The organism is Secundilactobacillus similis DSM 23365 = JCM 2765, from assembly GCF_001311075.1.
Taxonomy (GTDB): Bacteria; Bacillota; Bacilli; order Lactobacillales; family Lactobacillaceae; genus Secundilactobacillus; species Secundilactobacillus similis.
On sequence record NZ_BBAD01000008.1, the window covers coordinates 1 to 57,671 of the forward strand.

Sequence of the window (57,671 nt, forward strand, 5' to 3'; positions counted from 1 at the left end):
GCGACAATAAAAAACAAGTTACCCAGAACGATAACTTGTTTTTCGGTATAGTTTTTATTGTAATGACAGCGTTAATGTACCGGGCGCCTTAGATAAAGCATCGCCGCTAGTCGAGTAACTACCAGAAAATGCAACGTTCAGTCGAGTAACTCGATAATCCGCTGGACCAGCCAATACCATGGCGGTAAAAGTCTTAGTTTGGTGAGCACCAATACTTTGACCCGCACTAGCATCACTTAGGCCACTGGCGCTGGTGACGGTGCCCTTGTTGTTGATGGTGATTTGCTTGATCCCATCGATTTTAACGGTTTGACCACGTGAATTGGTGACGTTAAAGGTCAATTGGACGGTGCGGTAAGGATTCGGAATCTGTTGAATATTAAAGGCCTGAGCAGCCATTGATTTTGCGGCGGCTGTTTTGGCGGTATTTTTAATCGTCTTAATTGTTGTAACCCGGTAGCGGAGGCCGGTGGTTGACGTCTGCTGTTTGTAGGTGTGTTTTTGGACGAGTTGGAGCTTGGTGCCAACGCGGTCGTACGAAAATTCGCCTGGAAGCGATAGAACGCCGGACTTTTGATATTGCTGACTTTGACGATCAGTTTTGGGGACACTGTATGGTTTCATGGTGGCTTGCTGGTTGGCAGCACTTTCCGGCGTTTTACGTGAAGTTGTACTTGAAGAACTAGTTGCCGTTGAATTGGCTGATTTTGAGGACTTAGAGCCGGTTGAAGAACCACAACCGGTCAGGATAACCCCGATAAGCAAAAGACTGACTAGGGCTGTTTTTGGACGTTTCATGGTAGACCTCCTAAAAGATAATGTTACGAATTACTTAAAGAGTAACCAACGCTGGGACTGGCGAAATCCAAATAACCGGTCGTGTTGCGCAGTTTGCACCGTGAGTTGAGCATCAGCTTCAGTAACGAGCGTTCGAAACTGGTTGATTGTTAACGGGGTGCCGTCGATTTCAACAGCTAAAATAAGCCGTGAATCGGTTGGAATAACGGCCGTGATCGGCGTTGGCGGCTTGGCTTCCATGCCAAATTGAAGTTGGGGGTCAAGTGGTGCTAAAAGGGTCAATAATTCACCCAGCTGCATGGTGAAGCCTCCTTTAACTAAAAGCTAGTTAAATTATACCGCAGATTAAGTGAGGCGCCTACCAAATTGAAAAGTGTGAAGGTAACCCCCAGCTTGATTGAAAGCCGTGACAAACAGAAGATAATGAGACAGCAAGGCAATGACTATTGTTCCGGTTCTAAATTACTGGTATGATGGTTTTTGCTTGTTTTTTTGATCAACAGTTAGTTAGATTGCCGAAAGCTCACCATCATGATTCGGTGATATTATGCTACAATATTAAGGTTAGCATTGACGGTTTTTGAAGCATCATCAGCGCAATCAAGGGTCACGAGGGCCCTTGATTTAGAAAAGGACGACGAACATGCAAATTGAATTTTTAGGAACTGGTGCTGGGTCACCAGGAAGTTTAGAAACGTTAGTAGCCTGGCTTTGAAGCTGCTTGAGGAGCGCAATTCAATCTGGCTATTTGATGCCGGTGAAGGCACGCAACACCAAATTTTAAGAACAACGATCAAACCACGTAAAATCGATAAAATTTTCATTACCCACTTACACGGTGACCATATTTTTGGCTTACCAGGCTTGCTGAGTAGCCGTTCAAATCAGGGTGGTAGCGGTAAATTGACCATTTATGGTCCCAAGGGCATTCGTAACTTTGTGTTAACGAGTTTGAAGGTTTCCGAAACCAAGCTATCCTACTTTATTGAATTCGTTGAATTAAGTGATGGCGGTGAAATCTATCACGATGACAAGTTTACGGTCTATGCGGAGCACCTCGATCATAAAATCGAATGTTTTGGCTACCGGGTGGTTGAACATGACCATCAAGGCGAACTGATGGTGGATCAATTACGGGCGGATAATATTCCATCTGGACCACTCTACGGGCAACTTAAGGCCGGCAAGACGGTGACTTTACCAGACGGTCGGACGGTTAACGGCAAAGACTACATTGGTCACGCACAAAAGGGTCGGACCGTCACAATTTTAGGCGATACCCGGAAAACAGCGAACAGCTACAAGTTAGCTAACCATGCCGACGTGTTGGTTCATGAAAGTACTTTTGCACGGGATGAATCAACTTTAGCGCGAAACTACTACCATTCTACTAATTTACAAGCGGCTCACATTGCCAAAGATTCAGGTGTCGGGCGGTTGCTGTTAAACCATATTTCCGCTCGATATAATGGAAAATTGGCGCATGATTTAGAATTACAAGCCCAAACGGTGTTCGAAAACACCAAGGTTGTGAAAGATTTTGATTTGATCGATATTCCGTTTGATAAAGAACGGGAATAATCCTGGAGGAGGGGTTCGATTGAAACGGCAAGGAAGTGTGATCATCGGTATCTTACTGGTGATTTTGATTGCAATTTTTTCAGTGATGAACACAACGGCTGTCCCGATTCACTTTGGGTTTACAGTCGTGACTTGGCCATTGGTGTTGATTCTTTTAGTCGCAGTGTTTCTTGGTGCCCTGTTGATGTTCTTATTTGCAACGTTAACGTCGGTTCAAGCTAAGCGCGATGCGAAGAAGCAGGCCGCTGAATTAGCAAGTCTGCAGGCCGAAAATGCTCGGTTGAAGCAACAACTCACACCAATTGACGCCGAAGTAACACCCGTTGACAGCGATGATAAGGAGGCCCAACCGTGATTAGCGCACATTATGATTGGCAAATCAAACGGGTTGATGAACCCGGTGAAGCAGCGAAAACGTTAGCGTCTGAATTATCGCTTGATCCGATGGTTACCCAAATTCTGGTTAATCGAGGATACGACACGGCGGAAACCATCACGCAGTTTTTAAAACCGGACTTATCACAACTCCATGATCCCTTCAGTATGCATGATATGCAAAAAGGAATCGACCGAATTCAAGAGGCCATCATTGCTGGTGATCAAATTACGATCTATGGTGATTACGATGCCGATGGTGTCACGAGTACGGCGATTTTGTATGATACATTGAACCAAATTGGTGCCGATGTTAACTACTTTATTCCCAACCGGTTTTTGGACGGTTATGGGCCTAACGTAGACGCATTTGAACGGTTGATCAAGGCTGGTACAAAACTGATCGTGACTTGTGATAATGGCGTTTCCGGCCATGATGCCATTCAACGAGCGAATGAGCTTGGTGTGGATGTGGTCGTCACCGATCACCATGAGTTGCCAGAAACGTTGCCTGACGCCTATGCGGTGATCCATCCGCGTCATCCGGAAGGTGATTATGCGTTCGGTGGCCTCTCAGGTGCTGGGGTGGCGTTTAAGGTTGCTGGTGCAATTTTGGAAGAAGTGCCACAAGAATTGTTGGATTTAGCGGCAATTGGAACAGTTGCCGATTTAGTCCCGTTAGTTGACGAAAATCGGGTCTTGGTGACTGCTGGTCTTCAGATGCTGAAACAAACGGACCGTTTCGGCTTGATTTCCCTAATCAAAGGAGCCGGCATCGATCCAGAACAATTGGATGAACAATCGATTGGCTTTGGCATTGCCCCGCGCTTGAACGCGTTAGGCCGCTTAGATGACGCGGCGCCGGCAGTTGAACTTTTGACGACCGGAGATGACCAACGGGCTGAACAATTGGCTGAATTGACCGAAAAGCAAAACAAGTATCGCCAAAAATTAGTTGCCGATATTAGTGATGTTGCGTTAGCACAGGCTCAAGATGAACAGCATCGTGACCACCCTGCGTTGATTATTACCGGAACGGGTTGGCACGAAGGGGTTTTAGGAATCGTTGCCAGCAAGGTGGTTGAAGCTACGGGTAAACCAACTGTTGTACTGGATGTTAAAACTGACCATGGCACAGCGAAGGGGTCTGGTCGAAGCGTTGAGGGCTTTAACTTATTTGAAGCCTTTGATGCACACCGTGACCTGTTGGTGAACTTCGGTGGGCATGCGGCTGCGGTTGGGATGACCGCTAAAGCGGACCAACTGACAGAATTGCAGGCGGCCTTTGATCAAGCAGCCCAAGATCAACACTTAACGGATCAGCCGAAGGTTCAGTTACCGATTGCAACGCAATTAACAGCCGGTCAAGTGACGATGCCGCTTTACGAACAACTGCGCCAATTGGCACCATTTGGGACGGATAATCCGGTACCGTTATTTGCCTTTAAACCTGAACAAGTCCAAAACGTCAAGGCAATCGGGGCGGATGGTAAACACCTGAAGTTTCAATTAGCGGATGCTGGTCAAACGTTAAACGCCATTGATTTTGGACAGGGAGCGCTGGCACCGACACTGCAGAGCGCTGCGGATCAGGTCCAACTGGTTGTCAAATCGACGTTAACGTTTGGCAGGGCCGAACATCGCTTCAATTAATGGTCAAAGATATTGCCATTTCGGGCATCGTAGTTGAAGATCAGCGGACGCAATCCCTCAGACGATCGATGTTTGCTGATTCAGAGGGGACGTATGTTTTCTTCAATGAACGGCTGTATAAGCAACTTCAACCCCAGTTGCCACCAACGGCAACGAGCTGGTTGTTAAGCGATGCGGAGCGGTTAACGAAGCAACATGCCACAACGTTATACTTGGTTGATTGTCCCGCAACGTTAACGGATTTACAGACTGCGCTGACTGCGATTTCGGCAGATCAAATCGTGGTGTACTTCTATCTGAAAGAAAGTCACTACCTGTTAGGGATGCCAGATCGAGCAGAGTATGCTAAACTGTTTAAGTTCGTGCAAACGCACCAAAACGTCGATGTGGCGCATCGATTGGGTGAACTCGCCACGTATTTGCGGCTAAAAACACCACAATTGGTCCTCATGCTGCAGATTTTTACAGAGTTACAGTTTGTGACCATTGAACACGGGGTGATGAATCCCGTTGCGTCACCTGCCATCATGCGATTGAGAGCGCACCAAGTTACGAACAGCGACAAACTCAAATTGAAACTGAGAAACAATTGCTGTATAGTGAAACAGCGGATTTGAAACAGTTGATCTCGAGTTACCTCGAGGATGAATAAAGGAGCTACTAATAATGACACTTGATTTAAGAGACTACATTGCAACCGTGCCGAATTATCCAGAACCCGGCGTGATGTTCCGGGATATTTCCCCATTGATGGCAAATGGTGAGGCCTATCGTTACGCAACAGATTTGCTGGTGGACTATGCCCGTAGCAAGGACGTTGAAATGATCGTTGGACCAGAAGCGCGTGGGTTTATCGTGGGCTGTCCAGTAGCCTATGAATTAGGCGTTGGGTTTGCGCCTGCTCGTAAAGAGGGTAAGTTGCCTCGTGAAACGGTTAAAGCAACTTACGAGCTAGAATATGGTGAATCAGCACTATACCTGCATAAGGATGCGATTAAGCCAGGCCAACGCGTGTTGGTAACGGATGACCTGTTAGCAACCGGTGGGACTATTAGCGCAACCATTAAGTTAGTCGAAGCCCTTGGCGGTGTCGTTGTCGGAACGGCCTTCATGATTGAATTGAAGGACTTGAACGGGCGCGACAAGATTAAAGGGTACGATATTTTTAGTTTGATGGAATATTAAACGACCGAATTTAATTAGAGCCTAAAATATAAAGGAACTACCTCACAGAGTCGAAACCGAATCTAAGAGGTAGTTCCTTTATATTTTGACGCATCGATACATGAGACGGTCGAGCTGAAATTTTGCTTGGAGGTAAGCTAGATAATCGGCCTGAAATAATTAATTGAGCTGGAGTTAAGTACTCAGATTGATAATTGATAATTTGTTTTTTTAACGTTTATATGACCATTACGGTATTGATTTGATGAAGGTTTTCAGTAATACTACTTGTAATTTTGCATAGTTTTGGTATAATTATCTATTGTTATGGAGAGTTGGCAGAGTGGTAATGCACCGGACTCGAAATCCGGCGAACCGGCTAATACCGGCGCGCAGGTTCAAATCCTGTACTCTCCTCTATATTCAATATTAAGAACGCTCTAATCGTTGACCTGAATGGGTTTTGAACGATTAGGCGTTCTTTTTTATTGACTGATCTTGAAATTGCTCTTGATATTATTCACGCATGACCTTTGCAAACACGTTTGGTACTTCCGTTTCCATCTTCTCAGTCACGTGTGAATAAAGGTCTAGTGTAATTTGAATTGAGGCATGACCCAAACGCTCGGAAATAACTTTTGGCGCAACGCCAGCCTCTAGTAGTAATGTTGCATGTGTGTGTCTAAAACCATGAACAGTTATTTCACGTAGATTATTTTTTTTAACATTTTGCAACATCCAAGTTCGCGGCTTTGATAGTTGAATGAAACTATTATTTTGGTTGGCAAAGACAAGTTGATTTTTGTTACTCAATGTATTAAAACCTAATTTCAACATTTCTTGTCGTTGTAATGATCGCCATTGATCCAGATATTTCATTGTTTCTAAATCAAGGCTGATTGTCCGCTTTGAATGTCTTGTCTTCGGATAATCAAGGTAGAGTCGTCTGTCTTTACCACGAGCCAAATTCTGTTTGATATGAATGCATTGATTTTCAAAGTCAACATTGCACCATTCAAGTGCTAAAATTTCACCGCGCGACAACCCGAAGCCGACAAAAGTTGAAAAAACATAAAAATATGAAATGGTTGCTGCTCATAACACAGCTTTAAAAATTCTTTTAATTCATCTCGCGAATAATAGTTTTTGCGTTCAACTTTATCTATTTTTTCGACCTTACGAGGAATACTAATTTTTTCTGCTGGGTTAGAATCAACAATACCTAAAGTAATGGCATATTCAAAAATACGCGCAATATCTATTTTTAAGTCACGAAACTTTACATATGTTTTTGCCTTACGATTAATAAATTTCTGAACATCTGCAACCGTAATACTGCTCATTGATTTATGCCCAAATTCTGGTAATACGTGAACTTTAAACTGTTCGACTGTTTTTACAAAGGTACTTTCTTTAACAGTATATTCGTAATTCTCTTTCCATAAGTCAAAAACTTCTTGAAAGAGATCACCATTACTCTGTTGTTGGCAAGCAAGTTCTCCATTCTGATATTGCACTTTAACACGTTCCATTGCTGCTTTTGCCTCACGCCTAGTGGCAAAGTTACGTCGCATAGCCGTGTCTTGTTTACCAGTAACTGAATTGATGCCTAAATAAGTTTTGAACATCCAACGTTTGGTACCGTCCTTTTTAGAATATTGCTTAATTGTTGCCATTTATCTTTCCTCCTATGTTGTTGGGGTGCATAGGAAAAATTAATACAGCTGTTGAAACTATTTACCATTTTTGTTTATATAATCGATTTTTTCAGCGGCTTCCGTTATTTTATCAAGTGGTAAACGGTCAAATAGTGCTGGTTCCATGACGACCTTGCCACTAGCATCAACGTTAGGAACACCGTCTTCGTCCACACTAGGATGTGGCGTAAAGAAGTTTGCAATATATTGTGCTTCGCTTGCTACCTTACTAATTTCTTCGACTGGGTACGAATCCATAATTTTTGATAGTTCAAACAGTGTTCTAATTCTCTCATCGTATGCATCAATTCGATCCAATATTGCGGGAGTATCTGCTAGTGCTACCTCTTTTGGTGTACCAAATAATTGCATTGGTGTTGCGTGAAAAACATTAGCAAATTTCTCAAGCGTTTCAAATGTTGGATATCGTGTCCCACGCTCAATATTTGAAATGCTCTGTTTTTGTACACCAATTTTTTCGGCCAATTCAGTTTGTGACATATTAAATTCCTTACGCAAACGTGCAATGTTCGATCCAAAGTTTTCAATCATACTATTTCACCTCAACTTAGTATTAGGCATCATCCTATGACATCATCATAATTGATGTATTACTGAAAGTCAACTTTTGTAATACTATAAGCAGTCAAATAATACATAAAGATATTAATTGACAACAATTTTATTGATGATATACTATAGCTGAGATCATTATAGTTTACAAAATGTAACTATTAGTTCTCATAGTAAACTATTTAGGAGGTGATATTGTGGGTATCATGGAGGAAACAATGGCTCGTTGGCAAGCTGAAACCAATGAACGTGTATTTTTGATGATTAAAGAAGCTGTTGACAGCGCAGGAAATAGCAACGATGTTGTGAAACAAAAATATTGTGCAAGTCATTTTGGTATCAGTGTTAACACGCTTAAAGAATGGGTAGCACATGGTTGCCCAGAGATTAGGCTTGAAAGCGGCATGGTCTTTTACAGCAAAAAAGCTGTCCATGATTGGTTATTAACCTATCAAAGCAAAAGTAGCCCTTAGGCGTCACTGCCAGCGGCATAAGTGACGCCTAAAGGGCATAACGGGTGCCTTACTAATAGCACCCTAAAACAATACAAATATTAGTGGCAAAAACATGAAATACCTCTTTCAATGACTGATCTATCAAGCAGTAGGTATTTTGTAAAAATTTGCAATTTTAGGAGGTGATCTATTGATACAACCAAAACCCATCTCAAATAATGTTTTAGGAAAAGTTGATTGGTTTCAAATTGTGATTCAGGGGTTAGCTTGGACAACAGTTTATACTGACCTTCTTCAGATTAGTTTAGACTGTGTGACTGTGGAAGATGCTACTTTAAAGCATGAGGATTATGACGTTATGTATACTTGCGGACCCATTCGCTACTATACTTACGAAAATCAAAGTAAACAGCTTGAACGAGGAACATTAGTGATGAGTGGTCAGGCCTGTACGATGTATGAATGGGCTAATCTTGCCGAGAATTCCCAACGGAATGTTTTCCAAGAATTAGCATTGCGTATCATTGACTTAGCGAGTTCTTCCTCAATAAGCTTTGATGTCAAACGACTTGACCTAGCACTTGATGATTACAATGAAAAAACATTCTTCGATATTGATCTAATCATTGGCAAAGTCAGTCGTAAACAATTCTTATCCAAAGGGCGTACAAATACAGTTTATGATAGTGAGTTTGATAAAAGAACCCGCTCAAAAACACAAGTAATCGGAGCACGTGGTTCTGAATGTATGTTTCGTATTTACGAAAAAGGCAAAGAACTAGCTATGGGTTTAAGCGGTGTTGAGCGTGAAGTGATGTTGAAACAGGCCCCACAAATAAGACTAGAAGCTGAAACACGAAAAGATACTGCGAATGACCTTTTTATAACGATTGCCTATCTTACTAAAAAAGAAACACTAACAAATTTAATTCGAGGCTTTGTTAGTACAGAACTTAATTTTTATAGTGATACCACTTATCGGGTAATTAGTCGCTGGTGGAGCGATTATTTAAAACCAAGCTATATTCCCAATGTTCATCGACGTTATGAAAAATCAATTTTTGAAGATACACTCCATTGGTTTGAGGTTCAAGGACCGTATGCTGTTACTCAAGCTCTTTTTTTCTTATCAAATAATGGAATTGAAATCTTAGCTAACAATGCTATTGAGTTGCCACCGCCGCTATTAGGACAACGCGATGATTATTGTTGGAATCAAGATTTAGCTAATAAATTAATTGATTTTGTGACGAAAGAAAAGCGAATGGACTTAATACCATTGATTCATCAGAGAACAAAAAAGCCGTCCACTCCGTATAAGTGAACGACCTAATCAAAAACTAATTTATAGATATAGTATAACAAATTAGAAAGCAGAGGAAAATAAAATGGCTAAAATGCTTAATTTACGTGATTTTGATTTTTCAAATATTGGCTCAACATTTGAACTCGACGAAGTTACACCAAAATTTGAAACTGAAGAACGCTTGATAGTCAAGGGAAACCCATTCTGGCACAAGACGGTCGTCCTAGAAAATTTAACACTGATCTTATTGTTGGTTATAAGTATTCAGTAACTATTCTTGATGGTCGATTCCGAAAAAAATCAACTCAAATTACTGTTAATGATCTAAATTGTCCAATTACAAACGAAGAAATTATGAAGCAAGATCGAGTCAAATGTAAGTTTACCGATTTACAACCATCAATGGCTGCTAATCCAATGTATTACAAAGCCGATGCGATTGAACTTCTAACGACTACAAAATAGAACATTTCAGATTCAATTTGAAACCAGCAGTACTTAATCATAGAGTTGATCTCCTGCTGGTTTTATTTTTTTAAAAATATGCTTGACGCTTACATAGATGATGGTCTATATTATAAACATAGATGCGCATCTATATTTATAAAGGAGTATACAATGGACTATCAAAATTACGTACAAATACTAAAGGCAATGGCTGATCCTAATCGGTTAAAAATCATAGATTTACTTTCTTGTGGGTCTTTATGTGCATGTGATATTTTAGAGCATTTCAACTTCTCACAACCAACTTTATCTCATCACATGAAAGTATTACAAAATGCTGGTATCGTATCAGCACGCAAGGACGGTAAGTGGCAACATTATACCCTTAACGACGACTTTATAACGTCTTTTAAAAAAGACACCGATCTGCTATTAACTAGTGATGAACACTGTATTTGTCATTCGGATGCTGATTGTCCAAATTGTTCTTCAGGAAAGGTTGCCATTACAAATGAAAAAAATTGAATTATTTGAACCAGCAATGTGTTGTTCAACAGGTGTTTGCGGTCCCAGCGTTAATCAGGACTTATTGACAATCACATCAGCATTCGAAGCAATGCAAGGTGTTACGAACGTTGAAGCAAATCGTTACAATTTGAGTAATAACCCCGATATTTTTAGTGGACGACCTGAAATTTTGTCGGCTATTAAAGATGATGCTGACTCAGTACTACCTATTACAGTCGTTGACGGCGAAATCGTTAAAACTGGCACATATCCAACAATCGATGAACTATCCGAATACACTGGCTTGGTTTTCGTTCCTGCTGAACAAAAGAATAGTTGTTGTGGCGGTAGTGGCTGCTGCTAATTCCTACTTGATGTAAGAGATGGCACAGCCGTTTCTTTTGTACTATATATAGATGACTATCTATCTAAGGAGAAAATAATATGCAAACTTATCAACCTCAATCAACAAAATTAACTCATTATTTATTCTTTACAGGAAAAGGCGGTGTTGGTAAAACAACAACTGCTAGTGCGACAGCAATTAATCTAGCTGATTCTGGTAAACGAGTAATGTTGGCTTCTACCGATCCAGCCAGTAATTTGCAAGATGTATTTGATACAGAGTTAACCAATAAACCTAAAGAGATTGCGAATGTTCCCGGATTGTTTGTTGCGAACTTTGACCCCGTAACTGCTGCCGCCGAATATCGTGAAAGTGTCATTGGACCTTATCGCGGAATCTTACCAGAAACTGCCATCAACAATATGGCCGAACAACTTTCTGGTTCATGTACAGTTGAAATTGCTTCATTTAATGAATTTGCTAATTTTTTAACTGATCCAGAGTTTGATCAAAAATTTGATTATATTATTTTTGATACTGCTCCAACTGGACATGCTTTGAGAATGCTTCAACTGCCATCAGCTTGGAATAATTATTTAGATGAAAATGATCGTGGCGCTTCTTGTCTCGGACAACTTGCCGGAATGGATGACAAAAAGGCAATGTATGAGAAAGCCGTCGTTACCTTAAATGATCCCGAATTGACGACATTAATGTTAGTGACCCGCCCACAGAAAGCATCCTTATTAGAAGCAGATCGCGCTGCACAAGAACTTGCCGCTATTGGCATTAAGAACCAACAACTCATTATTAATGGCACATTAAAAGATCCGACTGATTTACCATCACAGACAATCTTTACACAGCAACAAAATGACCTTGCACAAATGCCGGCTTCATTGAAAGAACTTGCCCAGTTTGAAGTGCCTTTACGCGCTTATAATGTTACTGGTCTGGATAAATTACGTTTAGTCCTACAATCTGAACAACCAAAATTAACTCCTCAGCCAAGTATCAAAAACGACTATCCTAATTTAGATGTCATCGTTAATGATCTAGTAAAATCTAATAAAAAAATCATCTTCACCATGGGCAAAGGTGGCGTTGGTAAAACAACAGTTGCTGTTCAAATCGCCAAAAAATTAGTAGCCCAACATAAGACTGTTCATTTGGCTACTACAGATCCAGCAGATCACTTAAATCTTTTTGAGACTGATGACCCTGATATTACGGTCAGTCATATTGATGAACAACAAGTTTTAAAGGATTATCAGGATGAAGTTTTAGCAAGTGCACAGAAAACCATGAAATCTGATGATGTTGATTATATTGCTGAAGATTTACGTTCACCATGCACTCAAGAAATTGCAGTGTTTCGTGCCTTTGCCAATATTGTTGCTCAAGATGATAGTGATGTGGTCGTAATTGATACCGCTCCAACTGGTCATACACTGTTATTACTTGATTCTACACAAAGCTACGCTCAAGAAGTACAGCGAACTTCTGGTGAAGTTCCACAAGCAATCATTGATTTATTACCTCGGTTACAAGATCCAAGCCAAACCGAAATTGTGATGGTAACCTTGCCAGAAACGACCCCCGTTTATGAATCAATGCGCCTAAATGATGATCTTGATCGGGCACAGATGGCACACACATGGTGGTTGGTTAACCAGAGTATGCTTGCAACCAATACTACCAACCTTGTTTACAAGCCAGAGCACAGAATGAAGTTGAATGGATTGAAAAAGTAAAAAAACTTTCAAATAATCATTTTGCGGTTGAACAATGGCAGCCTGATTTTGAAAAGGTATTACTAACAATTTAATAAGCTAAAAGTATTAAATATCAAAATATATGTGGTTATTCTTTAATCAAGGCAGAAATGCCTTGATTTTTGATAGTTTGGAGGAGCTATGCAAGTCTTTTTTGCAATATTTATTTTTTTATTGACCTTGGTCTTCGTTATTTGGCAACCAAAAGGATTATCAATCGGCTGGACTGCCATTGGCGGTGCGGTCTTAGCATTGGTATTTAGAGTCGTAACATTTAAAGATGTTGGCACAGTAACCGGCATTGTTTGGAATGCAACACTATCATTTGTCGCAATCATCTTAATCTCTTTAATTCTTGATCAAATTGGCTTTTTTGAATGGGCAGCGTTGCATATGGCTCGGCTTGCAAAAGGTAATGGCATTCGGATGTTTGTTCTTATTGCGGTTCTTGGCGCAATTGTGGCAGCTTTATTTGCTAATGATGGTGCCGCGCTCATTTTAACACCGATTGTTCTTGCAATGGTTCGGGCACTACACTTTGATGAGAAACGAGTTTTTCCTTTTATCATTGCTAGTGGTTTTATCGCAGATGCAACCTCATTGCCTTTAGTCGTAAGTAATTTGGTTAATATTGTTTCAGCAGATTTCTTCGGCATTACATTCTCTGAATATGCCTTAAGAATGTGGTTACCTGATTTATTCTCGCTGATCGCAAGTATCGTTATTTTATATCTTTATTTCCGTAAAGCATTGCCCAAGCATTACGATATCTCACAAGTTGCTAAACCAAGCACGGCAATTAAAGATCAACGATTATTTAAATTCTCATGGTTTGTATTGGCAGCACTATTACTCGGTTATTTCAGTAGTGGCTTTTTAAATATCCCTGTATCATTTATCGCACTTTCAATCGCCGTAATATTCCTATTAGTAGCTCGTAAAAGCTCACAAATTGATACTAAAGCGGTTATCAAAGGCGCACCATGGAATATTGTTTTCTTCTCAATTGGTATGTACGTTGTAGTATATGGTCTTCAGAACGTTGGTTTAACCTCATTGCTTGCTGGAATAATTGGCAAGTTGGCAACTGGTAGTCGTTTTGCCGCAACAATGGGAATGGGTTATCTAGCAGCATTTCTTTCCTCTGCAATGAACAATATGCCAACTGTTATGATTAATGCCTTATCAATCAAAGCGGCAGATGTATCAGGATTGATGCACCAAACTTTAGTTTATGCCAATGTAATTGGGTCTGACTTGGGTCCAAAGATTACACCAATTGGTTCTTTAGCAACGCTCGTGTGGTTACACGTCTTGGCACAGAAGAATGTTAAAATTGCCTGGGGAACATACTTTAAAATCGGTATTACAATTACAATTCCTGTCCTCTTTGTAACCTTATGTGGACTTTGGCTATCGCTAGGTTTATTTGGGTAACGAATCGGATAGATAATTACAATTAGTCAGTTAGAACTGGACAGTGTTATTCTGTTCTTACTAATCTAATTTCATTCTTAAGATCTTGAGTAATGGAGGAATTAAATATGCCACAAATATATTTTCTTTGTACTGGGAATTCATGCCGTAGTCAAATGGCAGAAGGATTTGCGAAAAAAATCCTAGGTCCAAATTGGCGTGTTGCTAGTGCTGGAATCGAAACTCATGGACTAAATCCAAATGCAGTTAAAGTGATGGCTGAGAAAAATATCGATATCTCGCACAATCAATCAAAGTTGATTAATTCAAGCTATTTAAATTCCAGTGATTTGGTCATTACACTATGTGGCGATGCACGTGATCGTTGTCCAGTTACTCCGCCAAGTGTAAAAAAAGAGCATTGGCCTTTACAAGATCCTGCCCAAGCTCAAGGATCTGATCAAGAAATTCTTGATGTTTTTCGTCAAGTTAGAGACGAGATTGAACAACGTGTCTTGGATTTAAATCAGAGGATCAACAATAAGTAACTATACTTTGATCTTGTTGGCAGACTATTCATAAAAAACGACTCACCAAATATTTTGGTAAGTCGCTTTATTTTTGAAATGCACCCCAAGCACTCTTGAAATTGATCTTGAAATCAGAAATGTTTTATTAAATCATGACACATAATACAACTATAAAGCACTCGAATGAATACTAATTAAATCATATGACACCTTATAGTAGTAATTGATTTAGCCTGTACTCTCCTTAAAAGTAGATGATGGAAGTCCTTAATGGTTATTTTTAAATAATCACTAAGGACTTTTTGTATGCTGTTGTAAAAACGAAATTATAGAGTCAGCAACATTTTGACACCAAAGTAAATAATGACAACGCCAAGGAAAATGCCTAAGCTGATCCAACTTTCGTAGACTGATTCTTGTGAGAACAAGTGGGGTGATAATGGAGCCGGCAATTGCACCAATCATTAACGTGATGCCAGCCGACCAAGCAATGCTAATGGCTAATAGATGGCTAATAAAACCCACCAAGGCCATCGCACAAAGGACGTAGGTCGTGGTACCAGCAGCTTCAAAAGTCGTCAGCCCCATCATGGAAAGCCCGGCAACGGTTGTTGCCCCGCCACTGAGGCCGCCTAAGCCAACCATCAAACCACTGAGAATTCCTAGTGAATAGGCAAGGCCTGGGCGTTGGTGAACTGGTTTGCTGAGTTGCCGTTTAGGGATCAGGTTTTTTCGTAATACAATGATTCCCATGACGGTTAATAGCACGCCGATAACGATCGTATAGCTTTTTTCTGGAATATACTTCCCTAAAAAAGTGCCAACGATGATGCTTGGAATAGCTGCAATAATCAGCTGATTACCAATTTTAAAGTGCACATTTCGGATGTGAATTTGAGTGAGCGTGCCAAAAAATAGGGCAGGTAAGGCGACGAATAACGAAGTTGAAACTGCAACACCGGTGGGTAATTGTCCGCTTAAAACGCCGAGGTATAACGATGCGCCACCGCCGCCAATCAAACTGACAAAGATACCAATTAATAACCCTAGTAAAATATTAATCAAATGAGCGCCTCCTAAGTGATACTCGTGTATAATAAACGGAGAAGTGTCCGTTTGTCAACTGAGAGGAAAAAATAATGCGAAAAGATGCCCAAGAAAATCAACAAGAAATTATTAACTGCGCGAAGCAATTATTCGCCGAACAGGGGGTTGCTGCGGTTAGCATGAACCAGATTGCTAAAACGTTAGGGATTGGTGCGGGAACCTTATATCGGCACTACGCAAATAAATCAATGCTGTGTATGGCGCTGGTCTATGATGATTTGACGACCTTTGTGGCAGATAGTCGTCAGTACTTAGATAATAATTCATCGGCACCGAAAGTACAGTTTCAGTTTGTTTTAGAAAGTTATCTGCATTTTCGTGAGCATAATCAAGACTTGTTGAAGAATGTGGATGCCGGTAGTGAAACGGCTAGTGAGAGTTACTTTTACTCAAGTGATAGTTATCAGGACGTTGTTGCGGTGTTCGTTCAGGTGTTACACGAGAATTTACCCCAGTTAACGCTGCAGCGTTGCCAATTCCGGCAGATATGCTGATAGCGATGCTGAAAAGTGACGCCTACGCCTATCAACGCCAAGTACGATTAAATGATCAAAAAAAGCTGGTCGAGGAAATAACGGCTTTATTCTTAGGAGAAGCATAGTCTCAGCTCAACGGTTATGATTTTAACTAGAGTTATCCCAATTTGGAAATTGGACCGCTCTAATTATGTCTAATTGAGGGAAAGCACAAAATAGTCGCATAAATGTATAAATTTATCGAACAAATCAAAAAACTTCTCTGAAAGCGCTTTACAAAATTTGTTAGGCGATATAGAATACAGCATACACTTCCTTTCAAAGTGTAACATTTCACAACTACTTAAGGGGATTATCTCAATCGGGGGATAAGCTCTTTTTTATTTGTTTGAAAAATCAACTAAATGCCGTATTACCAGCGTGTTACAAATGCAATCAAATTGTTGCAGAGTTATAGTTCATAAAACTTGAAAGCTCAATTAATCACAATATTGAAAATGTACCAAGCTATATCTAATTATATAAGTTAGTTTATTAACGATAATAAAAATAATTTATAAATTTTAACTTCCAAAAATAAGCAATTGCTGAGAGTGCCGCTGTATATTTAATTGGGGCGACTGCGAGATACAAAACAGGCCACCTCGATTTGAGGTGGCCTGTTGTTGCTATCAATTGGATTAACTTGCTTGTGGATGTGAATGTGTATGTTGACCAGCATGTGGCAACATTTCGTAAACGTAACTCACATCAGCAGGGTGGTAAACACCGTGAATCTCACCAACCTTAGTGAAGCCCATTTTGGCAATCAAGTGCTGCATGGGTTTGTTGTCGGCGTGAGTATCGATGCGGATGCTTTGAATCTCGGGGTGTTCGTCAATAACGTGGTGGATAACGGCTTCAAACAGTTGGGTTGCGTAACCGTTACCGGCGTGGTTAGAGTGGATCGCCACTCGGTGAATGACAATGTAGGCATTCGAATCTAATAACCAAGTACCTGTCATTGTATCGTAGGAAGGATCGGGAGCGTTAACGACGGCGAGGGCGCCAACAGTCTCGGCATCATCAGAGTTTGCGAGGTAGGCGAAGCCATGGTCAATGTCATAGTTGATTTGATCTCGAGATGGATAATCGCCTTGCCATTGATCAACACCGGATTCGGCGAGTTGGTTACTGCCATCGCTTAAAATATCAATAATGGTATCTAAATCAGCGTGGGTTGCTTGTTGTAATTTCAAAAAATTCAACTCCTTTAAAAAATTCACTTCACTAGGTTATCGTACTCACTGCGTAATTACCAGCAGAAAGTGACGAAATCGTGAAAAACAGTAGAAACATTAGAGATCACTGAAATATTTTGTTACTAAATAGTGATGAATTGTGACCTGATTGTTACACGTTGTTAATTCGCGTCCTGTACACTAGGCATAATTTGTAAAAGGGGGATGCGAGCGTGAAATTAATGCGGATGATTCAATTACTGGTAGTCGGATGGGTGTTATTGGGGTCTCTGACAAGTGAACGAGCAGTCTCAAGTCAAGCAGCAACCAGATTAACTTCCAGTTTGCAATCATCTCAGAATGCGACGCAAACGACTCGACGTGTCACGGTTCGCCATCATCGAAAGCTACACGTGGTGTTAACGGCATATCAAGCAGATATGCAGCCGAGTCGGTATCATTTCCATTACGGTATCTATCGGTCAGGGCAACTGGTTAAACGCGGCGTTGTGACGAACGGTCATACGGTGCAGTCATACCAGTTACGACCAGGCAAGTATTCATTACGCGTCTCACATGGTAGCCATCAGGTCACGCTAACCGGTGGCATTTCCTCGTCTAATACGCCACACTTTGTTTAAAGGCATATTGGTTGCTCCCAATTTCAATTTACGGCATACTATAAATTAAGTAGAAGTCGCTAACGAGAGAAAGGAGCACACCGCATGTATCAGCAAATTTTGGTGCCATTAGACGGCAGTGATAACGCGCAATCTGCACTGCAAGAAGCCATTCAAATCAGCCGGTACTTTGGCTCAACGTTGACCTTAATGGCCGTCGTTGACCAAGGACGCGTTATTGTTGCCTCTGGGAGTATCCCGTACGATTTATCGGGCGAATTAACGAAACAAGCGCAACAGGTCTTAGAAGAGAGTAAACGGCAGGTGGAAGCTGCAGGGGTCATCGCAACGACCGTGGTAGAATCGGGTAGCCCTAAACACGAAATCGTTAAGTATGCCAATGAACACGATATTGAGTTGATCGTGATGGGTAAATCGGGGGCGGATGCCATTAACCGGTTATTACTTGGTTCCACAACGGCTTACGTCGTGCGTAATGCTAAAGAACGGGTTCTCGTTGTTGATAGTGAGGATCCCACTGATCAATAATGTAAGTTCATAAATGAAGTAACCGCCACGCTGAGTAGTCAATAGCGTGGCGGTTTTTTCAGGTTATTGATTATTTAACGATGAAGTTTGATTTAAAAAAGTTGCCGCAAGATGGGCAGTGATTCATCCCGTAATAAATGGTCATGGGTCGGTGACACTGAGGACATGATCCTTGGATGCCGCGTTTGATTTTCTTAAACGTTGGTTGATAAGGTTCAGATGATTTTTCGGTCATAGTGAGGACCTCCTTACGGTTAGTATACGCCGAATTGGAGTTGTTGAAGATTATTTGGTAAAAATCGGTTAATTTTGTATAATGCAAAAAGTGATAGGATACGGTTAAAATGATTTAATGATGAACGATGTGCTAAATCGATAATGGTTCGATTTCCCAGCATTGATTGTTGATTAAGGTGTGATTATTTTGAATGCTAATTTGTCAATCAGATGATTTAAAAAACAGCCAACTTTCTTGAAAGTTGGCTGTATTTAAGCTAAATGATTAGTGATGCTAAGCTTAAGCGTTCGGGTTCACGCCTGCGTGTAAGTAGCCGCGCCAGATCCAACCGGCATGTTTGCCATTGCCACTCACAATGTGGTAATAGATGGCAGACGTTCCCTTTTTCTTATTGTAAAGTTTCTCGTGATAGTTGGTGTACCACGTGGTGTTTGGTAAATTGCTCATTGACGCGTAACGCGTACCAAGGTGCTTTGAGTACCGAGCACCCGAAGTGGTGTGGTAGCGTGACGGCCCATTTTAGCACGCCAGATCAGTTTAACTGAATCTGAACGCGCCTTAGAATAAGTGGACGTCGTTGTAGGTACCTTAACGATTGTTGTCGTTGGGGTTTCGGTCGAGCCCGCATCACTGCCACTCGCCTGCGAACTCGTTGATGGGGTTGAGGCATTTGAAGATGGCGTTGATGTTGCTGTGCTAGCACCGTTTAAGTAAAAATCGTTGTTCAGTTGCTCACATCAAGATCCTGTGATTCGCCGGAGAACCGGTAGTCACTGGCCCATTGCCACGCATTGGCACTTGGATAGCATCGCCACTTGGATTAGATGGCCATTGTGCCAGCCATCCTTTATTAGAAGCGTTGGTATCGATGTAACGACCAATCCAACTGGCCATCGTGTAGAGGTCAGTCTTTTGGTAACCAGCCGCAGCTAACGTTTCATCGAAAGCGGCCAAGTTTTGGTTGTTGGTTGCTTTGGATAGATTTTGAAAGTTGCTGGCCTCAAAGTCGACCACCATCACCATGTTTTTGGCATCAGTGACAGATTGAACAGCCTTGATAAAGGTTTGGGCTTCGGCTTGCGCTTCAGCGGTCGTTGTGAACCGTGCGAAATGGTAATAGTTGACGGCGAGACCAGCATTTTGAGCGTACTGAACTTGTTTCGCAAGAATGCCGTTGGTGTACGTTGTACCTTCGGAGGCTTTAATTGCGACGCTTTGACGCCAGCATCCGCCATCGTTTGATAATCGCTACTACTCAGGTTGGCTTGCCAACTAGATAGATCAACCATATCAGTCTTGGTTGACTACTTGAAGGTGTTAACGAAGCTTGTGCGCCATTGCTGGTGCTTAAAAAAACGGCCCCAACGGTAAGGGCGCCTAATAATAAGGGCTTTGAAATTTTCATCATGATCTGCTCCCCAATAATCATAGTTAATGGATAAACGAAATGACCAGTTGAGACTAGGCGGGTCATTTCAACATCAAAATACTGGTGTAAGTGTAACACAGTCGTGGTTACGGCAGTGTAACGATGCGCTGACAAATGTGACGAAAACATCACAATTTGATGACGATGAAAAGCTGATTTATCAAGATTGTGTATATTACAATCTTAAGAAAAGTTTACGATTTGGAATGATGGGTTCGCGTCTTGCAAATCAAAGTCGGGGGGGGAACGGCATCACCGACACAAAAAAGCCAACACTATGACAAGATAGCGTTGGCTTCAATGGTCAAATGAGTTTACAATGTCGTAACAAACTTACCAGCAACGAGGGCATCGACAACCGTTTGCAAGTCGTCTGGTGTGCCGTCAACGCTAATTTGAACAGTCGCATCAGCGGGAACGCCGAGACTCATCACACCCAAACTGCTATTGGCAATGGTCGTCGTGCCCTGATACTTCAACATGATTTTGGTTTTAAACTTCGATAATTCGTTGGTCAATTGGTTAACGGTATCACCCGTAAATCCGTTTGGAGACACTACTTTAACAGTCGTACTTTTCACAATGAACACCTCATCATTCTCATTTTCTCAGCCATTAGGCAGTTTCAATGCATGTGCCAAATGATTAGTAAACCTACGATAATTCTATTATACGCCCATTAGTGAATTAGTGGGGCAATTGTACTGGATTCAATCGCAATTCCAAGCCAGATGCTGCCAATCAAGGTCAGCAAGAGGCCGATTGTAATCATGCTGCGCCGAGCGATAATCCCGTTTTGAGTCTCCGAAACACCGGTCAGGATAAATCCGGCCAAAATGATCAGTGACGCGAGCGGGATACTTAAGCTACTTAAAAAAATGGGTGACACTAGCACCAGCTCCTTAGGTGATGATTACGTTCATCATAGCATTTTTCAAACCAGTTGTGGGGTTCAAACTGACTTCTGGCAGTTATTGCGTTTGCAAAAGGCAACCATCTCGCCAAAGTGAGGTGAAATAGCTTATAATAGACCCATGACTTTATAGCTAAATGAGGGATAACTGATGAAAATTGGTATTGATCGGCTGGCCTTTTCATCGCCAGCAATGTACGTAGATTTAACGGATCTAGCTCACGCCCGTGATGAAGATCCGAATAAGTATCTGATTGGCATCGGGCAAAGCCAACAGGCAGTTGTTCCGATCACTCAGGACGTGGTGACCATGGCAGCGGAGGCTGCTAGCCAAATTATTGATGACAGCAATCGCGACCAAATTGCGATGATCCTGTTTGGGACTGAGTCCGGGATCGACCATTCTAAATCGGCTGCGATTTACCTGAAACGATTGCTGGGGTTACCGGATCAGTTACGCGCAATCGAACTCAAACAAGCCTGCTACGGGGCAACGGCAGGGCTCCAGATGGCTAAAGATTATGTCACGCTCCATCCAGAAAAACAAGTTTTAGTGATTGGTGCCGATATCGCGCGTTACGGCATCAAAACCCCTGGTGAAGTGACTCAGGGTGGTGGTGCGGTTGCTATGTTGGTGAGCGCTGAACCACGCCTATTAGCCTTAGACGATGTCACCAGTTTTCGGTCTGAAGATATCATGGATTTCTGGCGGCCGTTATACCGAACAGAAGCGCTGGTGGATGGTCGCTACTCCGAAAATATCTACATCGACTTCTTCAAAGCCGTGTTCGCAGACTATTGTCAACAGAGTCAACGAACGATTGCGGACTTCAAAGCACTGACCTTTCACTTACCATTTACTAAAATGGGGTTGAAGGCGTTGCGGGCGGTGTTACCGCAAGCCGATGAAGCGCAACAAACTGAGTTATTAACGCAATTCGAAGCGAGTCGGGTGTATAACCGGAAAGTTGGTAATCTGTATACGGGGTCGCTCTATTTAAGTCTGCGGTCACTTTTTGATAATAGCGACTTACAGGCCGGCGACCGAATTGGCTTATTCAGCTATGGTTCCGGTGCCGAGGGTGAATTCTTCAGCGGCACGCTGACACAGGCGTTGCCCGATGTGGCGTCCAAGGCACGAATCGAGACCGCGTTAACGCAACGCCAGCGGTTGAGTGTCGCAGAATATGAACAAATTTTTGCCGAAACATTGCCGGCCCACGATATTTTGTTAGATACAAGTCGTGATACGTCGCGATTTGTACTGACTGGAATTAAGCATGACCAGCGTCAGTATGTGGATCGTGGCTAGTTGCCGTTTTAGCAAATGAATCTGAAAATAAAGTTCGTTATCGCTTAGTTAGGCGATTTCGGACTTTTTTAATTTGTATTAATCGGAGCTGATTTATTGTAAAACAAATAAATAATATCGATATTCAGCAATTGATTATCGAAAAACGATATGATATAGTTAGGCTATTAAAAGAGGAGGCGTAGGGGATTATGCCGAAAATGTTAAAGTTTGGGGTTAATGTGTTATCGTTTTTGATGTATTTGGCGCTTTTTGGCTTAGTTTTGGGTTTGGTGGTGCCAATTGGGTTTTTGATCGATGGCTTTGGCAGTAACGTTGCGAAAAGTATTGTAACAGATAGTGAATATTTAGTGGTTTTGCATCATACACACGTTTCAAGCAGCGCAATCGCTAATTTTCCAAGCGGCGTATATGGCGTGTTAATGGCAGCTGGATCAGTGTTGAGTGTTATTGCTGGATTGATGATGGTTTGGGCAGGTCTTCAGCTATTGGGGAACCTTGTTAAAAAACAGTATTTTGTTAGCGACAATGTGAAACAACTGAAACGAATCGTGATTGCCCAAATCATTGCGGTGTTTAGTGATGGTTTTGTTGCAACAGCTAACCAGTTGATTAAAACGGACCTTTATCGAGTCAATAGTACGTATCCGGTTGATTGGAATGATCCGTTGCAGGATTTGGTCATGCTTGTTATTATCGGCTTAGTTTATTATATTTATCAACGAGCAGTGGCGCTGAAAGAAGAATCAGAATTGACCATCTAGAAGGAAAGTGATCGGGCGATGATACAAGTTGAATTGAATGTAATGATGGCCAAACGGAATATGACGACGGGCCGACTTGCCAAATTAGTCGGGATTACGCCCGCCAATATTTCGATTTTAAAGAATGGCAAAGCAAAAGCCATTCGGTTTAGTACGTTAGCGAAAATTTGTGAAGTCCTTGATTGTCAACCGGGTGACTTGATCCGGTACGTTGCGGATGAGCCAGCTACTACGGATCAGGGTGATTAACCGTTGCTTTGTTTATGTGCCAAAGAGCCCCACAAACGTTGTTGATGACGTTTGTGGGGCTTTTGAAAGCAATAAAAAAGTCGCGAGTCACGACTTTTTAAGCGATATCATCCCGATAAAGACCAATCACCTTACCTAAATGGTAACTTGATTCAAGATAATGGGCGCCATGGTGTCATTTTCCGGTTGTAGCCGGTAGTAATGATCTTCCTTATAGAACCGTTTGCAAGTCGCTTCATTATCTTCGGTCATGGCAATAACGATTTCACCGTTCTCAGCAGTGTGCTGCTTTTTAACGATGACCTTGTCACCAGTCAAAATGCCGGCATTGATCATACTTTCACCACGGATGGTCAGCATGAACAGCTCGTTAGCTTCTTCAACTAAACCATCGGGAACGGGGAAGTAGTCAACGGCTTCTTGAACCGCTAAAATAGGTTCGCCGGCGGTAACCGTCCCTAAAACCGGAATCTTAGTTGGCGTTGTAACGATGCCCAACGTTTCAGTACCAAGTGGTGTGACCTCTAGTGCGCGAGGCTTAGTGGGGTCCTTGATGAGGTACCCTTTTTTTGCCAATCGCGCAATATGGCCGTGAACGGTTGAGGTAGAACTAAGACCAACGCTTCGCCGATTTCCCGAACGGTTGGCGGATAGCCATGAGCCTGAGTCTGGTCATAGATATATTGCAAAATCGCAAGTTGTTTTGAATCTGATGCTTTTGTCATGGATTCACCTCGACGATGGTTGATTTATAGCCCCATCATAGCATAGGTTGCTTAAAATTTCAAACACCTGTTCGGGTTGATTCGTTGTTCTTTTGGGTGTAATCTGCTAGAATGTGATTTGCAAATGAGGAGTGATAAAAATGGCAGATGCTGAAATGCAAAAATTAATTAAACGAATTAACGAACTGGCCCATAAAGCTAAGGCTGAAGGCTTGTCTGAATTAGAAGAGATTGAACGTAAGGATTTACGCCACCGTTATTTGGAGAAATTCCGGGAGAGTTTCCGCAGTCAAATTGAAATGGTTCAGGTGTTCGACAAAGCAGGGAAAGAAATTACCCCTAAAAAGGTTCAAGATGTTCAACGGAAAAAGGGCTTGCGTGATTAGTCTTTTTGAATGATTCCGTCAGATTACCTTTTCATTTACCGTGGAATTGTGTAATATTGTTTAATGGAAGTTAGAAAAAAGGAGGCACATCCGCTTGTCAACACCAATTTGGATCTTAATCGTGATTGTTGCGTTGCTGGCCGGTTTAGCGCTGGGCTTTTTTGGTGCCCGTCGGTACATGGAAAAGTACATTCGTGAAAACCCACCAATTAACGAAGATCAATTACGCCTGATGATGATGCAGATGGGACAACGCCCATCTGAAAAGAAGCTTCATCAGATGATGAACAGTATGCGGCAACAAACACCAGACAAAAAATAGTCGGTGTGCGGTGCGAGAGACGCTCGAGTAATCGGGGGTCTCTTTTTGTGCAGAGAGTGGAAAAGGGCGGTTAGAGAGCAGTGTGTAAGGGGGCTTCAGTAAAAGCGCCTTGGGCCTGGGCGGTTTTACTGAAGCCCCCTTACATGCAGCTCTCTGCCCTTCGGAACTCGTTTAGGCTCGAGGACAGCAACGAGCATGAAATGATGCTGAATGGGAAGTCGTTTATATATTGAACGCTATTTCAGCAGAACTAGATCACTTCAAAGCTACCCAACACCTTTTATTAGACATCTTCACCAATTGTGTTAATATTGTAACGTTTCTGTGTTTTTGAACGGTTAAAAGCCACGATGGCAAGGGAGGGACATCATGAGCATTTTTAAGAAACTTGGCTGGTACTTTCGGGCTGAGTGGCGAACTTATTTATTCGGGCTACTGGGGCTGTTGCTAACAGCCCTGTTTGCCATTATTCCGCCGCGAGTCATTGGGGTCGTTGTGGATTTGATCCACGATCAACGCTTAACGCGTCAGTCATTAATTTGGAATCTGGGTCTACTGTTGATTGCGGGTTTTGGTCAGTACGGCTCGCGATATATGTGGCGAACTGCAATTTGGGGTGCAGCTGCGAAACTAGAACAAACGTTACGACAACGCTTATTTGGCCATTACATGCAATTAGATCAATCCTTTTATCAGCGGTACCGAACTGGGGATTTGATGGCTCGGGCAACTAATGACCTTCAGGCGATTCAACGGGTGGCCGGTGGCGGTATTTTACAATTTGCGGATTCCATTATTACGGGTGGGACGACGCTGATCGCGATGATGACGTTGATCAATTGGCGGTTAACGTTGATTGCTGTCCTGCCGTTTCCGTTGTTAGCGGTCATGGCGTTTTATCTAGGCCAAAAGATCAACGTGGCCTTCCGTGATTCTCAAGCGGCGTTTTCACGACTCAATAATAAAGCCCAAGAGAGTATTAGTGGGGTCAAGGTGATTAAGAGTCTGGGTCAGGAACAAGAAGACATTGACGACTTTGAAGCGCAGGTGGATGAAACGATTAACGTTAATCGCCGGGTCAATCGACTTGATGCGCTGTTTGATCCGATCACCACGTTGATTATTGCGTTGGCCTACATGGCGACGATCGTCTTAGGTGGCTCGTTAGTGATGCAGCACGTGATCACCATTGGCAACTTAGTGTCATTTACGACTTACCTTGCATGATGATTTGGCCGATTTTTGCGGTCGGAATGCTGTTTAACACCATGGAACGTGGCAACGCTAGTTATGACCGGGTGATGCGGTTGATCAATGAAAAGTCACAGGTGATCGATCAACCCGATGGCGTGATGACCCGACCAAGTGGCACATTACGATTCGACATCACCGAGTTCCATTATCCAGATGACACGGCAATCGCGCTACACGACGTTGATTTTTCACTGGCAGCGGGCAAGACGCTTGGCATCGTTGGCCGGGTCGGTGCTGGCAAAACAACGATCATGCGGCTGTTGCTCCGCCAATTTGAACGGTATCAAGGGACGATTCAGTACGGTAAGACCGACATTTTAGATTACCGGTTAGACGCGTATTTGCCGGCAGTGGGTACGTGCCTCAGGATGGCTTTTTATTCTCAGCGTCAGTTCGGGACAATATTACGTTTGCGAAACCTGATGCCACACAAGCTGAGGTTGAACAAGTTGTTGCGATGAGTGGATTAGCGGATCAAATTAGCCACTTTGAGTCAGGTTATGACACACTGGTTGGCGAAGAAGGGGTGTCGCTTTCTGGTGGTCAACGGCAACGGCTTGCGATTGCGCGGGCATTGTTGATCGACCCAGAATTGTTGATTTTAGATGACGCGTTATCTGCGGTCGATGCGGAAACTGAAAGTCGTATTTTGACCAACTTACACGCTGACCGACATCAGAAAACGACGATCATTGCAGCCCACCGGTTAAGTTCGGTGATGCAAGCGGACGAAATTCTTGTGCTGGATGCAGGTGGCATCGCTGAACGGGGGACGCATGATGAGTTAATGGCTCAAGATGGTTGGTACCGACAGATGTTTGATCGACAAGCACTGGAAACGAAGGTTCAACAAGGGAGGCGAGATGACGATGAAAACGACTGAAAAACAATCAGTATGGGCGAAGAGTATGCCGATTAAGCAACAGATGCAGATCATCGGCCAATTGATTCGTTACGCCCGCCCGTATTGGAAATACTTTACGAGCGCAATTATTTTGGCGGCCCTGATTAGCGTCGTCAATATCTTGCTACCAATGATTATTCGAGTTTATATGGATAGTTACTTAAAGGTTGGTCGCGCGGACTTGCAGATCATGTGGTTCTTTGCAGGACTCTACTTGTTTGCGATGGTGATCAAAGCGGTAATGCAGTTTAGTCAGGCCTATCTGTACAGCATGGGCGCCGAGTATATGCTGGAAAGTGTCCGGCGACAACTTTTTCGAAAATTGCACCGCTTAGGCATGCGGTATTTTGACCAAGTGCCTGGTGGTTCGATCCTATCGCGGTTAACGAATGATACGATGTCGTTTACGACGTTTTGGCAGTTATTTAGCAGTTTAGTCGTGGCGTTCTTCTCGGTGGTGTCGTCCGTGGTTGCGATGTTGTTATTGGACGTTAGAATCGCTGGCTGGTTGCTTCTCTTTCTACCCATTTTGGCGGTCGTAGTGTGGTACTACCAGCGTTACAGTTCCAAAATTTACCGGCACATGCGTGAACGTCTAAGTGAGTTAAACGCCCGCTTGGCTGAGGCCATTACCGGAGTTAACGTAATCCAACAGTTTCGACAGGAAAAACGGATGAACGCAGCGTTTGAGGAAACGAACGGCAACTATTTCACTGCTCGGAAGGCCATGATTCGGGTCAACGCCTTACTCTTGAGTCCGCTGATCAACTTACTCTACGCACTTGGCGTAGTTGTTGTGCTTGGTCTACTTGGCATTCGCGGCATGGCAAGTTTTGTGCCGCTGGGATGGTGTATGCGTTTGTCACTTATCTGGACAACTTGTATAACCCAATGACTTCGATGATGGATAACTTGAGTGACTTTCAAGATGGTATCGTGTCAGGATCGCGGGTAATGGCGCTGATGGCGGATGAAACTGCCGCACCACAGCAATCGCCAGTTGCGGGTCGAACGGTGACGGCTGGAAAAATTGAATTTCAACATGTGTCGTTTTCTTATGATGGTGAAACGCCAATCTTAAAAGATGTTTCGTTTGTGGCAAAGCCGGGACAGACTGTAGCGCTAGTTGGTGAAACCGGGAGTGGTAAAACCTCCATCATCAACGTGCTGATGCGGTTTTATGAATTTCAGTCCGGTCGGGTTTTGATCGATGACCAAGATATTCGCACCTATTCAATGGCAGAATTGCGCCGAAAGTTCGGACTGGTATTGCAAGAACCCTTCCTGTTTTACGGCACGGTGGCGTCCAACATTCGGATGTTTGATCAAAAAATCTCTGATCGACAAGTTCGAGCGGCGGCCAAATTCGTCAGTGCGGATAAGATGATCGAAGCACTGCCACGGGGGTACGATTCCCGGGTCGTTGAGCGCGGGAGTGGTTACTCAAGCGGTCAACGCCAACTGATTTCATTTGCACGAACCGTAGTAACGGATCCTAAAGTACTTATTTTGGACGAGGCCACGGCTAATATTGATACGGAAACGGAACAAACGATTCAAACCAGTCTGGCAAAATTGCAGGCGGGCCGAACAACGATTGCGGTCGCGCATCGCTTGTCAACGATTCAAAATGCGGACTTGATTTTGGTGCTATCACGCGGCCAAATTATTGAACGGGGCACTAACGATGAGTTAATGGCGCAACGGGGAACGTATTACGATATGATTCAGTTGCAGAATAGTGCGCATTTGGATTAAGGAGAGAGTGTGTGAAATCAGGCGCTTAGAAGGTGGAGTGTAAGGGACTTCCGGTTAAACGCTCCCGGGTTTTGGGTGCGTTTAACCGGAAGTCCCTTACATGCAACCTTCTGCCTGATTTCGCGCGTTTAGGCTAGATGACAGAAAAAACACATCTGGTTTGATCCTTCAAAATAACACCGCATATTGCATCGCGTACTGTTGTGCAAAGCGTAACCAAAAACAGGGCACCAGCTCATTGCAAACTTGCAATGAGCTGGTGCCCTGTTTAGTTGTATCAATTGATGACTTAATGTTTCGCTTCATCAGGCGTATCCACATAATGGAACTCAGGATCAATCTCTTTGTCCAGTCGATCAAATCCAGCCTGCATCTGTTGTTCAATCTGCTTGAAGCCGGTTTCGTCAAGTTTGAGTTTGGGGTCAACGTAGAAGGGTTCGCCAAATGAAACGGTAACGGGTTTCCGTGTGAAAAGCTGTTTGAACGTCAATGGGCCTTGGTAGACGGTGGGCACAATTGGCACCTTGGATAACTTGGCGATAACCGCAACGCCACCCTTTAAATCTTGCGAGTGACGAGTCCCAGATGGAAACATGATGAGGGACAAGTCGCTCTTTTTAAGCAGACGGACGGGCGTTTTGATTGCGGATGGGCCAGGATTATCCCGGTTAACTGGAAACGCATTTGCGTGTTTGAGAATGTATCTCAAAATGGGATTTTTAAAGAGTTCGATTTTAGCCATAAAACTAAATTTTTTGGGACTGGCCGCCACTGCGTAGTAGATGGGGTCAAACCAGGTTCGGTGGGGGCCCACAAGGATGTAATTGCCTTCAGGTAGCCGGTCGGTATTCTCGTAATGGGCGTTGCCATTGACTAAGAATAAAATGATACGCACGACGACACGAATAAATGAATAAAACATCTGATAACCTCTCTTAACTTAAAGATGTATAATACTAATTGCATTTGAAACGTAGTCTGGTCGTTCGTGATAGCGAACTCTTGCCATTATAATGATAAATGCACTAAACATCAATGAAATGGGTGATAATTTGCCGACTCCCGAATTACAAGCTGGTGAACGGATCGACCAGTTGTACAGTCAAGATATTCAAATTATTCAAAGTAGTCAAGTTTTCTCGTTCTCACTGGACGCAGTATTACTGGCGCATTTTGCGAAGCCGCCAGTTAAGTCGACCGGTCGCATGGTAGATCTCTGTTCTGGTAATGGCGCAGTGGGCCTGTTTATGGCGCACCGAACCCGGGGAAAGATTGCGATGGTCGAATTACAATCACGGTTGGCGGACATGGCGCGGCGCTCAATCGCGTTGAATGGGTTAACCGACCAAATTACGGTCTATCAACAAGATCTTGCCACCATTACGGAACAAATTGACAAGGATAGTGTCGATGTGGTGGTTTGCAACCCACCGTATTTTGCGGATGAACCCGATAGCCGTAAAAATCCCAACCCTTATTTGGCGATTGCCCGACACGAAATCAAGACAACGCTGGAAACGACGATTCAGGTGACGAGTGATTTGTTGAAAATGAACGGTAAAGCTTACTTTGTCCACCGCCCAGACCGCTTCTTAGAATTGGCAACGCTGATGGGCGAACACCGGTTGGCCGTGAAACGAGTCCAATTTGTTTACCCTAAAGCTGGGCGAGATGCTAACATCGTGTTGGTTGAAGCAATTAAAGATGGCAAAGCAACGGGATTGAAAGTGCTACCATCACTGATGACGTACGATGAAAACAGTGAGTATTCTGCGTCAGTAAAGAAGATGCTCTATGGTGAGTGATTCAGAGGAAAAGTTTTACTTTTACGTGTTATTATGTGCGGATAAGACGTTGTATGGTGGGTATTCAACCGATGTTTATCGCCGTTTCAAACAACACGAAGCGGGGCGGGGCGCCAAGTATACGCGGGTCAAGCAGCGTCACCCGTTAAAACTTGTGTATTATGAAACTTTTTCAACTAAGACAGCGGCACTGAAAGCAGAGTACGCGTTTAAACATCAGTCCCGTAAGCGTAAGCTCGCGTATTTGGCCGAACATGGTATCACGTTGGATTTATAGTGCGATTCGGTGAAAGTTGTGTTTTTCTGCACATTTTTTGTAATATTTGCTGGAAACGCTTATCAATGAGGTTAAAACGTGCTAGTATAATAACAGATTCGCGAAATGGAGGAAACAATTGTGAAAATTATTGCATATGGTATTCGTGACGATGAAAAGCCTTACCTAGACCAATGGTCAGAGGAAAAGGGTATCGAAGTTAAGGCAGTTGCCGAATTATTAGACGAAACAACTGTTGATCAAGCTAAGGGGTATGATGGTGCTGTTGTATACCAACAAAAGCCATACACTGCTGAAGTATTGGACAAGTTAGCTAGCTTCGGTATCAAGTCACTATCATTGCGTAACGTTGGTGTTGATAACATTGATGCGGACGCTATCAAGCGTAACGGCATCAAAGTGACTAACGTACCTGCATATTCACCAAACGCTATCGCTGAATTAACGGCCACTCAATTGATGCGTCTTCTTCGTCGGACGAACACGTTCGATCGTAAGATTGCTAACGGTGACTTACGTTGGGCTCCGGATATCGCTGATGAATTAGACCAAATGACTGTTGGTGTGATTGCTACTGGCCGGATCGGCCGTAAAGCCATCAACATCTACAAGGGCTTCGGTGCTAAGATCGTTGCTTACGATATCTTCCACAACCCAGAATTGGAAAAGGAAGGCATCTACGTTGATACCTTGGACGAATTATACGCCCAAGCTGACGTTATCTCATTGCACTCCCCAGCTACGAAGGAAAACGAACACATGCTTGATGACGACGCTTCAGCAAGATGAAGGATGGCGTGTTCATCTTGAACCTGCTCGTGGTGCCTTGATTGACACTGACGCTTTGATCCGTGCTTTGGATTCAGGCAAGGTTGGCGGTGCTGCCCTTGACGTTTACGAAAACGAAGTTGGGATCTTCAACACGGACTTTGGTAGCTTCGATGCTATTCCAGACGAACGTTTGAAGAACTTGATCAAGCGCGAAAACGTCTTGGTAACGCCACACATCGCGTTCTACACTAAGACTGCTGCCAAGAACATGACTCAATTTGCCTTGACCAGCAACGTTAACTTAATTGAAAAGGGTACTGACGAAAGCGAAGTTAAGTTCGATTAATTTCGGTCATTATCTATGAATGAACAAAAGGTCATCAACGCTGTTAAATCAGCGTTGATGACCTTTTGTTGTAGAATATACATCTAAGTTAGAAAGGCCCATCAACTTTCGATAGGGTTTGATGTTTGTTAGTTTGTATTATTCGTATATAAGTGCACCTAAATTATTATAGTTTTCAGGTGAACTGAAGCTTAGCTCAATCGGCGCGGTATCGCTAACTAGTTCCCAGGTGGCGACTGTGGTGACGGTTTCACCTGGATTAACGTATTCGGAATCATCCACGATTTGGGCTGCATCGTAATAGGCTGAATCATCAGCTACCCAACCTTCTGAGAGAGTTTTGGTGACTGAGCCACATTTTGCGTTGCGTCAATACATTCAATCAACAATAGGGATAGATCAACTTTTTCAGAAGTAGTATTGGTATAGCGGATAAAAACCAAAAAGTTATCGTCATTAAAATCGCTTGGTTCTATTGCAGTTTCTCCAAATGTGATTTTTCCTTGCTTAAGTACGAGTGTATCAGTAGAATCTGAAAAATATTCTTTTTTTCGCTTTGGTTGAATAGTTACTGTATCAGTAACGCGTGCAGTTACCGTTTTTGAAGCTTTTGCATAACCTTTTTTAGTTGCAGTTAGTTTAATTTTCCAATTTTTCTTGATGCCTTTTAGTTTAAAAGTAAAGTGACTTGTTTTTATGGAGGAAGATTTTAAAATCTTTTTTCCGTGGTAGATTGTGATTTTTGACCCTGTTTTTGCAATCCCGGATAATTTTCCATCCTTAAGTACAACACTAGAAAGCGTCTGGTGTTTGAGCGAGTGTTTCTTGGCCAATGCTGTATTGTTTGTTACGGTAGTTCCCGCAAGGACACTTAATAAAGTGACGGACGTGAGAGCTATCTTATTCATATAAATAACCACCCTAAAATATCAGCTTTTAATGTCATCAGTATTTGGACAAATAATAAAATTAGTTAACTTTGTTAATTATTATGAGGCCAAAATAAAAGCCACAAATACTGTTAGGGCGGTATTTGTAGCTTAAAGTGTAGAAATTATCTAATAAGTCGTCACCGACATCGCCTGCAACAACTCTGCAAGCTCCTCCGGCGTTTCGACCGTTTGATCCGGAATGTAGTCTTGGTTAGGCAATTCTAACTGGCGGTGGTTAAACCAAAAGGCGTGCCAGCCAGCTTGTTTGGCGCCGACCATGTCAGTCAAAAAGTTGTCGCCAATGTAGACCACTTCGTTAGCCTGCAAGTTCAACATCCGGTTGAAATAGGTAAAAATGCGCGCATCAGGCTTCTTCAAACCGACTTCGTCTGAAATCACCATGTTGGCCCGTTTAAACCAGTGGTGTAAATCAAGTTGTAAGGCCTTTTCAGATTGACGTTCGGCCGGACCATTGGTAATGATACCAAGTTCGTAGTGGTCCTTAAGCAGTGATAAATGGTGCCGAATCTCTGAAAAAAGGTCAATGTGAGTCATTTCTTGTTGATAACGTTCCCAAAATGCCGTCCATACTGAAGGGGTCAAAGCAGGTAAAGCATGCTGTTTAAGCACCTGATTTAAGGCTCAGCGGCGTGGCTGATATTGGAAGTCTCAATATGCGTCACCTGATCCGTTAGCCGCTTGAACGTGTTGAATAAGTCCGCGACAACGTGGCTAGGTACCGTTGGCGCGTTCCATACGGAATCAAGCGCCTGCTGGAACGGTTGCTGTTGATCATATAGAGTATCGTCAAGATCAAAAACGATGGCTTTGATCATAGTTGGTTCCTCCTCGCAGTTCTGCGAAGAGTATTGTAACACAAATGTAACATTAATCACAACTTTTTTTGCAAATGCCCCTTGTTGAGTTGATAACCAGTTTAAAAACAGGTATACTATTTGACGGCATATCGCCACAATTCACACTCTGGGCAATACCAAGAGCAGTGCTCGCAAGAGTTCTCCTGGTAGTCGAACTCAGAGGAGGAAAAAACTTTTATGGAGGCTATTTCATGGCTGTTATTACAATGAAACAATTACTTGAAGCAGGTGTCCACTTCGGTCACCAAACTCGTCGTTGGAACCCAAAGATGAAGGAATACATCTTTACTGAACGTAACGGGATCTACATCATCGACTTACAAAAGACGGTTAAGTTGATTGACAATGCTTACAACTTCGTTAAGGACGAAGCATCTAAGGGTGCCGTTGTTCTCTTCGTTGGGACTAAGAAGCAAGCACAAGATTCAATTGCTGAAGAAGCAACTCGTGCCGGTCAATACTTCGTTAACCACCGTTGGTTAGGTGGGACCTTGACTAACTGGAACACCATCCAAACTCGGATCAAGCGTTTGAAGGATCTGAAGAAGATGGCTGAAGACGGTACTTTTGATCGTTTGCCTAAGAAGGAAGTTTCATTACTTAAGAAGCAAACTGATAAGCTCGAACGTTTCTTAGGCGGTATCGAAGATATGCCTAAGTTGCCTGACGTAATGTTTGTTGTTGACCCTCGCAAGGAACAAATCGCGGTTAAGGAAGCTCAAAAGTTGAACATCCCAATCGTAGCGATGGTTGATACCAACACTGATCCAGATGATATCGATGTTATCATCCCTTCTAACGATGACGCTATCCGTGCCGTTCGCTTGATCACAAGCAAGATGGCTGATGCCGTTATCGAAGGCCGTCAGGGTGAAGACGAAGCCGAACAAGCTGCTGCTGCTGCAAACGCAACTGCTGAAGGCGACGATGCTTCAAACGACAACGCTGCTGAATAGTTAAAACACTTACCATAAGTTAAAGACCATCAGTGCTAGGCTGGCTTGAAAATGTGGACCCGCGAGGCCTGATATTTTTGGGCCAGCCTTTTGCTTTGGTGATTGAAACAGCATAATTTAAGGAGGCCATACAATGGCAAGCATTACTGCAAAATTAGTCAAAGAACTTCGTGATAAGACCAGCGTCGGTATGATGGACGCAAAGAAAGCCCTCGTCGCAACTGACGGTGACATGGAAAAAGCAGTCGACTTTTTACGTGAAAAGGGTATCGCTAAAGCTGAAAAGAAGAGCGGCAACGTCGCAGCTAACGGTTTAGCACAAATCGCCGTTAACGGTAACGTCGCAGCTATTACTGAAGTTAACTCTGAAACCGACTTCGTTGCAACTAACGATCGTTTCAAGACGTTGGTTAACACGATCACTGATTTGATTGCAGCTAACAAGCCAGCTGATGTTGACGCTGCGCTTCAATTGAAGAACGATGCTGGTCAAAGCATCGCTGATTTGATCATCGAACAAACGCAAGTGACTTCAGAACACACGTCACTTCGTCGGTTCGCAGTTGTTGAAAAGGCAGACGGCGATTCATTCGGTGCCTACTTACACAACGGTGGCCAAATTGCTGCCTTGGTTGTCTTAGAAGGTGCTGATGAAGCAACTGCTAAGAACGTTGCAATGCACGTTGCAGCCGTTAACCCAGAATTCGTTTCTCGTGATGATATTCCAGCAGAACGTTTGGATCACGAACGCGAAGTCTTGAAGAAGGAAGCCTTGAACGAAGGCAAGCCTGAAAAGATCGTTGAAAAGATGGTCGAAGGTCGTCTCCGGAAGTCTTGTCAGAAATTAGCTTGGCTGACCAAGAATTCGTTATGGACTCTGACCAAACTGTCAGCCAATACGTTGCTTCAAAGGGTGGCAAGTTGAAGTGCTTTGTTCGCTACGAAGTTGGTGAAGGTATCGAAGTTGAAGTTAAAGACTTCCAAGACGAAGTTAACAGTCAAATCAACGGTTAATCCGTCGCATTTTAAAAGATGTACGTTTTTGAGTACATCTTTTTTATGCAATCATTCCGATTAAGAACCCTGGCCAGTTTTGCACGAAAGATTCGGTTTCGGCCAACAATCCCGGGGTTCTTTTGGTATAATAGTTGTATGCAGTCTAATCACTGTTGTTCCGTGGTGATCAACGATGATCGGCTAATCGATCGGGCCAGAACGGGCCTTAGTTAGATAGCGTGCGTAACTGAAAGCGCGTTGTTCCTAAAAATTTGGTAAAATCAACCAAGTTGTTCAGCCATTTGGACCGATAATCTTCACAGTGATTATCAGTTCGTGATAGAATCAAACCAGGAAACTAATAGGAGGCTCACAATGTCGGACTTAAAATACAAACGCGTCGTTCTTAAGCTAAGTGGCGAAGCATTAGCAGGTGACCAAGGATTTGGGATTCACCCACCAGTTATTAAAACAGTGGCTAAGGAAATTAAAGATGTTTTTGACTTAGGTCTTCAGATTGGGATCGTTGTTGGTGGCGGTAACATGTGGCGTGGCGAATCTGGTGCTCAAATGGGCATGGAACGCGCGCAAGCCGATTACATTGGCATGTTAGGGACCATCATGAACGCCTTGGCCCTCCAAGATAACTTGGAATCATTAGGGTACCAACCCGGGTTCAAACCTCAATTGAGATGCGGGCAATCGCAGAACCATACATCCGTCGTAAGGCAATGCGTCACTTGGAAAAAGAACGCGTCGTCATTTTCGCTGGTGGGACTGGTAGTCCTTACTTCTCAACGGATACGACTGCCGCATTACGGGCTGCTGAAATCAACGCGGATGCCATTTTAATGGCCAAGAATGGGGTTGACGGGGTTTACTCTGCTGATCCTAACGTTGATTCAAGTGCCGTTAAGTTCGACACGTTGACGCACATGGACATTATTAACAAAGGGTTGCACGTCATGGATTCAACGGCAAGTACGTTGTCGATGGATAACGATATTCCATTGGTCGTGTTCAACTTGAATAAACCAGGTAACATTAAGAAGGTTGTGCTCGGTGATGACATCGGCACAACGGTAAGGGGGAAATAATCGTGGCAAATCCAATTATTACTGAAGCACAAACAAAGATGAAGAAGGCCGAACAAGCACTGAGTCGTGAATTCGGTACCATTCGGGCTGGCCGGGCCAACGCTAGCCTGTTAACTCGGGTGACGGTTGAATACTACGGCGTTGAAACGCCAATCAACCAAGTGGCAGCCATTACGGTGCCTGAACCACGGGTGATTTTGGTGACCCCGTTTGACAAGTCTGCCTTACAAGACGTTGAAAAGGGCATCCTTGAATCTGATTTAGGTATCACCCCAGCCAACGATGGTTCTGCCATTCGGTTGGTTGTGCCACAATTAACTGAAGAACGTCGTAAGGAACTTGCTAAGCAGGTTCGTGGCGTTGCTGAAGGTGGCAAAGTGGCTGTTCGTAACGTCCGGCGTGAAGCCATGGACGCTTTGAAGAAGGGCCACAAGAATGGTGACTTTACGGATGATGACTTGCATGGTTTGGAAAAAGACGTGCAAAAAGTGACCGACAAGGCCATCAAGGACATCGATCAGTTAACTGACGAAAAAGAACAAGAAATCATTGCAGGTTAATCTGTAAGTAAAGGAAGGTCTCAGGCATGGCAAACGATGATGAACAAGTAGAAATTACGCCCGGAACTCCCGAATTCGGTAAAATGGTGTTTAAGTTAACGAACGCCCCTACCGCTGAAAGTCTTCCCGTGTTGAACTATAACGGAAACGAACTTCAAGAAATCGAAGACGGTGTTTTTTCACAACCCGCATACGTGGATGACAACTTTAACCTCTTCTTCATTATTACGCAGCTAATTGGAGAAGACTGGATCGTTGCCTTTTCAAAGGCCACGATTGAAAATGAATCAGATATCACGGATCTAAGTGAACCAATTCCAACCGGTGAAGGGTTGAATATGCTTGGTGAAGTTAGCCCAGAAGACGCCAACAACTTACTTCAGTATTTTAATACGTTGGCTGATGCCAACCGGGGCGAGTGGCGCTTACTCGAGTAACCATTGAGATTCTGTTAAATATTAACGGTCAAACAGAGTTGGGGATAGTCGCCAACTCTGTTTTTTGGTATGATGAAGTTTTGTAAAGTTAATTTGGAGGTGCCATCGTGTTTTCTTGGTTAAATAAAAAGGACCAGGCAGCTATTCCGGCCGACCTGGAACTAGATCCTGATCATATTCCCACGCACGTCGCGATTATTATGGATGGTAACGGTCGTTGGGCGCAACAGCGGCATTTGCCCCGAGTTGCTGGGCATAAGCAGGGGATGGATACGGTTAAAGTCATCACCGCAGCTGCCAGCGACCTTGGCATTAAGGTGCTGACGTTGTATGCTTTTTCCACTGAAAATTGGAAACGGCCAAAAGATGAAGTAAACTACTTAATGAAGTTACCGGTCGATTTTTTTGATACGTTTGTGCCGGATTTGATTGCCCACAACGTTCGGGTGAACGTGATGGGTTACGTGGATCAATTACCTAAGTTTACACAGGAGCTGTAAACCGCGCAATTGAACAAACCAAGGATTGCACCGGCATGGTGTTGAACTTTGCGTTAAACTATGGTGGTCGGGCTGAAATTACGACGGCTGTCCAATCAATTGTGGCCGATGCGACAGCGGGTAACTTAACGGCTGAAGATGTCGATGATGACCTGATTAGTTCACGGCTAATGACCGCACCACTCGGTGAGTATGCTGATCCGGAAGTTGTGATTCGAACGTCGGGTGAAAAGCGGCTCTCTAACTTCTTGCTGTGGCAGATTGCCTACAGTGAATTTATTTTCATGGGGCCACACTGGCCTGAATTTACACCAGCGTTGCTGGCTGAAGCAGTTTATGAATACCAACACCGAAAACGGCGGTTTGGCGGGTTAACAAATAAGTAACTAGGGGAAAAGGAGTTCAAACTATGAGACAACGGGTCATTACTGCAGTTGTTGCCCTCATCATTTTCATCCCAATCATCATTGCGGGTGGTATCTGGGTTGAATTGGCAGCGGCTGTATTAGGGTTAGTGGCGTTATCAGAGTTATTAGTCATGCGCAAAAAGTTAATTGTATCTTGGGAGGCCTTTTTATCGGGAATCGCAGTGCTGTTAGTGATTTTGCCAGATTATTGGCAAGCGTTGTTACCACGGCATCTTAGTTTTGCGTTCATCGTTTACATCGTCGTCATTTTACTGATGATCTACACGGTTTTCTCAAAGAACCGGTTTTCATTTGATGATGCCGCAGTGTTAACGTTGGGCGTGATGTACATCGGATTTGGGTTCCACTACTTTATCGTTGCCCGGGGTACGGGTAGTCAAGGACTTGCATCATTGTTCTTTGCGCTATTGATTGTTTGGATCACTGATAGTGGCGCCTATATGATTGGCCGTAAATTAGGCCGGCATAAGTTGGCGCCCCATATTAGCCCCAACAAAACTTGGGAAGGTTCGATTGGCGGAACAGTGGTTGCAACGATCATTGTCGGCATTTACTGCTACTTCTTCCCTCAAGGGGACAAGTCATTGCTGACGACCGTACTATTCACGATTGTGTTATCAGTTATCGGTCAATTAGGCGATTTAGTTGAATCTGCCTTGAAACGGTACTATGGTGTTAAAGATTCTGGTAAAATCTTACCTGGGCACGGTGGCATCTTAGATCGATTCGATAGTTTGTTATTGGTACTGCCAGCCTTGCACTTATTCGGGTTTATTTAACCAAGATTAGTTGTCAAATTGGTAATCGGGTAAGTTGACACCAATGTGTTGACTGTCGGTTGAGAGACTCTGTTGGCAGCCTTGTTGGTGTCGCTCTTGCGCAGATAATGTCCGTGTCGAGAGTCGCATAATTATAATTACGGAAGGATCGACGCTTGTGATAACGACCATTATTACCTTTATCATCGTGTTTGGCCTGATCGTGTTCATTCACGAATTTGGGCACTTTTACTTTGCGAAGCGGGCTGGGATCTTAGTCCGAGAATTTTCAATTGGAATGGGACCGAAGCTGTTTAACTATCGCACGTCCGAAACGACCTACACGTTGCGGTTGCTTCCCGTTGGGGGCTACGTCCGGATGGCCGGTGGGGATGATGACGAAGATGAGTTAAAACCGGGGACCCCGGTCAGCCTTTACATTGGTGAAGATAATCAGGTCACTCGGATCAATACCAGTCAAAAGACCACGTTATTTAACGGGGTACCCTTGTCTGTTACGGCAACTGACCTTGAGGATGAACTCTGGATTGAAGGGTATGAGAACGGGGATGAATCCGAGGTCAAACGGTACGCCGTTGCTCACAATGCAACGGTGATCGAAAAGGACGGGACTGAAGTTCGAATTGCCCCGAAGGACGTTCAATTTCAATCGGCAAGTCTGGGCCATCGGTTGATGACGAACTTTGCCGGGCCGATGAATAACTTTATCTTGGCCATTGTTGTGTATACGGTGCTGACCTTCGTGATTGGTGGCGTGACCAACAATAGTAATCGGGTGGCTCCAATGAGCACCGATGTCACGGTTGCACGGGATGCCGGCCTTAAAAACGGCGATGTGATTACCGCCGTTGCTGGTAAAAAGGTTACCGATTGGGCAACCTTGTCGGGTCAAATTCAAAAACGCGCTAACCAAAAGACACAGGTGACGGTTGACCGCAATGGTAAAACCAAGCAGTTGACCTTAACGCCAAAGGCCAAAAAGGTTGAAAATAAAACCGTGGGGGCCATCGGCATCACGCAGTATCGCGACCATTCGTTGCCAGCCATGCTGGTTTCAGGCTTCACGCAAACTTGGCAGATGACGGTTCGATTACTCACAGCTATTTGGAGTATGGTTTCCGGTCACTTTAGTTTAAATGATTTGGGCGGGCCAGTTGCCATCTTTGCAACCACGTCAACGGCAACCTCGGAAGGGCTGGCTGGGGTCTTAAACTTCCTAGCCTTTCTGTCGCTAAACTTGGGAATTGTTAATTTATTACCAATTCCTGCGCTAGATGGTGGTAAAATATTACTTAATGTGATTGAAGGTATTCGACGCAAGCCATTGTCAGAAAACGTTGAAACTGCCATTACCTTAGTTGGGGTCGTCTTTTTGGTAGTCTTAATGTTACTAGTGACATGGAATGATATCGAACGATACTTTATAAAATAAGTAAACTAAAGGAGTTTTATCGAGAATGAAACAATCAAAGATGCTTATTCCCACGTTGAAAGAGGTTCCAAGTGACGCCGAAGCGTTAAGTCACAAAATGATGCTCCGTGGTGGCTACATTCGTCAGGTGACTGCCGGCATGTATGCTTACTTACCACTGGCTTTTCGGGTGTTAACCAACATTGAAACGATTATTCGTGAAGAAATGGAAAAAATTGACGCCGTTGAAATGGTCGTCCCAGCCGTTCTGCCAGCCCAACTTTGGAAGGATTCAGGCCGGTATGATACTTACGGGCCAACTTTGTTCAAGTTCAAGAACCGTCATGATACGGACTTTATCTTAGGCCCAACCCACGAAGAAACCTTTACAACATTGATTCGCGATAACATCAAATCATACAAGAAGTTACCATTGACCTTGTATCAGATTCAAGCGAAGTATCGGGATGAAGAACGGCCTCGCTATGGGTTGTTACGTGGTCGGGAATTCGTGATGAAGGATGCTTATTCATTCTCAACGAACTATGATGATCTAGATGACGTTTACCGGAAGATGGAATCTGCTTACCGCAACGTCTTTGACCGGATCGGTTTGAACTACCGGACGATTATTGGTGACGCTGGTGCCATGGGTGGTAAGGATTCGAAGGAATTTTCTGCGATTGCGCCCGTTGGTGAAGATACCATTGTTTACTCAGACGCCTCTGATTACGCTGCTAACTTGGAAATGGCAACGAGCTTGTACGTGCCAAAGAAATCGCACGCTGCTCAAGCTGACCTTGAAAAAGTGGCAACTGGTGACGCCAAGACCATTGATGCCGTTTCAGAAAAGTTGGACATCGATGCCACTAAGCTGATCAAGAGCTTATTGTACATTGCGGACGAAAAGCCTGTTTTGGCCTTAGTTCGTGGCGACCACGAATTAAACGAAGTGAAGTTGAAGAACTACCTGTCAGCGGACTTCTTAGCCCCAGCAACCAATGACGAAGCCGTTAAATACCTTGGTGCATCATTTGGCGCCTTAGGACCAGTTGGTGTCAGTGATGATGTCACGATCTTAGCTGACCAATACGTTCAAGACATGGTCAATGCCGTTTGTGGTGCGAACGAAGATGGGTTCCATTACATCAACGTCAACGCTGAACGTGATTTCAACGTGAACGCCTTCGTTGACTTGCGGACGGTTCAAGAAGGTGACGTATCACCAGACGGTACCGGGACATTGCAATTCACTCGTGGAATCGAAATCGGTCACATCTTTAAGTTAGGAACTCGTTATTCAGAATCTCTGGATGCAAAGGTGCTTGACGAAAATGGTCGGAGTGTGCCAGTGATCATGGCTCATACGGCATCGGGGTTAGCCGGTTATTATCTGCAATTGCCGAACAACAAGCTGATGAAAATGGTCTGGTTTGGCCACAAGCCATCGCACCATTTGACTTGCACGTGATCCCAGTGAACACGAAGGATGACACACAAGTTGCTGTTGCAGATCAACTTGACGAACAGTTAACTGCTGCGGGCTACAAGGTCTTATTGGATGACCGGAAAGAACGCGCCGGTGTTAAGTTTGCTGATTCTGATTTGATTGGGTTACCAGTTCGAATCACGGTCGGTAAGAAGGCTGCTGACGGAATCGTTGAAATTAAGATCCGTAAGACCGGTGAAACCGTTGAAGTCAAAGTTGACGAAGTTCAAAACACGGTTGCAATTTTATTAAAGGGTTCTGATAACGAGACCGAAGCGAACGCCTAGGGTATCGTTACAATTTGATTGATAAGTAAGTTTGAGATGGGTCCGAAAACAAAACAATTGTTTTGTCTCGGGCCCATTTTAGAGACTTTAGACGTTGCACGTTAACCGACAGCGATGCCGGTTAGTGCGTGACGGTCAGCGCAATTGAGTTTAATTGAGTCGACCAACAATGAAGGGGGCAACTTGGTGTGGCGTTAGATCACCAGCAATTATTTGAAAAATTATTGACACAGTTGCAGCTGCCGGATGATACCGACCAGTCTGTGTTCCAAGGTGCTGAGCTTGAACAATTAACGGTTCACGCCCAGTCTAAGCGGTGGCACTTTAAGTTTAAGTTGCCGGCAATTTTGCCATTTCAAACGTTTTTAACGTTTCAGGGTCAGCTGCACAACGCCTTTCAGGCCATTGCACAAGTTGATTTTGAAATTGAAACGGCACAACCAGCGTTAAGCAATCGCCTGATTGGTGACTATTGGAACTGGGTCGTGCAACATAGTGGTTTGAACTCACCATTGGTTCAAGAACTCTGTCGGGACCAAGTGCCGCGACTAGAGGACGACCGGGTTATTTTTATGGCTGAAAACGAGGTCGTCAAAAACTTTTTGGTGAACCAAGCACTGGGACCAATTGAAAACCAGTACACGACGTATGGTTTTCCGAAGTTTTCGATTCACACCATGGTTGATGAATCAGCCTCGCAACAAAAAATCAATGAATTCAAGCAACAAAAAGCGCAACACGATGCTGAAATGGCCCAAAAAGCGGTTGCGGCGTTAAAAGTTGCCAACGAAAAACGTGAAAAACAGGGTGGTAAAGCCATTCCGAATGGTCCAACCGTCATCGGTCGAAAGATTAAAGACGGCAATAATGTGATGCAGTTGATCGCCATTGAAGAAGAGGAAAAGTCCGTTATCGTTCAGGGGTACGTCTTTAGTAAAGAAATTCGGGACTTACGTTCTGGCCGAAAGCTGATGATTCTTGAAATCACCGACTATACCTCATCAATCGTGGTTAAAAAGTTCTCTCGGGATGATGGCGATGAAGCGCAATTCGATGGATTGAACGAAGGCGATTGGATCAAGGTTCGTGGGAGTGTCCAAGAGGATAACTTTATGCGTGATCTTGTTTTAAACGCTTATGATATTAACCAAATCAAGGTTCAAACTCGTCAGGATACTGCGCCAGAGGGCGAGAAACGGGTTGAACTGCATTTACACACCTCAATGAGTACGATGGATGCCACTAATTCAATCACTGATTACGTGAAGCGGGCTAAAAAGTGGGGGCAAGATGCGATTGCCATCACTGATCACGCTGGTGTTCAGGGTTTCCCTGAAGCGTTCGCTGCGGGTCAAAAAAACGACGTAAAGATCATCTATGGGGTTGAAGCCAACCTCGTTGATGACGGTGTACCAATTGGGTATAACAGTGAGCATCGTCAATTAGAGGGTGCTACCTACGTGATCTTTGACGTTGAAACGACTGGGTTATCCGCAATCTATGACCGGGTGATCGAACTTTCAGCGGTGAAGATGCAGGGGAAGGAAGTCATTGATCAATTTGAGGAATTCATTGATCCTGGCTTCCACCTATCAGATCAAACGACTGAATTGACGAGTATTACGGATGATATGGTGCGCGGTTCGAAGTCCGAAAAGGAAGTCTTTGAACTTTTCCGGGAATTTTACGGTGACGCGATTATCGTTGGGCATAACGTGACGTTTGATATTGGTTTCATGAACGCTGGTTATCGGCGTTATGACTTACCAGAAGTGTCAAACCCGATTATTGATACCTTGACGTTGGCCCGGTTCTTATACCCGACGTTGAAAGGTACCGGTTAAATACGTTGGCCAAAAAGTTCCACGTGGCTTTGGAACACCATCACCGGGCGGTCTATGATGCGGAATCAACCGGCCATTTGAACTACATCTTCTTGAAGGATGCTGAGGAACGCTACCAGATTCAGTATCATGACCAGTTGAATGATCATATGAGTGATAACGATGCTTATAAGCATGCCCGGCCATCTCACGCCATCATTTTGGCGCAGACGCAAGAAGGGTTGAAGAATCTGTTTAAGCTGGTGTCGATGTCCAACGTCAAGTATTTCTACCGGGTGCCACGGGTACCACGGAGCTTGTTGGAACAATACCGCGAAGGGTTGTTAATCGGCTCGGCTTGTGATTCCGGTGAAGTATTCACTGCGATGATGCAAAAGGGTTACGCTGAAGCACGACAAAAGGCCAAGTTCTTTGATTATTTGGAAGTGCAACCAACAGCGGCTTACAAGCCATTGATCGATAGCGGTTTGATTCAAAATAAGAAAAACCTGCAAGAAATCCTAGCAAATATGGTTAAGCTTGGCGACGATTTGGACAAACCAGTCGTCGTCACGGGTGACACCCACTATCTGGATGAACACGATTCGATTTATCGTAAAATCTTGATTCATTCGCAAGGTGGGGCTAACCCGTTGAACCGTCAGGAATTGCCAGACGTGCATTTTAGAACCACCGATGAACTATTGGCTGATTATGACTTCTTAGGAGCTGAAACGGCTAAAAAATTAGTGGTCACCAATACACACCTGATTGCGGATAAGATTGATGAGGTCCATCCGCTGAAGGATAAGCTGTACACGCCACGGATGGAAGGTGCCGAAGACGAAATCCGAGAACGGACGATCAACACCGCTCACGAGTGGTACGGTGATCCGCTACCAGAAATCGTGCAACACCGATTGGATCGAGAACTCAAAAGTATCATTGGGAATGGGTTCTCCGTGATCTACCTGATTGCGCAACGGTTAGTGCACAAGAGTAACAAAGACGGGTACTTGGTTGGATCCCGGGGGTCCGTTGGTTCTAGTTTAGTGGCAACGATGACCGGGATTACCGAAGTGAACCCGTTGCCACCACATTACCGGTGTCCAAACTGTCAGCACTCAGAGTTCTTTACGAAGGGTGAATATAGTTCTGGATTTGACCTTCCCGAAAAAAACTGTCCAGAGTGTGGCACGTTGATGATTGGTGACGGTCATGATATTCCGTTCGAAACATTCTTGGGCTTTACCGGGAACAAGGTGCCCGATATTGATTTGAACTTCTCGGGGGACTACCAACCAATCGCCCACAACTACACCAAGGTGTTGTTCGGTGAAAAGAACGTGTACCGGGCCGGAACGATTGGTACCGTGGCGGATAAAACCGCGTACGGATACGTGAAGGCCTACGAACGGGATACGGAATCTAACTTCCGTAATGCCGAAATTGACCGGTTAGCTAAAGGCGCTACCGGTGTCAAACGGACCACTGGTCAACATCCGGCGGGGATCATTGTTGTGCCCGACTATATGGAGATCTACGACTTTACGCCGATCCAGTATCCGGCTGATGATCAAAATGCCGCTTGGCAAACGACCCACTTTGATTTCCACTCGATCCATGACAACATCTTGAAAATCGATATTCTGGGACATGATGATCCCACGATGATCCGGATGCTCCAAGATTTGAGCGGGATCGATCCCCAGACGATTCCAATGGATGATCCAGCGTCATGGCGCTGTTTTCCGGTACGGAGTCGCTGAACGTGACGCCAGAACAGATTCAATCAAAAACGGGGACACTTGGTGTGCCTGAATTTGGGACGCGGTTTGTTCGAGGCATGTTAGAGGAAACCCATCCAAGTAACTATTCGGAACTGCTCCAAATTTCTGGCCTATCTCACGGGACTGACGTGTGGTTAGGTAATGCCGAAGAGCTGATCAAGAACGGGACTGCTACGATTGCCAACGTGATTGGTTGTCGTGATAACATCATGACCGACTTGATCCACTGGGGCATGGATTCCGAAATTGCCTTCCAAATCATGGAACACGTGCGGAAGGGCCGTGGGATTCCAGACGAGTGGCAGGATAAAATGAAGGAAGCCGAAGTGCCGGACTGGTACATTGATTCTTGTTTGAAGATCAAGTACATGTTCCCGCGGCCCATGCGGCAGCTTACATTTTGATGGCGCTGCGGGTCGCTTACTTCAAGGTTTACTTCCCAATGGTTTACTACGCCGCGTATTTCTCAGTTCGAGCTGAAGACTTTGATGTCGTTGCCATGTCACGTGGTAAAGAATCGGTTAAGGCGAAGATGAAGGAAATCAACGACGAAGGGATGGACGCGTCAACCAAGGAAAAGAACCTGTTAACGGTTTTGGAATTGGCGAACGAAATGCTGGAACGGGGCTTTAAGTTTAAGATGATCGACATTGAAAAATCAGCTGCCAACGAATGGCTGATCGATGGCGATACGTTGATCGCACCGTTCAACTCAGCACCAGGATTAGGCTTGAACGTGGCCAAGCAAATCGTGGCTGCGCGTGAAGACAAGCCATTCCTGTCAAAAGAAGATTTGGCTAAACGTGGGAAAGTATCTAAGACATTGATCGAATTTATGACGGACAATGGGGTTCTTGAAGGGTTACCGGATGAGAATCAGTTGAGTTTGTTTGATATGATGTAGAGTGTGAAAAAGCTCGTTTAGACCCCAGAGCATAAGCAAAGCACCCCTAAATTCCTGTTTTTTGGAATTTAGGGGTGCTTTGCTTATGCGGCCGGGTCTGAGCTTTTTCGCACGTTTCGGCTAGAGGACAGTTTTAAATTAAAATAGCTCTTCGCACAATTTCGAGCGAGATAACCAATTTGATACTTACTCAGGTAACGTAATTCCGTGGACTTTGTCCTTATATGGCCGGGACCTGCGTGTTTTCGCACGTTTCGGCTAGATAACAGTCGTGAATTAAAGCGGCTCTTCACACAATTTCGAGTGAAGCAACCAGTTTGATGCTTACCCAGGTAACGTAAGTCCGTGGACGGTTGCCCATATACGGCCGGAACCTGCGTGTTGCCACCGGCTTTGACTAACTAACAATCATGTGTGCTGATGTAGCAGCTAAGACTGGCGCCAATGTCACTAAGTCATACCGAAAAAATTCAGCCGATTGATTCAAAACACACAATAAGTCAAAAATAAATCAAAGAAAACATTAATGTTTGATAAAAAAATGAATGAAACGCCAAGTGAATTTTAGGTTAAAAGTCAGCCAAATTGGCGTCAAAACCGCCTCAATTCCACGTGTGCCTTGCGTTTAGCCAAAAACTGTGATATGATAACCATTGTAGATATTTCGGAAGGGAGTGAGCAGTGATGCTCACTCTTTTTATTGGAAAAATGGTATTGGAGGTAAAAGATTGGATAACGTCGTAGACATTGTTACGGCTCTGGCAGCGCCGATTGTTGAGGGTCACCAGTTTGAGTTGGTGGACGTTGAGTTCGTGCGCGAGGGTAAAAGTTGGTATTTGCGGCTCTATATCGACAAACCCGGTGGAATTACGATCGACGAATGTGCGTTGGTGAGTGACGAGTTGAGTGAAAAACTTGATTCAATCGATCCTGATCCAATTCCCCAGCCTACTTCTTGGAAGTGTCCTCACCTGGTGCTGAACGGCCGTTGAAAAAAGAATCCGATTATCAACGGGCATTGAACCACTACGTTCACGTCTCACTGTACCAAAAAGTGTCTGGCGAAAAGGCCTTTGAAGGCTTCTTAAGAGCGGTGGACACGGATGAGTTAGCCTTAGAAGTGAACCTGAAGGGCCGCATCAAGACCCTAACCATTCCAAGAAAAAACGTTGCCAAAGCAAGATTAGCAATTAAGTTTTAGGCGCTAAAAGGAGACTACTAGTAATGAGTAAAGAACTATTGAGTGCCCTGAGTACTCTCGAAACTGAGAAGGGCATCAAAAAAGAAATCGTGATCGACGCGTTAACGGCGGCCTTAACCTCTGCTTACAAGCGGAACTACGGTCAAGCTCAAAACGTTGATGTTGAATTTGATCAACGTAAGGGTGACGTTCACGTCTTCGCTGTTAAGAAGGTCGTGGATCAAGTGTATGATTCACGGTTGGAAGTTAGCTTAGATGACGCGTTAAACGTGAGTCGTGGTTACGAACTTGGCGATGATATCAAGTTTGAAGTAACGCCAAAGAACTTTGGCCGAATTGCTGCTCAAACTGCCAAGCAAGTGATCATGCAACGGGTTCGGGAAGCTGAACGGTCCCTGATTTTTGATCAATACAGCCAGTATGAAAATGAAATCATTACTGGTGAAGTTGAACGTCAGGATAACCGGTTCGTTTACGTCAGCCTTGGGAATGTCGAAGCCGTTATGGCGCGTCAAGACCAGATGCCAAACGAAGTTTACCGGATGCACGATCACATCAAGGTTTACGTGACTCGAGTTGAGAACGCTGCTAAGGGTCCACAGGTCTTTGTTAGCCGGACCGACTCTGGGTTATTGAAGCGTTTGTTTGAACAAGAAATTCCGGAAATCTACGATGGAACTGTCGAGATTATGTCAATTGCACGGGAAGCTGGCGATCGGGCGAAGGTTGCCGTTCGTTCTAACAACAGCGATGTTGATCCTGTCGGGACTAGTGTTGGTCCTCGTGGGCAACGGGTTCAAGCCATTGTGTCTGAACTTGGTGGCGAAAACATGGACATCGTTGAATGGACTGACGACGAAGCAGCCTTTATCGCTAATGCGTTGAATCCAGCCGAAGTCATTGATGTGATTTTCGATGAAAACAACGAACGGGCCTGCACGGTGATCGTGCCTGATTACCAATTATCATTAGCAATCGGTAAGCGGGGTCAAAACGCGCGGTTAGCTGCAAAATTGACGGGTTACAAGATCGATATTAAGTCCGAATCAGAAGCTGAAGCAACGCTTGGGCAACAAGCTGCACCAGCAGCCGATGATGCCACTGATGATGTGGCTGAAACGGTTGATGATGAAATCGTTGCCGATGACGCACCCGTAACGGATGACGCTGAAGTTGCTGCTGATGAAGCTGCAAGCGATGCTGATGTCGAAGCAAGTGCCGATGATGAACCGAATCAGCTGATTTGACTGATGAGGACGATTCAACCGAAGCCTAAGGAGGAATTTGACGATGAAAAAACGAAAGATTCCAATGCGCAAGGACATCGTAACTGGTGAAATGGCGCCAAAGAAGGAACTGGTTCGGATCGTTCGCGACAAGGAAGACAACGTGTCGATTGATCCTACTGGTAAGAAGTCTGGCCGTGGCGCTACATCTCACTAAACGTTGAGACGGCCAAGCGTGCTCAGAAAGAAAAGACGTTCGACAAGGTGTTTGAAACCAAGGTTGACCCACAGTTTTACGAGGACTTGGTCGCCTACGTTGATCACCAACAAGCACGTCGTGAGTTGTTTAACAATGAAAACGCCTAAAGAAGCGTTTTTACAGCTACTCGGGTTAGCAAGACGCGCCAACCAATTAGAGACCGGTGAGAACCTCGTGCTCAAAGCAATTCGGAATCAAAAGGTGGCGGCGGTCATTCTGGCGAGTGACGCAGGTCAAGCAAGTGCCAAAAAGTTACGTGATAAGGCAGCGTTTTACCACGTTGACTTTATTGAATCATTTACCAAAAATGAACTGAGCCAAGCAACGGGAATGAACCGTTCTGCGTATGGTGTGAAAGATCCTGGGTTTGCTAGAAAGTTACTGGAGCTAGTCAATACCGAAGGAGAGTGAAGATATGGGCAAAAAGCGAATTTACGAATTGGCTAAAGAACTTAACGTGTCGAGTAAAACGATTATCGATAAGGCCAAGAAAAGGGGTTTGATGTGAAAAATCATATGTCATCATTAGGAAATAACGAAGAACGTCAATTACGCGAAGCATTTGGCAACAAAGGTGCTGGGAGCGCAAAGTCAACGGGACGTTCACAATCGTCTAATAACAACCATTCAAGTAGTAACAGCCGTTCTCAAAGTAATGGCAGTAACCATTCAAGTAACGGTAATCGGTCACAGAGTAGTAACGGTGGCAACCGGTCACAAAACAGCCGGCCACAAGGCAACCACTCTCAAAACCACTCAACGAGTAACAACGGCAACCGCTCAAACAACGGTAACGGTCAAGCACGCTCAAACGGCGGGCAAAACCGGAGCCAATCATCAAACAACCACTCAAGCAGCAACGGGAGTAACAACAACCGGAGTCGTAGCAACGGCTCAAGCTCAAATGGGTCAGGTCGTTTCGGTGGTAGTTTGAATAATGGCGGCGGTCGTAACGGTGGTGGCCGTAACAACCGGAACAACAATAACCGGCGTCGGAACAATAACAACAAGAAGTACAACAAGAAGAACGCGCGAATCAAGGAAACCAACAAGCCAAAGGGTGCACCAGAACGGAAGAACAAAGCGTTACCAGAAGTTTTGAACTACTCCGTTGGGATGAACGCCCAAGACTTAGGGAAAATCTTGCACCGCGAACCAGCCGAAATCGTCAAGAAGTTATTCATGCTTGGTGTGATGGTTAACCAAAACCAATCACTCGACAAGGATACGATTGAGATTTTGGCTTCTGAATACGGCATCGAAGCAGCCGAAAAGGTTGAAGTTGACGTTTCAGATATCGATAAATTTTTTGAAGAAGAAGCCAACAATACGGATCACCTTGAAGATCGACCACCAGTTGTGACGATCATGGGCCACGTTGACCATGGTAAGACGACGCTGTTGGACCACTTACGTCACTCACACATTACTGCGGGTGAAGCTGGTGGGATCACGCAAGCGATTGGGGCTTACCAATTGAAGCACGAAGGCAAGACCATTACTTTCTTGGATACCCCAGGACACGCGGCCTTTACTGAAATGCGGGCGCGTGGTGCTGACATTACCGATATTACGATTTTGGTTGTCGCCGCTGATGACGGTGTGATGCCACAAACTATTGAAGCCATTAACCATGCGAAGGCGGCGGAAACGCCAATCATCGTTGCGGTTAACAAGATCGATAAGCCAGGGGCTAACCCGAACCACGTTATGGAACAATTGACCGAATACGGTTTGATTCCTGAAGACTGGGGCGGCGACACCATCTTCGTTCAGATTTCGGCGAAGTTTGGTAAGAACATCGATGAACTGCTCGACATGATCTTGCTTCAATCCGAAGTGTTGGAATTGAAGGCTAACCCACAACAAAACGCTGCTGGGTCAGTCATTGAAGCCAAGTTGGATCAAGGTAAGGGTTCCGTTGCAACCTTGTTAGTCCAACAAGGGACGATGCACGTTGGGGATCCAATCGTGGTTGGGAACACCTTCGGGAAAGTCCGGACCATGGAAAACGAACTTGGTAAAGAAATCAAGGTCGCAACCCCATCAACCCCAGTTGAAATTACTGGGTTAAGTGACGTGCCAGAAGCCGGTGATCGGTTCGTGGTCTTTGACGACGAAAAGACGGCGCGGGCAGCTGGTGAAGAACGGGCTAAGAACGCCTTGATGGAAGAACGGCGCTCAAAGAACACGGTTACGCTGGACAACCTCTTTGATACCATGAAAGAGGGCGAAATCAAGGAAGTTGAAGTCATTATCAAGGCTGACGTCCAAGGTTCCGTTGAAGCATTGGCTAACAGTTTGAACAAGATCGAAGTTGAAGGCGTTCGGGTGAACATCATCCATACTGCCGTTGGGGCCATTAACGAAAGTGATGTGACCTTGGCTGAAGCAAGTAACGCCATCATCATCGGGTTTAACGTTCGCCCAACGCCACAAGCTAAGGCACAAGCCGAACAAGACCAAGTCGATATTCGGTTGCACCGGGTCATTTATAACGCTATCGATGAAATCGAACACGCGATGAAGGGTAAGTTGGAACCAACTTACGAAGAAGAAGTGATCGGTCAAGTTGAAGTTCGTGAAATCTTCAAGGCCTCTAAAATCGGGACGATTGCCGGTGGGATGGTCATTGAAGGCCACGTTTCCAACGACAGTGACGTTCGTTTGATCCGCGATAGTGTCGTGATTTACGAAGGTAAGCTCGGTAGCTTGAAGCGGTTCAAGGATGACGTTAAGGACGTTAAACAGGGTCATGAACTTGGTTTAACGATTGAAAACTACAACGACATCAAGGTAGGCGACGTGATCGAAGCCTACGTCATGAAAGAAGTGCCAATCGAATAAGTCGGTTGGTCATTAAACTGAAGGTGGTGAAACCATGGCACATTATCGTGTAGGACGACTGGAACAAGAGATTCAACGGGAAGTCAACGATATCTTATTGAAGCGGGTACGTGATCCTCGTGTTGAGGGCATCACGGTTACCGGGGTCACTGTCACTGGTGACCTTCAGCAGGCAACGATTTACTACAGTATCTTATCTGATCTCGCTTCGGATGGTGAAAAGGCCGAAGCTGGCTTAACTAAGGCAACTGGCCTGATTCGAAGTGAATTAGGGTCGCGTTTAAACATTTACAAGGCACCTGAACTATTCTTCGAACGAGACGAATCAGTTAAATACGGGAGTCACATTGACGAGTTGTTGAACAAGTTACATCAACAAGAATCAGATCGTTAATTAATCATCAGGGCTGAGGACAAGACGCAAGTTTTGACTCAGCCTTTTTGTGTTCAAGCTATGATATACTTGAGCGTGAGACTTTAATCAGAATGGAGCGGTTAGTCATGATGGATGGCATTATCCCACTATATAAAGAACGTGGACTTTCAAGTCACGACTGTGTGAACCACTTGCGCAAACTATTGCACATGAAAAAAATTGGGCATTCGGGGACGCTGGATCCGACCGTTGACGGGGTCTTGCCGATCTGTGTTGGCAGCGCCACGAAAGTCGTTGATTATTTAATGACGCACCGGAAAGTGTATCGGGGAAGTGTGACGTTAGGCTACGCTACTGAAACGGAAGATCTGGAAGGTGCAGAAGTGGCCCGAAAAGCCATCGAAGAGCCGTTTACGGATGACCAGATCGATGCGGTGCTCCAGAGCATGGTTGGCGAATTAAAGCAGATTCCGCCAATGTTTTCGGCTGTTAAGGTTAATGGCCGGAAGTTGTACCAGTATGCCTTGGCTGGCGAAGAAGTCGAGCGACCAGTCCGAGTTGTCCAAATCAACGAGTTTCGGCGGTTAGGGGCTAGTCGTTACGATGCAGCTAATCAAACCCAGACAGTTGATTTTGAAGTGAGTTGCTCAAAGGGGACTTACGTGCGGACCTTGGCAGTCGAAGTTGGGGAGCAACTCGGGGTACCTGCAGTGATGTCGTCGTTAACACGACACGAAAGCGGTGGTTTTACCCTTGAAGAGGCCTTTTCTCTGGACCAAGTACGGGAAATGTTTGCTAACGATGATTTCAGCTTTTTGTATCCGCTTGACCGGGCATTACCGGATTATCCGCAGGTTGAATTGACCGATGAAGTTTGGGAAGTTGTCCAGCATGGCGTCTGGCTATTGCAAGACGAAGTGGGCTTGGATGCACCAATCATTGCGTTACGTTATCAGAATCAAACCAAGTGCCTGTACAAGTTAGTTGATCATAAATACAAGCCACTCAAAATGTTTAGTACAAAGTAGAAAGTTGGGACGAGATTATGCAAGTCATTCAGATTCACCATCCGATGGCGCCGGACCAACCCTTGGACCAACCAGTCGTGTTGGCCATGGGCTTCTTTGACGGCGTTCACCGGGGGCATCAAGCCGTGATTAACCGGGCGAGAGCCATTGCGCAGGAACGTGGCATCGCGTTAGCTGTGTTAACGTACGACCACCATCCAGCGCTCGTATATCAACCGATGACGGCAACGAGTAACCGCTATTTAACGGTAAACACGCGTAAAATGGCGTTGTTTGAACAGTTAGGCGTTGAAATCGTCTATCAGGTTAGCTTTACTAGCCAGTTTGCGGCTTTAAAACCACAGGAATTCGTTGACCAGTATTTGGTTAAATTCCATCCGGAAGTTGTTGTGGCTGGATTCGACCACACTTATGGACCAAAAGATGTTGCTACGATGGATCGGTTAGCAGAATTTGCCCAAGGCCGGTTTGAAATCGAAACCGTGGGTAAGGCTGAGGATCAAGATAAAAAGATCAGCTCGACTCGAATTCGTCGTAATTTGGACGATGGTGACATTCAGACGGTCAATGAGTTATTAGGGTACCGGTACCGGACTAGTGGCACCGTGATGCATGGTGAGGCCCGTGGGCGGACATTAGGGTTCCCAACGGCCAATGTGAGTCAGGAACCGCATTATTGGCTACCCGGCATCGGCGTGTACGTCACTCGGCTTAAAATTGGCGATGAGTGGCATTTAGCAATGACCTCGGTTGGCCACAACGTGACGTTTGGCGAAGGTCGTCCTGTGACCGTGGAAGCCAATCTACTCAATTTTCATGAAGCCATTTATGGTGAAGTTGTGGATGTTGAGTGGTTGTATAAGCTACGTGGCGAAGTTAAATTTGAATCGGTTGAGGACTTAATTGCGCAACTGAAACAGGATGCGGCGGCAACACAACAGTATTTTGACGCCCATAAAAACGATAAATTAGCACTCGATTAATTTAATTGCTAAAAATTGCGGCGGAATACTTGACTTAAAAAACCGACTTTGATACATTATATATGTGTCTTAGCACTTAGATAACATGAGTGCTAAAAAAGAGGTGATGATCACGTTAACGGATAGACAGAAGATGATTTTAAAGGCGATTGTCCGCGACTACACGAGTAGCGGGGTACCGGTGGGGTCTAAAGCCCTAGCTAGTCAACTCCCGATGCGCGTGAGTTCGGCGACCGTCCGGAATGAAATGGCGGCATTGGAAGAACTCGGTTTGATTACCAAGACGCACTCTTCTTCTGGTCGGATCCCTTCAGTGAAGGGGTATCGTTACTATGTCGATCATTTGGTTCAACCAGATCCAATCAAGTCTAACGATATTGATTTAATCAAGTCATCGTTAGACGGCCAGTTCCTCAAAATTGATGAGATCATTGAAACGTCGGCGAAGATTTTATCCAACCTAACTTCCTATACGGCCTTTACGTTGAAACCAGAACTAAAGGAAAGTCGCTTAAGCGGGTTTCGGTTAGTGCCACTGGGACAACGACAGGTGATGGCGGTGCTGGTGACGGATAACGGCGATGTTGAGTCACAGACCTTCAACATTACGCCGGATGTGACCGGCGAGCAGTTGGAGTCGGTGGTTCGACTCATTAATGATCAACTGGTGGGCAAGCCACTGAACGAAGTGCTACAGGATCTTCAAACGAAGATTCCGTTACAGGTGGTTCAGTACCTTCAAAGTCCAGATGGCTTCTTGAAGATTTTTGGCAACGTCCTTACCAAAGCCGCGCAGGAGCGTTTCTACGTTGGCGGACGGTTGAATCTATTGAACTTTTCGGATAGTAGCGACGTTGATGAACTCAAATCGCTGTATACGTTGATGGATCGAACGGATGACATGGCCAGTGTGCTGGGGCAGCCGTCGGATCACATTCAAGTGAAGATCGGCAATGAGATCACAAACGACATCTTGAAGGATTACAGTTTAATTACTGCAACCTACGAGGTAGGTCCGCATGGTAAGGGTGTTATCGCCCTGCTTGGGCCGACCCGGATGCCGTACTCACGAATGATCGGGTTAGTAGGGGCCTTTCGACAGGAACTTGCGAAGCGGTTAATTGATTATTATCGATATTTTGATCAGTAGTAAAGGGGTGTTATGTATGGCTCAAGACGAAGCAAACAAACAGTCGAAAGAAGCAGCAAAGGCCAGTGATTCAGCCGCAACTGAAGCTGAATCAACTGCAAAAGCTGATGCAACTCAAGCGGATCCTTCAGCACAAGCAACGGCGTCAGATTCGACGACCGATGCCACTAAACCGGCTGATGATGCGCTTCAAGCAGCGTTAACTCAAGTAGCTGATTTGAAGCAACAGTTAGATAAAACTTCAGATCAGTACTTGCGAGCAGAAGCTGAGATCAAGAACATCCAGGCGCGTAACAAGAAGGATCAAGCGGCGTTATCAAAGTATGATGGGCAACAATTAGCTCATGATATTTTGCCAGTCCTTGATAACCTTGAACGCGCAATGGCAATCTCCGTTGAAGGTGAACAGGGCGAATCCCTCAAGAAGGGGATCGAGATGGTGCAACAGCATTTGACCGAAGCCCTCACCCGCAACGGTGTCAGTGAGATCAAGGCTGAAGGCGAGAAGTTCGATCCGAACTTCCACCAAGCTGTTCAAACTGTTCCGGCCGAAAACGATGACCAACAAGACCACGTTGCACAGGTCTTACAAAAGGGTTATCAGTTTAAGGATCGGGTATTGCGGCCAGCAATGGTCGTTGTTGCCCAGTAGCAACCAATCAAAAAAGCATAAATCTAAGAAGAAGGTAAATCATACATGGCAAGTAATAAGATTATCGGTATTGACTTAGGGACGACGAACTCTGCAGTAGCTGTTCTTGAAGGTAGCGAACCTAAAATCATTCCAAACCCAGAAGGTGGTCGGACGACACCATCTGTTGTCGCATTTAAAGATGGCAAACCATCAGTTGGTGAAGTTGCTAAGCGTCAAGCAATCACGAACCCGAACACGGTTTCTTCAATCAAGAGCCACATGGGCGAAGCCGGTTACAAGGTTAACATTGAAGGCAAGGACTACACGCCACAACAAATCTCAGCAATGATCTTACAGTACATCAAAGGTTTCGCTGAAGATTACATTGGCGATGAAGTCACCCAAGCGGTTATCACCGTACCAGCTTACTTTGATGACGCTCAACGTCAAGCGACTAAGGATGCCGGTAAGATTGCTGGTTTGGACGTTAAGCGGATCATCAACGAACCAACTGCTTCATCATTAGCATACGGCTTGGACAAGCAAGATTCTGACGAAAAGATCTTGGTTTATGACCTTGGTGGTGGGACCTTTGACGTTTCCGTTCTTGACTTAGGCGACGGTGTCTTCGAAGTGCTCTCAACCAACGGTG

The 57,671-nt window shown here is 44.4% G+C and carries 51 protein-coding genes, 1 tRNA gene and 13 pseudogenes (1 of these 65 running past the window's edge); 48 read left to right on the plus strand and 17 right to left on the minus strand.

The window, feature by feature from the left end:
* Positions 1–54: 54 nt before the first annotated feature.
* Together JCM2765_RS02795 and JCM2765_RS02800 are read right to left on the minus strand one after the other, a co-directional pair.
* The gene (locus JCM2765_RS02795) at positions 55–798 is read right to left on the minus strand and encodes a hypothetical protein (RefSeq protein ID WP_054733477.1); all 744 of its coding nucleotides are present in this window, start codon (positions 796–798) and stop codon (positions 55–57) included.
* Between the two features lie 30 nt (positions 799–828).
* The gene (locus JCM2765_RS02800; protein ID WP_054733481.1) at positions 829–1,098 is read right to left on the minus strand and encodes a hypothetical protein; all 270 of its coding nucleotides are present in this window, start codon (positions 1,096–1,098) and stop codon (positions 829–831) included.
* A 343-nt stretch (positions 1,099–1,441) separates the two neighbouring features.
* On the opposite strand from JCM2765_RS02800, the pseudogene rnz reads away from it, so the two are divergent.
* From rnz to JCM2765_RS02825, 5 genes and pseudogenes are all read left to right on the plus strand, one after another.
* Positions 1,442–2,379, plus strand: a pseudogene (gene rnz / locus JCM2765_RS02805) (ribonuclease Z).
* A gap of 19 nt (positions 2,380–2,398) precedes the next feature.
* A complete protein-coding gene (locus tag JCM2765_RS02810; RefSeq protein ID WP_054733485.1) occupies positions 2,399–2,734 on the plus strand; it encodes a LapA family protein in 336 nt (111 codons plus the stop codon).
* Positions 2,731–5,059, plus strand: a pseudogene (gene recJ / locus JCM2765_RS02815) (single-stranded-DNA-specific exonuclease RecJ). Before JCM2765_RS02810 ends, recJ begins: the two are co-directional and overlap by 4 nt.
* Before the next feature lie 14 nt (positions 5,060–5,073).
* Positions 5,074–5,592 carry an adenine phosphoribosyltransferase gene (locus tag JCM2765_RS02820; protein ID WP_054733489.1) on the plus strand — a complete coding sequence of 173 codons (519 nt, stop codon included), beginning with the start codon at positions 5,074–5,076 and terminating at the stop codon, positions 5,590–5,592.
* Positions 5,593–5,900: 308 nt separating this feature from the next.
* Positions 5,901–5,988: transfer RNA gene (locus JCM2765_RS02825), tRNA-Ser, on the plus strand.
* A gap of 99 nt (positions 5,989–6,087) precedes the next feature.
* On the opposite strand, the gene JCM2765_RS17810 is transcribed toward JCM2765_RS02825, so the two are convergent.
* Genes JCM2765_RS17810 through JCM2765_RS02835 form a run of 3 tightly spaced genes read right to left on the minus strand, consistent with a single transcriptional unit; the run spans position 6,088 to position 7,820 of the window.
* Positions 6,088–6,615 carry a site-specific integrase gene (locus JCM2765_RS17810; protein WP_263849306.1) on the minus strand — a complete coding sequence of 176 codons (528 nt, stop codon included), beginning with the start codon at positions 6,613–6,615 and terminating at the stop codon, positions 6,088–6,090.
* Positions 6,594–7,247 carry an N-terminal phage integrase SAM-like domain-containing protein gene (locus JCM2765_RS17815; RefSeq protein WP_225351941.1) on the minus strand — a complete coding sequence of 218 codons (654 nt, stop codon included), beginning with the start codon at positions 7,245–7,247 and terminating at the stop codon, positions 6,594–6,596. Before JCM2765_RS17815 ends, JCM2765_RS17810 begins: the two co-directional genes overlap by 22 nt.
* 57 nt (positions 7,248–7,304) lie before the next feature.
* Positions 7,305–7,820: a helix-turn-helix transcriptional regulator gene (locus JCM2765_RS02835; protein ID WP_054733491.1), complete on the minus strand. Its 516-nt coding sequence runs from the start codon at positions 7,818–7,820 to the stop codon at positions 7,305–7,307.
* A 281-nt stretch (positions 7,821–8,101) separates the two neighbouring features.
* Here JCM2765_RS02835 and JCM2765_RS02840 point away from each other — a divergent pair, with 281 nt between their 5' ends.
* The 7 genes and pseudogenes from JCM2765_RS02840 (at position 8,102) to arsC (ending at position 14,641) form a co-directional block, all read left to right on the plus strand.
* Positions 8,102–8,314: a DNA-binding protein gene (locus JCM2765_RS02840; RefSeq protein WP_420852574.1), complete on the plus strand. Its 213-nt coding sequence runs from the start codon at positions 8,102–8,104 to the stop codon at positions 8,312–8,314.
* A gap of 172 nt (positions 8,315–8,486) precedes the next feature.
* The gene (locus JCM2765_RS02845; RefSeq protein WP_225351942.1) at positions 8,487–9,620 is read left to right on the plus strand and encodes a replication initiation factor domain-containing protein; all 1,134 of its coding nucleotides are present in this window, start codon (positions 8,487–8,489) and stop codon (positions 9,618–9,620) included.
* 600 nt (positions 9,621–10,220) lie between these two features.
* A complete protein-coding gene (locus tag JCM2765_RS02855; protein WP_054733498.1) occupies positions 10,221–10,574 on the plus strand; it encodes an ArsR/SmtB family transcription factor in 354 nt (117 codons plus the stop codon).
* Positions 10,561–10,920 carry an arsenite efflux transporter metallochaperone ArsD gene (gene arsD, locus JCM2765_RS02860; protein WP_054733501.1) on the plus strand — a complete coding sequence of 120 codons (360 nt, stop codon included), beginning with the start codon at positions 10,561–10,563 and terminating at the stop codon, positions 10,918–10,920. Before JCM2765_RS02855 ends, arsD begins: the two co-directional genes overlap by 14 nt.
* Before the next feature lie 80 nt (positions 10,921–11,000).
* Positions 11,001–12,730, plus strand: a pseudogene (arsA, locus tag JCM2765_RS02865) (arsenical pump-driving ATPase).
* Positions 12,731–12,818: 88 nt separating this feature from the next.
* Complete coding sequence (locus JCM2765_RS02870; protein WP_054733505.1) at positions 12,819–14,114, plus strand: arsenic transporter; 1,296 nt, start codon at positions 12,819–12,821, stop codon at positions 14,112–14,114.
* 107 nt (positions 14,115–14,221) lie between these two features.
* Positions 14,222–14,641, plus strand: a complete 420-nt coding sequence (gene arsC / locus JCM2765_RS02875) for an arsenate reductase (thioredoxin) (RefSeq protein WP_054733508.1) — start codon at positions 14,222–14,224, stop codon at positions 14,639–14,641.
* 273 nt (positions 14,642–14,914) lie between these two features.
* Here arsC and JCM2765_RS02880 read toward each other — a convergent pair whose 3' ends face one another.
* Complete coding sequence (locus JCM2765_RS02880; protein WP_225351943.1) at positions 14,915–15,688, minus strand: sulfite exporter TauE/SafE family protein; 774 nt, start codon at positions 15,686–15,688, stop codon at positions 14,915–14,917.
* A gap of 74 nt (positions 15,689–15,762) precedes the next feature.
* Between JCM2765_RS02880 and JCM2765_RS02885 the strand changes: the two genes are divergently transcribed.
* Entirely contained in the window at positions 15,763–16,224 is a 462-nt protein-coding gene (locus tag JCM2765_RS02885) for a TetR/AcrR family transcriptional regulator (RefSeq protein WP_054733510.1), read from the plus strand.
* A gap of 662 nt (positions 16,225–16,886) precedes the next feature.
* Here the strand turns inward: JCM2765_RS02885 and JCM2765_RS02890 are convergent.
* Positions 16,887–17,444, minus strand: coding sequence for a GNAT family N-acetyltransferase (locus JCM2765_RS02890; RefSeq protein ID WP_054733513.1), 558 nt, complete (start codon positions 17,442–17,444; stop codon positions 16,887–16,889).
* A 215-nt stretch (positions 17,445–17,659) separates the two neighbouring features.
* Between JCM2765_RS02890 and JCM2765_RS02895 the strand changes: the two genes are divergently transcribed.
* Positions 17,660–18,067, plus strand: coding sequence for a hypothetical protein (locus JCM2765_RS02895; protein ID WP_054733516.1), 408 nt, complete (start codon positions 17,660–17,662; stop codon positions 18,065–18,067).
* Between the two features lie 84 nt (positions 18,068–18,151).
* Positions 18,152–18,595 carry a universal stress protein gene (locus tag JCM2765_RS02900; RefSeq protein WP_054733519.1) on the plus strand — a complete coding sequence of 148 codons (444 nt, stop codon included), beginning with the start codon at positions 18,152–18,154 and terminating at the stop codon, positions 18,593–18,595.
* Between the two features lie 517 nt (positions 18,596–19,112).
* Here the strand turns inward: JCM2765_RS02900 and JCM2765_RS17820 are convergent.
* Positions 19,113–19,280, minus strand: a complete 168-nt coding sequence (locus JCM2765_RS17820; protein ID WP_225351944.1) for a hypothetical protein — start codon at positions 19,278–19,280, stop codon at positions 19,113–19,115.
* A 120-nt stretch (positions 19,281–19,400) separates the two neighbouring features.
* On the opposite strand from JCM2765_RS17820, the gene JCM2765_RS17825 reads away from it, so the two are divergent.
* Positions 19,401–19,547 carry a hypothetical protein gene (locus tag JCM2765_RS17825; RefSeq protein ID WP_225351945.1) on the plus strand — a complete coding sequence of 49 codons (147 nt, stop codon included), beginning with the start codon at positions 19,401–19,403 and terminating at the stop codon, positions 19,545–19,547.
* 18 nt (positions 19,548–19,565) lie between these two features.
* Here the strand turns inward: JCM2765_RS17825 and JCM2765_RS17830 are convergent, their stop codons facing one another.
* The 3 genes from JCM2765_RS17830 to JCM2765_RS02920 all read right to left on the minus strand — a co-directional run bounded on the left by JCM2765_RS17830 (position 19,566) and on the right by JCM2765_RS02920 (position 21,151).
* On the minus strand, positions 19,566–20,039 hold the full coding sequence (locus tag JCM2765_RS17830) for a GH25 family lysozyme (protein WP_225351949.1): 474 nt from the start codon (positions 20,037–20,039) through the stop codon (positions 19,566–19,568).
* 537 nt (positions 20,040–20,576) lie between these two features.
* Positions 20,577–20,843: an HPr family phosphocarrier protein gene (locus JCM2765_RS02915; protein ID WP_054733525.1), complete on the minus strand. Its 267-nt coding sequence runs from the start codon at positions 20,841–20,843 to the stop codon at positions 20,577–20,579.
* A gap of 98 nt (positions 20,844–20,941) precedes the next feature.
* On the minus strand, positions 20,942–21,151 hold the full coding sequence (locus JCM2765_RS02920; RefSeq protein WP_054733528.1) for a hypothetical protein: 210 nt from the start codon (positions 21,149–21,151) through the stop codon (positions 20,942–20,944).
* Positions 21,152–21,326: 175 nt separating this feature from the next.
* Here JCM2765_RS02920 and JCM2765_RS02925 point away from each other — a divergent pair, with 175 nt between their 5' ends.
* The 3 genes from JCM2765_RS02925 to JCM2765_RS02935 all read left to right on the plus strand — a co-directional run bounded on the left by JCM2765_RS02925 (position 21,327) and on the right by JCM2765_RS02935 (position 23,500).
* Positions 21,327–22,487, plus strand: coding sequence for a hydroxymethylglutaryl-CoA synthase (locus tag JCM2765_RS02925; protein WP_054733530.1), 1,161 nt, complete (start codon positions 21,327–21,329; stop codon positions 22,485–22,487).
* Between the two features lie 191 nt (positions 22,488–22,678).
* Positions 22,679–23,251, plus strand: coding sequence for a DUF2975 domain-containing protein (locus tag JCM2765_RS02930; RefSeq protein WP_054733532.1), 573 nt, complete (start codon positions 22,679–22,681; stop codon positions 23,249–23,251).
* A gap of 18 nt (positions 23,252–23,269) precedes the next feature.
* The gene (locus tag JCM2765_RS02935) at positions 23,270–23,500 is read left to right on the plus strand and encodes a helix-turn-helix domain-containing protein (RefSeq protein ID WP_054733536.1); all 231 of its coding nucleotides are present in this window, start codon (positions 23,270–23,272) and stop codon (positions 23,498–23,500) included.
* A gap of 135 nt (positions 23,501–23,635) precedes the next feature.
* On the opposite strand, the gene lexA is transcribed toward JCM2765_RS02935, so the two are convergent.
* Complete coding sequence (gene lexA, locus JCM2765_RS02940; RefSeq protein ID WP_369404033.1) at positions 23,636–24,085, minus strand: transcriptional repressor LexA; 450 nt, start codon at positions 24,083–24,085, stop codon at positions 23,636–23,638.
* Positions 24,025–24,225: a LexA family protein gene (locus JCM2765_RS18970; RefSeq protein ID WP_369404032.1), complete on the minus strand. Its 201-nt coding sequence runs from the start codon at positions 24,223–24,225 to the stop codon at positions 24,025–24,027. The genes lexA and JCM2765_RS18970 overlap by 61 nt, the downstream gene beginning before the upstream one ends.
* A gap of 140 nt (positions 24,226–24,365) precedes the next feature.
* Here JCM2765_RS18970 and JCM2765_RS02945 point away from each other — a divergent pair, with 140 nt between their 5' ends.
* The 4 genes and pseudogenes from JCM2765_RS02945 to JCM2765_RS02960 all read left to right on the plus strand — a co-directional run bounded on the left by JCM2765_RS02945 (position 24,366) and on the right by JCM2765_RS02960 (position 28,849).
* The gene (locus JCM2765_RS02945; protein WP_054733538.1) at positions 24,366–24,611 is read left to right on the plus strand and encodes a DUF896 domain-containing protein; all 246 of its coding nucleotides are present in this window, start codon (positions 24,366–24,368) and stop codon (positions 24,609–24,611) included.
* A gap of 94 nt (positions 24,612–24,705) precedes the next feature.
* A complete protein-coding gene (locus JCM2765_RS02950; RefSeq protein ID WP_054733542.1) occupies positions 24,706–24,933 on the plus strand; it encodes a YneF family protein in 228 nt (75 codons plus the stop codon).
* A gap of 369 nt (positions 24,934–25,302) precedes the next feature.
* Positions 25,303–27,070: pseudogene (locus tag JCM2765_RS02955) on the plus strand (ABC transporter ATP-binding protein).
* Positions 27,057–28,849, plus strand: a pseudogene (locus JCM2765_RS02960) (ABC transporter ATP-binding protein). The pseudogenes JCM2765_RS02955 and JCM2765_RS02960 overlap by 14 nt, the downstream one beginning before the upstream one ends.
* 289 nt (positions 28,850–29,138) lie before the next feature.
* Here the strand turns inward: JCM2765_RS02960 and JCM2765_RS02965 are convergent.
* Entirely contained in the window at positions 29,139–29,771 is a 633-nt protein-coding gene (locus JCM2765_RS02965) for a lysophospholipid acyltransferase family protein (protein ID WP_054733544.1), read from the minus strand.
* Between the two features lie 130 nt (positions 29,772–29,901).
* Between JCM2765_RS02965 and JCM2765_RS02970 the strand changes: the two genes are divergently transcribed.
* The 3 genes and pseudogenes from JCM2765_RS02970 (at position 29,902) to JCM2765_RS02980 (ending at position 32,048) form a co-directional block, all read left to right on the plus strand.
* Entirely contained in the window at positions 29,902–30,654 is a 753-nt protein-coding gene (locus tag JCM2765_RS02970; RefSeq protein WP_225351946.1) for a tRNA1(Val) (adenine(37)-N6)-methyltransferase, read from the plus strand.
* On the plus strand, positions 30,644–30,931 hold the full coding sequence (locus JCM2765_RS02975; RefSeq protein ID WP_054733550.1) for a GIY-YIG nuclease family protein: 288 nt from the start codon (positions 30,644–30,646) through the stop codon (positions 30,929–30,931). Before JCM2765_RS02970 ends, JCM2765_RS02975 begins: the two co-directional genes overlap by 11 nt.
* A gap of 120 nt (positions 30,932–31,051) precedes the next feature.
* Positions 31,052–32,048, plus strand: a pseudogene (locus tag JCM2765_RS02980) (D-2-hydroxyacid dehydrogenase).
* A gap of 317 nt (positions 32,049–32,365) precedes the next feature.
* On the opposite strand, the gene JCM2765_RS02985 reads toward JCM2765_RS02980, so the two are convergent.
* The 3 genes from JCM2765_RS02985 to JCM2765_RS02995 form a co-directional block, all read right to left on the minus strand.
* On the minus strand, positions 32,366–32,956 hold the full coding sequence (locus tag JCM2765_RS02985) for a hypothetical protein (protein ID WP_054733553.1): 591 nt from the start codon (positions 32,954–32,956) through the stop codon (positions 32,366–32,368).
* A gap of 150 nt (positions 32,957–33,106) precedes the next feature.
* Complete coding sequence (locus tag JCM2765_RS02990; protein WP_054733555.1) at positions 33,107–33,610, minus strand: HAD-IA family hydrolase; 504 nt, start codon at positions 33,608–33,610, stop codon at positions 33,107–33,109.
* Between the two features lie 5 nt (positions 33,611–33,615).
* Positions 33,616–33,816, minus strand: a complete 201-nt coding sequence (locus tag JCM2765_RS02995; RefSeq protein ID WP_054733558.1) for a hypothetical protein — start codon at positions 33,814–33,816, stop codon at positions 33,616–33,618.
* A gap of 233 nt (positions 33,817–34,049) precedes the next feature.
* Here JCM2765_RS02995 and rpsB point away from each other — a divergent pair, with 233 nt between their 5' ends.
* The 22 genes and pseudogenes from rpsB to dnaK form a co-directional block, all read left to right on the plus strand.
* The gene (rpsB, locus tag JCM2765_RS03000; protein ID WP_054733560.1) at positions 34,050–34,814 is read left to right on the plus strand and encodes a 30S ribosomal protein S2; all 765 of its coding nucleotides are present in this window, start codon (positions 34,050–34,052) and stop codon (positions 34,812–34,814) included.
* Between the two features lie 133 nt (positions 34,815–34,947).
* Positions 34,948–35,828 (plus strand): annotated as a pseudogene (gene tsf, locus JCM2765_RS03005) (translation elongation factor Ts).
* A 357-nt stretch (positions 35,829–36,185) separates the two neighbouring features.
* Positions 36,186–36,907: pseudogene (pyrH, locus tag JCM2765_RS03010) on the plus strand (UMP kinase).
* Between the two features lie 2 nt (positions 36,908–36,909).
* The gene (frr, locus tag JCM2765_RS03015) at positions 36,910–37,467 is read left to right on the plus strand and encodes a ribosome recycling factor (protein WP_082404970.1); all 558 of its coding nucleotides are present in this window, start codon (positions 36,910–36,912) and stop codon (positions 37,465–37,467) included.
* 26 nt (positions 37,468–37,493) lie between these two features.
* Positions 37,494–37,904 carry a hypothetical protein gene (locus tag JCM2765_RS03020; RefSeq protein WP_054733567.1) on the plus strand — a complete coding sequence of 137 codons (411 nt, stop codon included), beginning with the start codon at positions 37,494–37,496 and terminating at the stop codon, positions 37,902–37,904.
* Positions 37,905–38,011: 107 nt separating this feature from the next.
* Positions 38,012–38,790, plus strand: a pseudogene (uppS, locus tag JCM2765_RS03025) (undecaprenyl pyrophosphate synthase).
* A 23-nt stretch (positions 38,791–38,813) separates the two neighbouring features.
* A complete protein-coding gene (locus JCM2765_RS03030; protein WP_054733569.1) occupies positions 38,814–39,611 on the plus strand; it encodes a phosphatidate cytidylyltransferase in 798 nt (265 codons plus the stop codon).
* A 157-nt stretch (positions 39,612–39,768) separates the two neighbouring features.
* Positions 39,769–41,043: an RIP metalloprotease RseP gene (gene rseP / locus JCM2765_RS03035; protein WP_054733572.1), complete on the plus strand. Its 1,275-nt coding sequence runs from the start codon at positions 39,769–39,771 to the stop codon at positions 41,041–41,043.
* Positions 41,044–41,068: 25 nt separating this feature from the next.
* Positions 41,069–42,798, plus strand: a pseudogene (locus tag JCM2765_RS03040) (proline--tRNA ligase).
* A 188-nt stretch (positions 42,799–42,986) separates the two neighbouring features.
* Positions 42,987–47,315, plus strand: a pseudogene (locus JCM2765_RS03045) (PolC-type DNA polymerase III).
* Positions 47,316–48,043: 728 nt separating this feature from the next.
* A pseudogene (gene rimP / locus JCM2765_RS03050) lies at positions 48,044–48,516 on the plus strand (ribosome maturation factor RimP).
* Positions 48,517–48,539: 23 nt separating this feature from the next.
* Positions 48,540–49,763: a transcription termination factor NusA gene (nusA, locus tag JCM2765_RS03055; RefSeq protein ID WP_054733575.1), complete on the plus strand. Its 1,224-nt coding sequence runs from the start codon at positions 48,540–48,542 to the stop codon at positions 49,761–49,763.
* 43 nt (positions 49,764–49,806) lie between these two features.
* Positions 49,807–50,108 (plus strand): annotated as a pseudogene (gene rnpM / locus JCM2765_RS03060) (RNase P modulator RnpM).
* Positions 50,095–50,412: a L7Ae/L30e/S12e/Gadd45 family ribosomal protein gene (locus tag JCM2765_RS03065; protein ID WP_054733578.1), complete on the plus strand. Its 318-nt coding sequence runs from the start codon at positions 50,095–50,097 to the stop codon at positions 50,410–50,412. The pseudogene rnpM and the gene JCM2765_RS03065 overlap by 14 nt, the downstream one beginning before the upstream one ends.
* Before the next feature lie 4 nt (positions 50,413–50,416).
* Entirely contained in the window at positions 50,417–50,509 is a 93-nt protein-coding gene (locus tag JCM2765_RS19235; protein ID WP_225351947.1) for a translation initiation factor IF-2 N-terminal domain-containing protein, read from the plus strand.
* Between the two features lie 8 nt (positions 50,510–50,517).
* A complete protein-coding gene (gene infB, locus JCM2765_RS03070; RefSeq protein WP_439646154.1) occupies positions 50,518–52,848 on the plus strand; it encodes a translation initiation factor IF-2 in 2,331 nt (776 codons plus the stop codon).
* Positions 52,849–52,882: 34 nt separating this feature from the next.
* Positions 52,883–53,242: a 30S ribosome-binding factor RbfA gene (rbfA, locus tag JCM2765_RS03075; protein ID WP_054733583.1), complete on the plus strand. Its 360-nt coding sequence runs from the start codon at positions 52,883–52,885 to the stop codon at positions 53,240–53,242.
* A 110-nt stretch (positions 53,243–53,352) separates the two neighbouring features.
* Positions 53,353–54,252, plus strand: coding sequence for a tRNA pseudouridine(55) synthase TruB (truB, locus tag JCM2765_RS03080; RefSeq protein ID WP_054733602.1), 900 nt, complete (start codon positions 53,353–53,355; stop codon positions 54,250–54,252).
* A 17-nt stretch (positions 54,253–54,269) separates the two neighbouring features.
* Entirely contained in the window at positions 54,270–55,235 is a 966-nt protein-coding gene (ribF, locus tag JCM2765_RS03085) for a riboflavin biosynthesis protein RibF (protein WP_054733585.1), read from the plus strand.
* Positions 55,236–55,341: 106 nt separating this feature from the next.
* Positions 55,342–56,385 carry a heat-inducible transcriptional repressor HrcA gene (gene hrcA / locus JCM2765_RS03090; RefSeq protein WP_054733588.1) on the plus strand — a complete coding sequence of 348 codons (1,044 nt, stop codon included), beginning with the start codon at positions 55,342–55,344 and terminating at the stop codon, positions 56,383–56,385.
* Positions 56,386–56,401: 16 nt separating this feature from the next.
* The gene (gene grpE / locus JCM2765_RS03095; protein WP_054733591.1) at positions 56,402–57,037 is read left to right on the plus strand and encodes a nucleotide exchange factor GrpE; all 636 of its coding nucleotides are present in this window, start codon (positions 56,402–56,404) and stop codon (positions 57,035–57,037) included.
* A 45-nt stretch (positions 57,038–57,082) separates the two neighbouring features.
* Positions 57,083–57,671 carry the beginning of a molecular chaperone DnaK gene (gene dnaK / locus JCM2765_RS03100; protein WP_054733593.1) on the plus strand. The gene runs 1,292 nt beyond the window's last position, so the window shows 589 of its 1,881 coding nt (coding positions 1–589); it begins with the start codon at positions 57,083–57,085; the stop codon falls past the right edge of the window.

Coding starts and splice junctions, on each gene's coding strand:
- JCM2765_RS02795 (WP_054733477.1), bottom strand. CDS start 798: ATGAAACGTCCAAAAACAGCCCTAGTCAGTCTTTTGCTTATCGGGGTT.
- JCM2765_RS02800 (WP_054733481.1), bottom strand. CDS start 1,098: ATGCAGCTGGGTGAATTATTGACCCTTTTAGCACCACTTGACCCCCAA.
- JCM2765_RS02820 (WP_054733489.1), top strand. CDS start 5,074: ATGACACTTGATTTAAGAGACTACATTGCAACCGTGCCGAATTATCCA.
- JCM2765_RS17815 (WP_225351941.1), bottom strand. CDS start 7,247: ATGGCAACAATTAAGCAATATTCTAAAAAGGACGGTACCAAACGTTGG.
- JCM2765_RS02835 (WP_054733491.1), bottom strand. CDS start 7,820: ATGATTGAAAACTTTGGATCGAACATTGCACGTTTGCGTAAGGAATTT.
- JCM2765_RS02840 (WP_420852574.1), top strand. CDS start 8,102: ATGATTAAAGAAGCTGTTGACAGCGCAGGAAATAGCAACGATGTTGTG.
- JCM2765_RS02855 (WP_054733498.1), top strand. CDS start 10,221: ATGGACTATCAAAATTACGTACAAATACTAAAGGCAATGGCTGATCCT.
- arsD (WP_054733501.1), top strand. CDS start 10,561: ATGAAAAAAATTGAATTATTTGAACCAGCAATGTGTTGTTCAACAGGT.
- JCM2765_RS02870 (WP_054733505.1), top strand. CDS start 12,819: ATGCAAGTCTTTTTTGCAATATTTATTTTTTTATTGACCTTGGTCTTC.
- arsC (WP_054733508.1), top strand. CDS start 14,222: ATGCCACAAATATATTTTCTTTGTACTGGGAATTCATGCCGTAGTCAA.
- JCM2765_RS02885 (WP_054733510.1), top strand. CDS start 15,763: ATGCGAAAAGATGCCCAAGAAAATCAACAAGAAATTATTAACTGCGCG.
- JCM2765_RS02900 (WP_054733519.1), top strand. CDS start 18,152: ATGTATCAGCAAATTTTGGTGCCATTAGACGGCAGTGATAACGCGCAA.
- JCM2765_RS17820 (WP_225351944.1), bottom strand. CDS start 19,280: ATGAGCAATTTACCAAACACCACGTGGTACACCAACTATCACGAGAAA.
- JCM2765_RS02925 (WP_054733530.1), top strand. CDS start 21,327: ATGAAAATTGGTATTGATCGGCTGGCCTTTTCATCGCCAGCAATGTAC.
- JCM2765_RS02930 (WP_054733532.1), top strand. CDS start 22,679: ATGCCGAAAATGTTAAAGTTTGGGGTTAATGTGTTATCGTTTTTGATG.
- JCM2765_RS02935 (WP_054733536.1), top strand. CDS start 23,270: ATGATACAAGTTGAATTGAATGTAATGATGGCCAAACGGAATATGACG.
- JCM2765_RS18970 (WP_369404032.1), bottom strand. CDS start 24,225: ATGACAAAAGCATCAGATTCAAAACAACTTGCGATTTTGCAATATATC.
- JCM2765_RS02945 (WP_054733538.1), top strand. CDS start 24,366: ATGGCAGATGCTGAAATGCAAAAATTAATTAAACGAATTAACGAACTG.
- JCM2765_RS02965 (WP_054733544.1), bottom strand. CDS start 29,771: ATGTTTTATTCATTTATTCGTGTCGTCGTGCGTATCATTTTATTCTTA.
- JCM2765_RS02975 (WP_054733550.1), top strand. CDS start 30,644: ATGGTGAGTGATTCAGAGGAAAAGTTTTACTTTTACGTGTTATTATGT.
- JCM2765_RS02985 (WP_054733553.1), bottom strand. CDS start 32,956: ATGAATAAGATAGCTCTCACGTCCGTCACTTTATTAAGTGTCCTTGCG.
- JCM2765_RS02995 (WP_054733558.1), bottom strand. CDS start 33,816: ATGATCAAAGCCATCGTTTTTGATCTTGACGATACTCTATATGATCAA.
- rpsB (WP_054733560.1), top strand. CDS start 34,050: ATGGCTGTTATTACAATGAAACAATTACTTGAAGCAGGTGTCCACTTC.
- JCM2765_RS03020 (WP_054733567.1), top strand. CDS start 37,494: ATGGCAAACGATGATGAACAAGTAGAAATTACGCCCGGAACTCCCGAA.
- JCM2765_RS03030 (WP_054733569.1), top strand. CDS start 38,814: ATGAGACAACGGGTCATTACTGCAGTTGTTGCCCTCATCATTTTCATC.
- nusA (WP_054733575.1), top strand. CDS start 48,540: ATGAGTAAAGAACTATTGAGTGCCCTGAGTACTCTCGAAACTGAGAAG.
- JCM2765_RS03065 (WP_054733578.1), top strand. CDS start 50,095: ATGAAAACGCCTAAAGAAGCGTTTTTACAGCTACTCGGGTTAGCAAGA.
- JCM2765_RS19235 (WP_225351947.1), top strand. CDS start 50,417: ATGGGCAAAAAGCGAATTTACGAATTGGCTAAAGAACTTAACGTGTCG.
- infB (WP_439646154.1), top strand. CDS start 50,518: ATGTCATCATTAGGAAATAACGAAGAACGTCAATTACGCGAAGCATTT.
- rbfA (WP_054733583.1), top strand. CDS start 52,883: ATGGCACATTATCGTGTAGGACGACTGGAACAAGAGATTCAACGGGAA.
- truB (WP_054733602.1), top strand. CDS start 53,353: ATGGATGGCATTATCCCACTATATAAAGAACGTGGACTTTCAAGTCAC.
- ribF (WP_054733585.1), top strand. CDS start 54,270: ATGCAAGTCATTCAGATTCACCATCCGATGGCGCCGGACCAACCCTTG.
- hrcA (WP_054733588.1), top strand. CDS start 55,342: ATGATCACGTTAACGGATAGACAGAAGATGATTTTAAAGGCGATTGTC.
- grpE (WP_054733591.1), top strand. CDS start 56,402: ATGGCTCAAGACGAAGCAAACAAACAGTCGAAAGAAGCAGCAAAGGCC.